Here is a 57671-nt window from a genome sequence, read left to right on the forward strand (position 1 = left end):
TGGTGCCGGTGTCCAGGAACCGCTTGATGGCGGACTTCTTCGCCCGGGCGACGATGTTGTTGATCATCGCGCCCGAGTTGAAGTCGCGGAAGTACAACGTCTCGCGGTCACCGTTGGCGTAGGTCACCTCGAGGAAGCGGTTGTCCGGGTCGTCGGCGTACATCTTGTCGACGACGCGGTCGACCATCGCGGCGGTGGTGGCGGCACGGTCGCCGCCGTGCCCGCTGACCTCGTCGGCGTCCAGCGGGAGCGTGTCGGGCAGGTACAGCCCGAAGATCTCGCGCGCGGCGTCGGCGTCCGGGCGGGCGACCTTGATCTTGACGTCGAGTCGCCCCGGTCGCAGGATCGCCGGGTCGATCATGTCCTCGCGGTTGGACGCGCCGATGATGACCACGTCACGCAGGGACTCGACCCCGTCGATCTCGGCCAGCAACTGCGGCACGATCGTCGTCTCCATGTCCGACGACACGCCCGAGCCACGCGTGCGGAACAACGACTCCATCTCGTCGAAGAAGATGATGACGGGGAAGCCCTCGGCGGCCTTCTCGCGGGCCCGCTGGAAGACCAGCCGGAGCTGTCGCTCGGTCTCGCCGACGTACTTGTTGAGCAGCTCGGGACCCTTGACGTTGAGGAAGAAGCTGCGGACCTCGGTGCCACCGCGCCGCTCGCTGACCCGCTGGGCCAGGGCGTTGGCGACGGCCTTGGCGATCATCGTCTTGCCACAGCCCGGGGGGCCGTACAGCAGGATCCCCTTGGGGGGGTCGAGCTCGTGCTCGGCGAACAGGTCGGGGTGCAGGTAGGGCAGCTCGACGGCGTCACGGATCGCCTCGACCTGGTCGGCCAGGCCGCCGATGTCGGCGTAGGTGACGTCGGGCACCTCCTCCAGCACGAGCCGCTCCATCTCGGGGCGGCTGATCCGCTCGAGGGCGAGGTGGCCACGCACGTCCACCAGCACGGTGTCCCCGGGCTTGGGTGGGGTGGCGCGCAGCGGGTCGGCCAGGGCGACCACGCGGTCGTCGTCGCCGTGGCCCTGGACGAGCAGGCGGTCCTCGCCCACCAGGTCGACCACCGTCAGCAACTGGCCACGTTCGTCGAAGCGGGCCACCGCGATGACGTTGCTGGCCTCGTTGAGCAGCACCTGGCGTCCCGGCGCCAGCTCGTCCGGGTCGACCGCGTCACTGCAGGCGACCCGCAGCTCGCGACCCTGGAGGGTGACCGTGACCAGCCCGTCGTCGCCGACCTCGACGACCGACGCGTACTGGTGCGGTGGGGCGCTCAGGCGCTCGACCTCGTCGCGCAGGGCGGCGAGCTGGTCCCGGGCGGCGCGCAGGGTGTCGGTGAGGTGACCGGCGTGGTCGCGTGACGCGGCCAGGCGGGTGCGTGCATCCGACAGCTGCTGCTCGAGGGCGTCGAGGCGCTCGCGCACCGGGGCGGCGACCCGCAACAGCATCACCTCGTCACGCAGCAACTTGACCTCCGCTGCGAGCTCGTCGGGGTTGTTGGGGATCGGCCGGTCGAGGTCGGTGGGGGCCGGGAGTCGACCCCGCCCATCGGGCGTGTGTCCTCGGTCCGGGCGGTCTCCCCCGGACGGGAAGTCTCGCTCCTCGGGGTGCGTCACCGGCGCTCCTGGTCGCGGCTCGGGAGCCGGCGGTCCACCGGCCCCACTCGTCGGTTCGGGGCCGCGTCGGGGCCGACGGGGCTCCGGCACCGAGTATACGAACCCCTCGGAGCCTCGTCCGCCAGGCCGGGCGGGGGCACGGGCCCCCCGTTGCGGGTCAGTCGGGCTGGTCGCCCACGACGCGGGGCGTGTCGCCCGCGGCACCGTCCCCCCGCGGCAGGTCGCGGGTGTCGGCGAACACCACGGTGGGCCCGGTCGTGGGACGGGGGGCGTCGGGGCCGCCCTCGTCGGGGGCCAGCACGCGCCGAGCCGTGGTGAGGAACGCGGTGTGGGCGACCATGCGGTGGTGGGGCCGCACGGCCAGGTTGTCGACGTCCCAGCCACGGTCGAGCGACTCGGTGGTGCGCACGTCGGCGAACGCACCGCTGTCGGCACAGGCACGATCGAAGCGCATCACCTGGGTCACGGTGGGCATGTAGGCCAGCAGGACGCCTCCGGGCGACAGTGCGTCGGCCGCGGACGCCACCACCACCCACGGCTCGAGCAGGTCGAGCACGACCCGGTGTGCGTCGAGCTCGCCCAGTCCCACCGCGACGTCGCCGAGCCGGGGCTCCCAGCTGGCTGGCTCCTCGCCGTACCAGGCGGCGACGTTGGCGCGGGCGATGGCGAGGTGGTCCTCGCGTCGCTCGAAGGAGACCACGCGGCCGTCGGGACCCACCGCGTCCAGCAGGGCCATCGTCAGGGCGCCCGACCCGGCCCCGGCCTCGACGACGGTCATCCCCGGTCGGACGTCGCCCAGGCCGATGATCCTCGCCTGGTCCTTGGGGTAGACCACCTGGGCGCCGCGCTTCATCTTCATCAGGAAGTCGGTCCGGGTGGGGCGGAACACGGTCACGGCCATGTTCTTGGTGGTCCGCAGCGCGCGTCCCTCCGGGCCACCGATCAGGTCGTCGTGGTCGATCGAGCCGGCATGGCTGTGCCACTGGTCGCCCGGCTCGAGGGTGACCAGGTAGCGACGGTGCTTGCGATCGGTCAGCAGCACCCGCTCCCCCGCGGCGAGGGGCTCCGGCGAACCGGGCAGGGGCGGCAGGGTGGCAGGCATGGATGCTCCGGGAGGTCGGGAGGCGGCGCGGCGCCGGGCGCGGCGGGCGGGACGCGACGGGAGGCGGTCGCACGCGCGGGACGCGACGAACCAGCGTAACCGCGGCCCGGGGCGACCTATCCTCCGACCACGGCGGCCACGGCCGTCGTCGGCGCCGACCCGGAGGGGCACATGGCCCGGATCATCCTCGACCCCGAGGAGGTCAACCAGACCGAGCAGGTCACCCTGACCGACGGGACCGTCGTCGAGCTCGACGACGCCGACGCACCCATGCTGGCCCGGATCGCCGAGCAGCTGCACATCCACCGGTCGACCTACGCCCACGCCCTGGTCGACCCCGCCATCGGCGACCGGGTCGCGGCCGGCGAGCTGGACGTCGCGGACCACGCACCCCTGCACCAGGCGGTCCAGGAGCGCCTGCGCGAGGCACGCGCGGGTCGACGCCGGCGCGAGGCCACCGACCTGTCGCCCGGCGTGCTCCTGCAGACCCGGACCTGGACGTCGTCGCGTGGCGCGACCCGGCTGCTGGTCGACCTCACCCCCAGCCACCGGCGCAACCTCATGGGATGGCTGGAGCGCAACTCCGACGTGCTGCACCAGCGGGCCGCCGCCGAGTGGACCAACGAGCAGCTCGAGTCGATCGAGCCACGCAGGCCATGGGTCGCCGGGACCCCGGTCTACCGACGGCTGGAGGCGCTGGTCGCCGCCGAGACCGGCCACGAGCTGGCCCGCGACCGCGCCCGCGAGATCGCTCGCCGCCTCGAGTTCGAACGCTCCGGCCACTGGCCCGAGACCTAGCGTCCGCCTCAACCTGACGAGCGGAGCGAGTCAGTCGGTACCTCCCTCGGATCAGGCATGAGAACGGGCGCAGCGAGTTCTCAAACCTCCCCGAGGGACGAGGGGAGGCGTCAGGACTCGGGGAGCTCGACCCTGGTGGGGGTGTCCTGGCCGTGTGCGGCGGCGTCGTAGCCGACCTGGCAGAACCCGTGGTTGCAGTAGCCGTTGGGGTGCTTGTCGAGGTACTGCTGGTGGTAGCCCTCGGCGTAGTACCACTGGCCGTCGCCGGCCTCCTCGACCGGGGCGACCTGCGTGGTGATCTCGCCGAAGCCGGCCGCGGACAGGGCCTGCTGGTAGCGCTCGCGGGAGGCATCGGCCACCGTCGCCTGCTCCGGCGTGGTGGTGAAGATCGCCGACCGGTACTGGGTTCCGATGTCGTTGCCCTGCCCGTTGAGCTGGGTCGGGTCGTGGTTCTCCCAGAACTCCTTGAGCAGCTGCTCGTAGGACACGACCGCGGGGTCGTACACGACCAGGACGGCCTCGGTGTGGCCGGTCCGGCCCGTGCAGGTCTCCTCGTAGGTCGGGTGGGTCGTCCACCCACCGGCGTAGCCGGCTGCGGTGGTCCACACGCCGTCCATGCGCCAGAAGATCCGCTCGGCACCCCAGAAGCAGCCCATGCCGAACACGGCCACCTCGTGGCCGTCGGGCCACGGCGGGGTCAACGGGTTGCCCAGCACGTCGTGGCGTTCCGGCACCGACAGGGGCGTGTCACGCCCGGGCAGGGCGTCGTCGGGCGTGACCATGGTCGGGGCCTTGCGGGTGAAGAACATGCGCGCACCTTCGTGGGTCGTCGGGCATGCGGGTCAACGCACGCCCCGGCGTCGTCCATCCCACGCGAGCCGTGCTCACCGGCGATCGGGATGCCGCCGTCCCACGGAGGTCGTCGACGTGGGCACAGGACGAGGTCCCCGGCACACGTTACGGTTCGGTGACGTTCCCGGGCCGACGAACGGGCCGCGGACGTGTCCCCGGTCCGGAGGTGGCATGAACGCATGGGTGGTGGCCGGCGACGTCGTGACCTCGCGGCGCTTCGTGGACCGAGCGGTCCTGCTGGACGGACTGGACACGTGCCTCGCCGCCGTCAACGCGGCGACGGACCCGGTCGTGGCCCTGCACCGCGTGGACGAGGACGCCTTCGGCGGCGTGTTCGCGACCCTGGACGAGGTCCTGCTGGCCACGGTGCGCCTGCGGATCGTGACCGACGACCTGGTGCTGGCGACGGTGGACGACGAGGACGAACCGGTCGACGTCCGGCTCGGGCTCGCCGACCTGGCCGACGACGCGACCGACGGGATGGCGGGGCCGGCCTGGGAGCGGGCCACCATCGCCCGCGCAGCGGCCCAGGACCTCCCGTCGCGACCGAAGTGGCCCCCGAGCCTGCGCACGGTGGTCGCCGACGACGCGGAGCGGGCCCCCTTGGTCAACGCCTACCTCGTCCTCCAGGACCAGCTGCTGGCCCGCATGGACGCCCGCGACCGGCGCGCGCTGGTCGGCCTCCTCGACGGTGAGCGGCAGGTGGACATCGCCGAGGCCATCGGGGTCACCCAGCCGGCCGTCGCCCGGCGGGTCCGGGACCGGGGTGCGCTGGCCATCACCCGCGCCCTGCGCGTCCTCGCCGACGGCGCCTGAACGACCCGGGCTGCGGTCGTCGACGATGCGGACCTAGGGTGGGACATGGGCACCCGCGGAGGCGTGTTGATAACTCCATGGGTTATGAGATAGCGTCTGGGGAACTCACCACGACCAGGATCGCCGGCATGAACGAACGACACCCCGCAGCCTCCACCCCGGTCGCCCTCGTGCGCGACGTCTACGACCGCTTCACCGACCGCGTCGCACTGGGTCGCGAGCGCCACGGCAGGCCACTGACCTACGCCGAGAAGGTCCTGTTCGCCCATCTCGACGACCCCGAGCAGGGCGGACTCGACCGTGGCGTGGACTACACCGACTACCGCCCGGACCGGGTCGCGATGCAGGACGCCACGGCGCAGATGGCCGTACTCCAGTTCATGCTGGCCGGCAAGGCCTCGACGGCCGTGCCCACCACGATCCACGCTGACCACCTCATCCAGGCCCACCAGGGCGCCGACGCCGACCTGCGGATCGCCAACGAGCGCAACCGCGAGGTCTACGAGTTCCTGAAGTCGGCCGGCCAGCGCTACGGCATGGGCTTCTGGAAGCCGGGCTCGGGGATCATCCACCAGGTCGTGCTCGAGAACTACGCCTTCCCCGGCGGGATGATGATCGGCACGGACTCCCACACCCCCAACGCCGGCGGGCTGGGCATGGTGGCGATCGGCGTGGGTGGGGCCGACGCGGTCGACGTCATGGTCGGCATGCCCTGGAACCTGCGGGTGCCCAGGCTCATCGGGGTGAAGCTCACCGGGCGGCTGTCGGGCTGGAGCGCGCCCAAGGACATCATCCTCAAGGTCGCCGAGATCCTGACCGTCAAGGGTGGCACCGGCGCCATCGTCGAGTACTTCGGCCCGGGCGCCGAGTCGATCTCCGCCACCGGCAAGGGCACGATCTGCAACATGGGCGCCGAGATCGGGGCCACGACGTCGCTGTTCGCCTACGACGAGTCGATGGCGCGCTACCTCAAGGCCACCGAGCGCGAGGAGATCGCCGACCTCGCCACCGAGCACGCGGCGTTGTTGCGGCCGGACGACGAGGTCGTGGCCGATCCGGCGTCGTACTACGACCAAGTCATCGAGATCGACCTCGACACCCTGTCGCCCCACCTGGTCGGCCCGCACACGCCGGACCTGGCACGGGAGGTGTCCGACATCGGTCCGGAGGCCAACGACAACGGCTGGCCGCTCGAGCTGTCGGCGGCGCTGGTCGGGTCCTGCACGAACTCCTCCTACGAGGACATCTCGCGGGCAGCATCGATCGCCCGGTTCGCCCGGGAGCACGGGATCACCTCGCGGACCCCGCTGATGGTCACGCCCGGCTCCGAGCAGGTCCGTGCCACGATCGACCGGGACGGACTGCTGGGTGACCTCGCCGGGATCGGCGCCACGGTCCTGGCCAACGCCTGTGGCCCGTGCATCGGGCAGTGGAAGCGCGACGACGTCCACGAGGGCGACGTCAACTCGATCGTCACGTCGTTCAACCGCAACTTCCCGAAGCGCAACGACGGCAACGCCCAGACACTGGCCTTCATCGGCTCGCCCGAGACGGTGGTGGCGATGGCCCTGGCCGGCCGGCTGGACTTCGACCCGCGCACCGACCGGCTCCGGGCGGCCGACGGCAGCGAGGTGCTCCTGCCCGAGCCGGTCGGCACCGAGCTGCCCGACGACGGGTTCACCCGTGGCGACGAGGGCTTCGTGCCCCCGGCCGACACCGACGACGTCGAGGTCGTCATCGCCGAGGACTCCGAGCGGCTCCAGCGGCTGACCCCCTTCGGTGCCTGGGACGGCCAGGACCTGGTCGACCTGCCGATCCTGCTCAAGTCCGAGGGCAAGACGACCACCGACCACATCTCGATGGCGGGCCCGTGGCTGCGCTACCGGGGCCACCTCGAGAACATCTCCGGGAACCTGTACCTGTCGGCGCTCAACAACCTCACCGGGGCGAGCACCGGCATCGACGTGGTCGGTGACGGGGCCGAGCTCCCGCTCCCGGACCTGGCCCAGCGCTGGGGAGAGGCCGGGGTCGACTCGGTGGTGTTCGGCGACGAGAACTTCGGCGAGGGATCCTCGCGCGAGCACGCGGCCATGGAGCCACGCTTCCGCGGGGTGCGGGCGATCGTGGTGCGCAGCTTCGCCCGGATCCACGAGACCAACCTCAAGAAGCAGGGCATCCTGCCGCTGACCTTCGCCGACCCGGCCGACTGGGAGAAGGTCCGCGCCGGTGACCGCGTGTCGATCCTGGGGCTGGCGGACCTGGCGCCCGGCTCGGACGTGACCGTGCGGCTCGCCCACGAGGACGGCACGACCGAGGACCTCGCGACCCGCCACACGATGAGCAACGAGCAGATCGAGTGGTTCAAGGCGGGCAGCGCCCTCAACGTGATCCGTTCCCGTGCCTGATCCCGGACCCGCCGGAGTCCCCACCGACCACCGGGTCGGTGCTGCGGGGTGAGCCGCGACGAGTCGTGCGCCGACGTGACCATCCATCGGGTGGGCGCCGACAGCGTGCGACCACTGCGGGCGGCCGTGCTGCGTCCGGGCTCCATCCCGGGGACGTTCACCTATCCCGACGACGACGCACCGGCCACGGGACACTTCGCGGCGCTCCTGGGTGGCAGCATCACGGGCGTGGTGACCATGCTCGAGGAGTCGTGCCCGCATCGCCCGGACCTGGCGGAACCGGCACCGCGCCTGGGGGCGTGGCGCCTGCGTGGCATGGCGGTCGACCCCGACCTGCAGGGCCGCGGCATCGGCTCGCGCCTCCTGACCAGGGCGATCGCCCACGCACTGGACCACGACGCCCGGGTGCTGTGGTGCAAGGCCCGCCTGGGAGCCGTGTCGTTCTACCTCCACAACGGCTGGCATGCCTTCTCGCCCGCGTTCGAACTCGCCGAGGTCGACAAGGTGGGATCGGTCCGACTGATGCGCTTCGACCTCCCGGGCGCGTGGCCCTGAACTCGACGGTGCGCCACTGACCCCGTCGCCGGCTGGTGGAGGTGGGCCGTGGGGCCGTACCTTCGCAGGACCGAACCGTCGAGGACATCACCGTGATCGAGCCCGTCACCCCCGGCGAGGGCTGGGGCGTCCTGCACCTGTTCCTGCGTCGTGCCCCGGACGCGCCGACCACCCATCCCGAGGTGGGCACGGACCTCGCCACCGCCCTGGACAAGGTCGCGGCCGAGGTGCAGACCCACGTGTTCACCGGACTGGGCCACAAGGCCGACCTGGTCGTGATGCTGCTGGACGCCGACCTGGTCCGTCTGCGCGCCGCCCAGACGTCGATCGAGCTGGCCGCCGGGACCGCCTTCACGCTGGACTGGTCCTACCTGTCGCTGACCGAGGGCTCGGAGTACACGACCACCCCGGAGCAGTACCGCGAGCAGATGGCGGACAAGGGCGTGGCCGGCGAGGACCTCGAACGTCGGGTCGAGGAGTTCTCGGAGCGCATGGCGACCTACGCCGACAACAAGCTGCACCCGGACCTGCCGCGCTGGGAGACGATGTGCTTCTACCCCATGTCGCACCGTCGCGAGGGTGACGACAACTGGTACGCGCTGGACTTCGAGGAGCGCAAGCGACTGATGCACGACCACGGCCGGTCCGGGCGGGCCTACACCGGGCGGGTCCTGCAGCTGGTCTCGGGATCGACCGGGCTGGACGACTGGGAGTGGGGCGTCACCCTGCTGGCCCACGACGTCGCCGACCTCAAGGACATCGTCTACACCATGCGCTACGACGAGGCGTCGGTGCGCTACGCGGAGTTCGGGCCGTTCGTGGTGGGACTCCGCGCGACCGCCCGCGACGCGATGACGGCGCTGGGCTGGGACCGCTGAGGTGGAGCCCGTCGAGCGGCTGCGGGCCGACCTGGCCACGCACGCCGGTGCCGACCGCGAGGAGCGAGCCCACCTGGCGACCCTGCGGGGGGCCCTGGACGACCTGGTCGCCCCGCTGGACGAGCAGGCGCAGGACACCCACGTCACCGGCTCGGCGATCGTCCTGCCGACCGACGACACCGATCGCACCGTGCTGGTGCTGCACCGGCGGCTGGAGCGCTGGCTGCAGCCGGGTGGCCATGTCGAGGCCGGCGAGTGCGTCCACGAGGCGGCCGCACGCGAGACCACCGAGGAGACCGGCCTGCAGGTGCACCACCCGGACGGCGGCCCCGTCCTCGTCCACGTGCACGTGCACGACGGGGGCCGCGGCCACGTCCACCTCGACGTCCGCTACCTGCTGCTGGCCGATCCCGACCAGCCGTTCGCGCCCGGACCCGGCGAGTCACGCGAGCTCGACTGGTTCCCGGTCGCTGCGGTGGCCGGGATGACCGACGCGTCCGTCACCGCCGCACTGGACGCCGCGCGCCGGTGGCGTGGCCGGGCGACGGCGTGAGCCGACCGGGTCGACGTGACGCCGGTGCGATGGTGACCCCGACCCCGCCTGCGTCCGCGGTGCCGATCAGTGGCCGACGAAGTGGCGTCGCATGGCCGAGACCTCGTCGTCGGAGCCCATGATGACCAGGGTGTCGCCGACCTCCAGCGAGACGTCCGGTGACGGGTGGGAGTCCAGGCGCTGGTCCTCGGCGTGGCGCACCGCCAGCACGGTGACCCCGAAGCGCTTGCGGATGGCGGCGTCGCGGAGGGTCACGCCGGCCAGTTCGCTGCCGAGTGCGACCGGCACCTCCTCGAGGGTGTAGTCCACGCCCCCGCCCCCGATGTTGTCGAGGAAGTCCGCCACGACCGGGCGGGTGAGGATCTGGGCGATCCGGCGTCCCCCGATCGTCGACGGCTGGATCACCCGGTCGGCCCCGGCCCGACGCAGCTTCGGCTCGTTCTCCTCGGACTTGGCACGGGCGATCACCTGGCAGTCCGGTCGCAGGCCCTTGGCGGTCAGGGTGATCAGGACGTTGTCGGCGTCGGAGTTGACCGTGGCGACGAGCGCCCGGACGCGGTCGAGGCCGGCCGACTCCAGCATCCCCTCCTCGGTCGCGTCACCACGCAGGACCAGGTAGCCCTCGGCCTCGGCGTCCTCGACCTTGCCCTCGTCGTCGTCGATGACCACGAAGGGCGTCTGCTCGTCGTCCAGGTTGTGCGACAGGTTGCGTCCGACCCGGCCGAAGCCGCAGATGATGACGTGGTCGTCGAGGTTGTCGATGGCACGGTCCATGCGGCGACGCTCCAGGTAGTGGCTGAGGTGGCCCTCGACGACGAACTCGACCCCGGTGACCGCGGCGTAGGACACCGCGCCGACGCCGGCGCCGATCAGCCCGATGGTGAGGATCTTGGTCGCCGTCGTGGGCTCGGCGACCTCGCGGTAGCCGACCGTCGCCACCGTGATGACGGTCATGTAGAGGCTGTCGAGCGGGCCGAGGTCCCCGAAGACCATGTAGCCCACCCAGCCGACCAGCAGGACGGCCGCGAACACGGCCACCGCTGCCCGCAGGCGGCGTTGCTCGTGGCTGATGGCCGAGCGGCGACGATCGACCAGGACGACCTCCGGTGGCGCCGGGCACGCGCCCGGTGGTTGGTTCGACTCGCCAGCCTAGGCGAGAGCCACCCCGCACCCCGATCGGCCCACCCCGACACCGCAATCCGGCGCGGATGCCCGACTCAGCCCCGACCCGCCCGGGGGACATTCCTGCGCTGTCTGCAGGAACGGTCCCATCCGATCGAGGAGCATCCGTGGTCGCCGCCGCCCGTGGCCATCGCCCGGTCCACCCACACCGCCGCCGGCCCAGCCGTCTCGAGCGGATGCAGATTCAGAACAGCCGCAGGTGGATGTCGTCCTCGGCGCGCAGGGAGGCGAGGTCGACCTCGCACCACCCGATGCCACGTGCGGTCGCCAGCACCCGGGCCTGGGGCTTGACGATCGTCGCGACCAGGATCCCGCGCACGGGGGCCAGCAAGGGATCGCGGTCGAGCCGTTCGAGGTAGCGGGTGAGCTGCTCCACACCGTCGATCTCGCCGATGCGCTTGACCTCGACGGCCACGGCGCCACCCTGCGGATCACGGCACAGCAGGTCGACCGGGCCGAGGTCGGTCGGGAACTCGCGCCGCACCAGCTCCAGCCCCTCCTCGACGTGGTGGGGATGGTCCGCCAGCAGCTCCTGCAGGTCCTTCTCGACCCCGTCGAGGGTCAGGCCCCGTTCGACGTCCAGGGCCACGTCGAAGGTCTCGAGCACCTGCTCGAGGTGGATGGTCAGGACCTCGCCACCGGGGTTGGTGACCGTCCAGACGTCGCCGTCCTCGACCAGCGTGTTCGGGGCGTTCATCCAGTTCAGCGGTTTGTAGGCCCCGATGTCGGCATGGAGGGCGACGCACCCGTCCGCCTTGACCATGATCATCCGCACGCCCGACGCCAGGGTCGACGACAGGCGTCCCTCGTAGGTGGCCGAGCACCTGGCGATCACGACACGCATGGCCGGCACCCTATCGCCCCACGGACGTGCTCCCCCGCCGCCACCGACGACGTCGGTGCCGCCCCCGGCGTCGCGGAGCCGGGTGGGTGCATCGGTACGCTCGGGGCTGTCCCTCGCCGCCGGTCCGGCCGCATGAACGACCCACCGGTCGCGGGGAGCGATCGTCGAGACCGGGTGGTGCCATCGCGCACGACCCGGTGCCCGGAACCACCCCCAGGGAGCTGCACCGTGTCGTTGAAGGTCGGACTGGTCGGACTGCCCAACGTCGGCAAGTCCACGGTGTTCAACGCCGTGTCCCAGGCGGGCGCAGAGGCGGCGAACTTCCCGTTCTGCACCATCGACCCGAACGTGGGGGTCGTGCCGGTGCCCGATGCGCGCCTGGCACGCCTGACCGACCTGTCGGACTCGGCGAAGTCGATCCCGACCAGCATCGAGTTCGTCGACATCGCCGGCCTGGTCGCGGGGGCGAGCAAGGGCGAGGGCCTGGGCAACCAGTTCCTTGCCCACATCCGCGAGGTCGACGCCATCTGCCACGTGGTCCGGGCCTTCCACGACCCCGACGTCGTGCACGTGTCCGGATCGGTCGATCCGGCCCGCGACATCGAGATCATCGACACCGAGCTGGTGCTCAAGGACCTCGACACGGCGGAGAAGCGCGCCGACCGGCTGACCCGATCCCGCAAGTCCGGCGACCGCAACATCATCGCCGCCGCCGACGTCGTGGACCGGCTGGTCGACCACCTCGGCGAGGGGTTGCCGGGCCGCACCTTCGACTTCGGGTCGGCCGACGAGCTCCGACGCGAGCTGTCGCTGCTGACCGACAAGCCGGTGCTGTACGCCGCCAACGTCGCCGAGGACGACCTGCCCGACGGCAACGACCAGGTGGGCGAGATCCGGGCCATCGCTGCCGACCAGGACGCCGAGGTCGTGGTGATCTCGGCCCAGGTCGAGGCGGAGCTGGCCGAGCTCGGTGACGACGAGCGGGCGGAGTACCTCGACTCGATGGGCCTCGAGCAGTCGGGCCTCCAGCGGCTGATCGCCGCCGCCTACGAGCTGCTCGGACTCCAGACCTTCTTCACGACCGGACCCAAGGAGTCACGGGCCTGGACGATCCGCGCCGGCACCCCCGCACCGCGGGCTGCCCGCGAGATCCACTCCGACATCGAGCGCGGCTTCATCCGGGCCGAGGTCATCAGCTTCGCCGACTTCGACCAGCTCGGATCCGAGTCCGCCGCACGTGACGCCGGACGCCTCCGCTCCGAGGGCAAGGACTACCAACTCCGGGATGGCGATGTCGTCCACTTCCGGTTCAACGTCTAGGAGGGCGCCATGCAGAAGGAGCGCAGCGAGTTCTGCAACCTGCCCGAGCCTGCGAGGGCAGGCATCCATTTCCGCTTCAACGTCTGACGAGGACCCCCATGCCACGCACCGAACCCATCACCCGGCTGGAGGTCGCGGCCTGCCCGACGCACCGGCTCGAGGTCAAGCACTACGTCGACCACGAGGTCGGATGCGACTGCCTGTCGGAGACCCGCCGCGGCGACCTCGCCGACCGCCTCGCCAAGGCGCGAGCCGACGGGAACCCACTCGCCGACATGGCCGAGTGATCGAGCCCGAGGGAGGATCCTGATGGCGGCGCGACGCCGCGGCCTGGGTGGCCGGATCGGTCGTGGGAGCCGACTGGCGCGGACCGGGGTCCGCAGTGTCTCGGGGGTGGCCAACTCGCGCGTCCGAGGGTGGCTGGGCCAGGAGGTCGACGAGACCGAGGCCCACGTCCGCAACGCCGAGGCGCTGGCCGACGTGCTCGGCGAGATGAAGGGCGCGGCCATGAAGGTCGGCCAGCTGCTGAGCTTCGTCGACCTGGACGTGCCCGACGACGTCCGCGACATCTACCACGAGGCCCTCGCGGAGCTGCGTGACGCGGCGCCGCCGATGGACGTCGAGGCCATCGAGGAGGTGTTCAAGGAGGACTTCGGCCAACGCCCCGAGGAGGTCTTCGCGACCTGGGACCGCACGCCGCTGGCCGCGGCATCGATCGGCCAGGTGCACGCGGCGACCCTGGAGGACGGCTCCGAGGTCGTCGTCAAGGTCCAGTACCCCGGGGTGGCGGAGGCGGTCCGCTCCGACCTGTCCAACGCGGAGATGTTCGCCCCGCTGGCCCGAGTGCTGTCCCCCAACCAGGAGATCGAGCCACTGCTCGACGAGCTGCGTGAGCGGGTCAACGACGAGCTGGACTACCAGCGCGAGGCGCAGTACCAGCGTGCCTTCGCCGACCGGTACGCCGACCACCCGTTCATCGTCGTGCCCGACGTGGTCGGCGACCTGTGTCGCAACCGCGTCCTGGTGTCCGAGCGCATCCACGGACGACGCTTCGACGACGTCGCGACGTCCGACGACGAGGAACTGCGCCAACGCGTCGGCGAGATCATCTTCCGCTACGCCTTCGGGTCGATCGCGCGCTTCCGGCTGTTCAACGGCGACCCCCACCCGGGCAACTACCTCGTGACCGACGACGGCCGGGTCGCCTTCGTCGACTACGGCAGTGTCAAGATGTTCACCCGCGAGCGCTACGTCACCATGCGACTGGTCGACGACGCCGTGGCGCGCGACGACCGCGAGGGCTTCCTCGAGGCGATGCGCGAGACCCGGTTCCTCCTCCCCCGCGCCGACGTCGACGAGGACCGCCTGTGGGAGTGGTTCCGGCTCTACACCCGCCCGATCATCGCCGACCAGCCGTTCACGTTCACGCGCGAGTTCGCGACCGAGGTGCTGGCGACGACCTCGGATCCCCGGTCGCCCTACTACGGGGTGCTCCGCCGGCTCAACCTGCCGTCGGACTACCTGTTGCTGACCCGGATCCACCTCGGCCTGAACTCGGTCCTGGGTCGCCTGGACGCGAGCAACGACTGGCGCGCAATCCACGCCGAGTACGTCGAGGACGCCGGCCCGGCCACGCCACTGGGCGAACTCGACCACGTCTGGTGGGCGCGCAAGCAGGCATCCGGGCGAGGTTGACGTCCGGCACACCGGCGCGAGCGCAGGCTCCTACATGCCGGAGGTCTTCGTGCCGGCGTAGATGTCGTCGATGACGTCGGCGTACTTCTCGGACACGACGTGGCGCTTGACCGACTGCTTCTGGGACAGCTCGCGACCGACCTCGAAGTCCTCGGGCAGGATCCGGAAGGTGCGCACCGACTCGGCCTTGGAGACCGCCCGGTTGGCGTTGTCCACGGCGGACTGGATCTCGGCACGCAGGTCGTCGTCGTCGCGGAGCGTCTCGACGTCGGTGGGCTTGCCGTTGGCCTCGCACCACGCCGGCAGCGCCTCGACGTCGAGCGTGACCAGCGCGGCGATGAAGGGCTCGCCGTCGCCCACGACCATGACCTGGCTCACCAGGTGGTGGCTTCGGATGGCGTCCTCGAGCACGGCGGGGGCAACGTTCTTGCCACCGGCGGTCACCAGGATCTCCTTCTTGCGCCCGGTGATGCGCAGGAAGCCGTCGTCGAGCCGGCCGAGGTCGCCGGTGTGGAAGTACCCGTCGGCGTCGAGGGCCTCGGAGGTCGCCTCCTCGTTGTTCCAGTAGCCCTGGAACACGTGGCCGCCCTTGATGAGGATCTCGCCGTCGGTGTCGATGCGGATCGTGGAGCCGGGCAGCGGCTTGCCCACCGTGCCCACCCGGAAGTCCTGCTCGTCGTTGGCGCAGGCGGCGGCCGTGGTCTCGGTCAGGCCGTAGCCCTCGAAGATGGTGATCCCGATGCCACGGAAGAAGTGGCCGAGGCGGTCACCGAGCGCGGCACCCCCGGAGATCGCGTGGGTGACGTTGCCCCCGACCGCGGCACGCAGCTTGCTGTAGACCAGCCGGTCGAAGATCGCGTGCTGGATCCTGGTCGACAGGCCGACACCACCGTCGTCCAGCTGCTTGGAGTAGTCGATGGCGACCTGTGCGGCGCGGTCGAAGATCCGCCCCTTGCCGTCGCCATGGGCACGCTGCTGCGCACCGTTGTAGACCTTCTCGAACACGCGTGGCACGGCCAGCAGGAAGTTGGGCTTCGCGATGCCCAGCTCCTCGACGAGGTTGGCGATGCCGGTCGAGAAGTCCAGCCGGACGCCCGCCGTGATCGTGGCGGCCTGGATCACCCGGGCGAGGATGTGCGCCAGTGGCAGGAACAGCAGCGACGACGTGCCCGGCTGCAGGTAGGTGGCCACGGCCAGCACCTGGGTGACGTCCCAGACGAAGTTGCCGTGCGTGATCTCGCAGCCCTTGGGCCGGCCGGTCGTCCCGGACGTGTAGACCAGGGTCGCGAGGTCGGTGCCGGTCCTGCCGGTGCGTCGCTCCTCCACGGTGGCGTCGTCGACGTCGCCGCCACTGGCCTCGAGCTCGTCGAGGCCGCCCTTGTCGATGATGTAGCGCGCCTCGACCGCGGTCCGGTCGACGATCTCGCCGACCCGCGCGTCGAGTTCCTCATCGGCGCTGATGACCACGCGCGCGCCGGAGTCCTCCAGGACCCACTGCACCTGGTCGGCGGACGACGTCTCGTAGATCGGGACGGTCACGCCACCGGCGGCCCAGATCGCGTAGTCGATGAGGGTCCACTCGAGGCGCGTCGGCGACAGGACCGCGACCCGGTCACCGGGCTCGATCCCGAAGGCGATGAGTCCCTTGGCGATCGCCACGACCTCGGTGACGGTCTCGCGCGTGCTGAGGTGGACGAAGCGGTCACCGACCCGGTGGCCCAGGCAGGGTCGCTCGGGGTGGGTGATCGCGTGGTTGAACAAGGCCGTGGCGGCGTTGTGTGACGGGTCGACGACGACCTCGCCGGGGCGGGTGTACTCCTGCATGCGGGGTGGCCTCCGAGCCGAGAGCGACGGGAGCCTGCAGCCTACCAATCGGCCAGATCCCGGCCGTCCCGAACCCGGATACCGTGCATGGGCGTCCGGCGGCGCCCGTTCGTGGGCGTTGCCCCTCCCCCGATCCCCCAGGAGATCCATCGTGTCCGCTGCCGTGCACGAGAACCTGACCCGTGCCGAGGCCCGCGAACGGGCGACCGTGGTCGACGACGTCAGCCTCGACGTCCACCTCGACCTGTCCGGCGGGGACGAGGTCTTCGGTTCGACCACGACGCTGACCTTCCGTGCCTCGCCCGGCGGGTCGACCTTCCTCGACTGCACGGCCGACACCGTGCACGAGGTGGTCTGCAACGGTCGCGAACTGGACCTCGACGACGTGGTCGGGCCCACCCGCATCCGGCTGGACGACCTGGCCGCCGACAACGAGGTCACGGTCCGGGCCACCATGCGTTACACCCACGAGGGTCGGGGGTTGCACCACTTCCGGGACCCCGACGACGACCGCGTCTACCTCCACAGCCAGTTCGAGCCCTTCGACGCCCACCTCGTCTACGCCTGCTTCGACCAGCCCGACCTCAAGGCGCCGTTCCGGCTGGCCGTGGACGCCCCGGCCGACTGGGTCGTGGTGTCCAACGGTGCCGTGGAGAAGCGACCTGCGGAGGGCGTGGCAGGCACGTGGCGCTTCGTGCCGACCGGACCCCTGTCGCCGTACGTCACCGCGGTGGTGGCCGGCGAGTACGTGTCCGTGCACGACGACGAGCACGAGATCCCGCTCGGGCTGTACGTGCGGCGGTCGCTCGCCGAGCACCTCGACGCCGACGAACTGTTCGACCTGACCCGGGCCGGGTTCGCCTGGTTCAACGACAACTTCGGCATCCACTACCCGTTCCGCACCTACGACCAGTTGTTCGTGCCGGAGTTCTCCGCCGGCGCGATGGAGAATCCCGGCTGCGTGACCATCAGCGAGAACTACCTGTTCCGGGGTCCGGTGACCGACGCCCAGCGTGAGCGCCGGGCCGAGACCCTGCTCCACGAGATGGCCCACATGTGGTTCGGCGACCTCGTGACGATGCGCTGGTGGGACGACCTGTGGCTCAACGAGTCCTTCGCCAGCTTCGCGGCCGTGCTCTCCCAGGTCGAGGCGACCCGCTTCACCCACGCGTGGACGACCTTCCTGGACGCCGAGAAGGCATGGGCCAAGCGCCAGGACCAGCTGCCGTCGACGCACCCGATCGCGGCCGACATGGTCGACATCGAGTCCGTGCACCAGAACTTCGACGGGATCACCTACGCCAAGGGCGCCTCGGTACTGCGCCAGCTGGTGGCCTGGGTCGGCCAGGACGCGTTCCTGGCCGGAGTCCGTGACTACTTCACCGCCCACGCCTGGGGCAACGCCGAGCTGGCCGACTTCCTCATCGCCCTCGAACGGTCGTCCGGGCGCGACCTGGGTCCGTGGCGCGACGCGTGGCTGACCACGACCGGCGTCAACACGATGTCCCTGGACGCCGACGTCGATGCAGATGGTCGGTTCACCCGCTTCCGGGTCCACCAGCACGCCCCGGACGCCCATCCCACCCTGCGACCCCACCGCATGGCCATCGGGGTCTACGACGACGGCGACCGGGGCCTCGTGCGCACCCACCGCGTCGAGGTCGACGTGACCGGGCCCAGCACCGACGTCGACGACCTGGTCGGGGTCGACGCCGGGCGGCTGGTCCTGCTCAACGACGACGACCTCACCTACACCAAGGTCCGGCTGGACGACCGGACCCTCGAGGCAGTCATCAGCGACGTGCACCGGTTCGCGGAGCCGATGCCCCGTGCACTGGTGTGGTCTGCCGCCTGGGACATGGTGCGTGACGCCGAGCTGTCCGCGACCGACTGGGTCGCCATGGTGGTCGACAACGCCGACCACGAGGACGCCATCGGGCTGCTGACGACCCTGTTGGCGCGGTCGGTCGTGGCCGCCGAGGCCTACGCCGACCCGGACCATCGCGACGACCTGCGCGCCCGGCTCGCCGACCACGCCGTCGATCGCCTGTCCCGCACCACGTCGGGGTCGCAGCACCAGCTCGCCTGGGTCCGCCATCTCGCGGCGACCGCATGCAGGGCCGACCACCATGCGGTCCTGTCCGGGCTCCTGGACGACACGTCACCCCGGGACGGTCTCGAGCTGGACCAGGACCTGCGGTGGCGCATCGTCGTGGCCCTGGCCCGCGAGGGTGTCCTCGACGAGGACGACATCGACGCCGAGGTGGCCCGCGACCACTCGGACTTCGCCGTCCGCAACGCCGCCACGGCGCGTGCCGCCCGCCCCGACCCCACCGCAAAGGAGGCCGCCTGGGCCCGCCTGGTCGACGACGACACGCTCAGCCTCACCATGGGCCGGCAGGTGTGGCGTGGCTTCCAACAGGACGTGCAGCCCGAGTTGGTGGGTGCCTGGGTCGACGACTACTTCACGGCGCTGGACCTGGTGTGGCGCGATCGGTCCACCGAGTGGGCGATCGAGTTCGCCAAGGGGATGTTCCCCCACGCCGCTGCCTCCGACGCCCTGGCCACGACCACGCGGCGCCACCGGGATCGACCGGACCTGCCCGGGCCGATCCGTCGCGTCCTGGACGAAGAGCTCGACGGCCTGCGGCGGACCCTCGCGGCGCGGCGCCTGGACGGCAAGACCACGGCCTGACCCTGCGGGAGGTCACCGTCCTCGGTGCACCGGGGTGGACGAAGGGTCACGTGGCGCCGTCGTCGCCCCGCTCGGTCCCGGCGGTCCCGCGGACGGACCGACGGGCACGCCCGAGGTCGTCGGGGGTGTCGATGTCGACCTCGGGTCGGGCGTCGGGTGCCCAGGCCCGCCACCGATCCTCCTCGACCCCCACCACGCCGGCGTCGGCGAGGGCAGCGCCGACGGCGCCGGTGCCCGCACGGGCGAGCACGGGACCGAGATCGCGTCGTACCACGGCGTGGAGGTGCTGCCAGCGCCCGTCGACCACGGGCACCACACCCACTCCCCCGGTGCGCCGCACCTCGCGCGCGAGTGCGCGGAGCAGGGTGACCGACGGGTGCACCAGGTCGACGGCGACGATGGCCACCAGCGGGGTCGTGGCCACGTCCAGGCCCGCCACGATCCCGCCCAGTGGTCCGGACGACCCGGGGCTGTCGGCGACGACGACCACGCCATCGGTCCGGGATGGTTCCCGGTCGGCGGCGGCCGGTCCCGCGGCCAGGACCACCACGCCTCCCAGGGGCGCGAGCAGCCGGACCACCCGGTCGACCTGGCGGACCCCACCGACGACGACCGTCGACTTGTCCCTCCCGAGCCGGCGTGCGCGACCACCGGCCAGCACGACGACGTCGAGCGGATCGAGGTCGCTGGGGTCGTCGGAGCTCGTCATCGTCGTCCCGGGACGGGTGTGCCGAGCACGCTACGTTCCGGGCCCCGCATCCGCACCGACCGGTGACGACCCATGCCCCTGCCCGACGGCACCGAGCCCCTGCGTCCCGCGCGTCCCGGCCCGACACCACGCCGGACGCTTGCGCGCGGGATGCTGGTCGAGGTGCTCGGCGACGGGTTCGCGGGCCAGGTCACGGCCGCCACGGCGACCACCTTCACGCTGACGGACCGGCGTGGACGCGCCCGCACCTTCGGGCTGGACACCGCCGTCGTGGTCGACGAGCAGGTCGTCCGGCTGGAGCTCCCGACCCGGTCCCGGTCCACGGCACCGGGCACCACGGCGTCCGGGTCGGTCGCCGTGGCGAACCGACCGGCGCGGGTCGCGCGGGCGTCGCGGATCTGGGTCGAGGGCCGTCACGACGCCGAGCTGGTCGAGAAGGTGTGGGGCGACGACCTGCGCCACGAGGGCGTCGTGGTCGAACCGCTCCACGGGGCCGACGACCTGCCGGAACGGGTCCGAGCCTTCGCCCCCACCCGCGACCGGCGTCTCGGGATCCTGCTCGACCACGTGGTCACGGGGTCGAAGGAACAGCGGTTGGCGGCCGCCGTGGACGATCCCCACGTCCTGGTGACGGGACACCCGTTCGTGGACGTCTGGACAGCCGTGAAGCCCACGGTCCTGGGACTGCGCGCGTGGCCGGAGGTCCCGCGCGACGAGGACTTCAAGACCGGGCTGGCCCAGCGCCTGGGCCACGACCACCCGGGCGCCTTCTGGCAGCACCTGTTGGCCCACGTGACGCGGTGGACCGACCTCGACCGACGGCTCGTCGGCGCGGTCGAGCAGCTCATCGACTTCACCACGGTGCCGCCCGGCGACGCCTGACGCGTGCTGCCCGGCCGACCGGGACGGACCCCGACGCCACCGGGCGCGACGTGGTCGTCGCGCCCGGTGGTCGATCGTCGGTCCGGCAGTCCTACTGGGCGAAGGCCTGGAACTCGGCGGCGCGGACGTTGAACGCCTCGCCGCTGGCCGTCGAACAGTCGGTGTCACTGCGCGGGTCCTGGTCCTGCTCACCGGCGTAGTCGGGCGCGCCGGTGCACTGGTTGGTGACCACCTCGAAACGCAGGTGGGTGGCACGGGTCCTCGGGATGTCGAAGGACCGCACGATCAGGTCCGGCGCACGCGGCCGCGGCTGCGTCGACGGGAAGGCGTCGGTGGGGCTGGTGAACACCTCCGTGAACTGGCCGTCCTCGCTGCAGTCGACCGACCCCTGCGCGAGGCAGGACAGCACCCGGAACTGGCGCAGGGCCGAGAACCGGTTCTGGCCACCGTTGTCGGGGTCACCGTTGATACCCGGTCGCAGCATCGCGCTGACCTGCACCCGGCGGACCTGCTGGATGCCGCCGGCGAGGTCGACGGTGACCTGGCGTCCGGCCACCACCTCGTTGCGCGAGGCCCAGTTGGTGGCCTCGTCGTCGTCGATCAGGCGGGCGAGGTTGATGCCGTCACCGGTCGCGGTCGCGCCGGAGGTCGCCGAGGCGAGGTTGATCCGCATGCGCACCGGCAGGTCACGCTGCTGGCCGGCCGTGACCGTGAGGGGCCCGACCCGCACGTGCCCACGACCCGGGGCCACGGCCACGAACTCGTAGGTGCCCGGGGTCAGCGCGAACTGGTCGGTGACCTCGGTCATGGCATCGGTGTCGGCGATGGCCACGCCACGCGCCTGGTAGTCGCCCACGAACAGTCGGGCGCCGGGGACGAGGGTCTCGTCCTCGCCGACCGGGCGGAACGTGATCGTGGCGTCGTTCGTCGCCGGTGAGGCGAACGACGGGGTCGGGTCGGCGTCGTTGGAGCCGTTGCTGGCCGCGGACGCACCGAGTCCGCGTCGCGCGAAGGCGTTCCACAGCAGGTCCTGGTTGGCCCCACCGAAGCGGACCAGGTCCGCGGCCAACATCGCGTCGCGCGCGTCGACCATGCTGACCTGGCTGCCCGGCAGGAGCAGGAACGAGTCGAACATCAGCTGTGCCCACATGCGGTTGCCGGGGCAGTCCTCGACCGGGGTCTCGCCGTTGGCACACGACGTCTGCAGGGCGTCGTCGCCGGCACCGTGCCGGGCGATCATCGCCTCGCGGATGTCGAAGTTCGTGGCCGTCCAGACCTCGCCGGAGGCGTGCACCTGCAACCCGACGAAGTCGTAGTCGACCGTCGAGTAGTTCAGCGGGCTGTCGCTCATGTTGTAGTTGCGGATGCCGGCCATGTCGTCACCGGTGGCGTACTCGCCGATGGTGTAGGCCTGCAGCCCTTCGGGGGCGTAGCCGTGCTCGTTGACGATCTCCATGGCGATCTGGTCGGACCAGCTCTCGCTCATGCCCTGCGGCGTGCTGACCCCGGCGCTCGGGCCGGCCACCATCCGGTTGGTGATCGCGTGGCCGTACTCGTGGCCGATGATCGACATGTCGTAGTCACCGTCGACGCAGGGGGCGTAGAACGCACCGGCGATCGGCTGCCACAGGTACATGTTGGTGATGGGCGCGATGCCGTCACCGAAGGTGATCTGGTTGGCGTTGTCGCGCGACCCGCTGATGCCACCGGCCTGGGCGTTGCCCTGCTCGGGGTCACCACCGGCACCGAACTCGGTGAAGTTGGCACGCTGCATGTTCCAGGTCGCCTCGGTGAACCCGAGGTGGTAGCTCCAGTCGTGCATCCGGTTGTGCATCGCGAACAGGTTGGCCCGCGCCGCGTCGATGTCGTTGCGCTCCGCCGACTCGAAGGTCGACAGGTTGCACCCCTCCTCGTACCACTGGTTGGTGAAGGGGTAGTCGTAGTTGCGGTCCGGGGCCGGGGTGGCGGTCTCGGTGCCGACCGAGAAGGCGTTGTTGGTGAACCAGTTGTGGACCGCGATGGCGTTGTTGCCGTTCGTGGTCAGCGTCGACTCGCCGGTGACCGGGTCGACGTCCCAGGGCAGTGGCGAGGCCGACGTTGCCACGTCCTCGTCGCAGCCGTCCGTGGCCTCCCAGCACCAGGTGACCCGGGTGTCGTCCGAGGAGTAGTCCGTGGAGGGCCAGCTCGGGAACACCTCCCAGGTCGGGTTGTCGGCGTCGTGGTCGACCAGGTCCTCGCGCACCAGGACGGTGCCGTCACGGGCGTCGACGTAGGTGCCGAAGGCGATCGGCTCCTCGTCGGCGTCCGCCAGGACCTCGACGCGGTACGCGGCGACCGCGCCGTCGGCCGTCGGGACGGCCACGAGGGTGCTGCGGAGCACGGCGCTGGTGGGCAGGCCGGCGTCGGCAGCGGCGATGGCCTGGGCCTCCTCGGGCGTCAGCGTGGCGGGGGCGGGCGCGCCGGAGTCGCGTGACAGGGACGAGCCTGCGTACCAGACGGCACCGTCCCGGATGCCCAGGGCGATCTGGCCGTCGATGCCGGCGGACAGACCGCCGAACGTCTGGCGCAGGACGACGACGTCACCCTGGCCCATGTCGACGCTGGCGATGACCTCGAGGGCGGCCACGCCGGCCTCGTCCAGCCCGAGGAGCTCGACGTTGTCCGCCACCCAGGCCTCGGCAGCCACGACCGGGTCGTCGCCCAGCCCGGAGGCCAGGGGCTCGGCAGTGGTGGGCAGGACGACCGACGGCGTGCCCAGGTCGTTGAACCGGACGGTCGCGTCCAGGGAGCGGGCGCTGCGCTGCTGCTGTGCGCGAGGTGCGGCACGGCCGGAGCGGTGGTCCTCGATCTTGTCGTGGGCACGGTCACCGGGCGGGTCCGCCTTCGGGCCGTTGCCACCGGGAGCAGCGTTGCCGATCGGGGCGGTGAGTGCGAGCAGCACGGCCGCCAGTGCGAGCATCACGAGCGCCTGCAGGCGCGCATGGATACGGGTGGGGGAACGTCTCATGTGGGGGGAATCCTTCGTCGTCGCAGAGCCGACGACCTCGTGTCCGGGGGAGCCGGAACTCTAGACCGCCCCTGCGACACTGGGAACAACTTCCGCGCCGACAGTCGCCCCGCGCACGCCACGCCCTCGCCGCCGCGTGCAGGTTCCCACGACCGGCCTGCCCACCATGCGCCACCACGCCCCCAACGGCTTCGCACGACTCGTGACACGACGTCGCCCCGGCACGGGGCCGGGGCGACGACGTGACCGTGCAGGTGTCAGGGCCTGCATCTGCCGGACCCGGGATGAGCCAACGGCGATATCATCTGATAGCAGTGAGGGAGGGGTCGCCCATGACGGACGTGTTGATTCGAGATGTGCCCGACGACGTGGTCTCTGCCATCGACGCGCAGGCCCAGCGCCTGGGCCTGTCCCGGACCGAGTACCTGCGCCGCCAGATGCTGCGGGTCGCGTCGACCTCCGACGAGCACGTCACGGTCGAGTCCCTGCGCCAGTTCGCCCGGACGTTTGCCGACCTCGCCGATCCCGAGGTGATGCGCGGGGCGTGGGAGTGACCGACTGGCTCATCGACAAGTCGGCCCTGGTCCGTCTCGGCAGCGCAGCCGACGGGCAGGCGTGGGCCGACCGGATCGAACGCGGCCTGGTCCGTGTGAGCACCGTCACGCGTCTGGAGGTCGGCTACAGCGCACGCACCGCCAACGAACTCCGAACGGGTCTGCGGCGACCGCCGATCGCCTCGATGCCCGTCGAGTACGCGACGCCGGCCATCGAGGACCGCGCCGTCGAGGTCCAACAACTGCTCGCCGACCGTGGGCAGCATCGCGCGCCGTCCGTGCCTGACCTGTTGATCGCGGCGACCGCCGAGTTGGCCGGACTGGTCGTGCTCCACCTCGACAAGGACTTCGACCTCATCGCCGAGGTGACCGGACAACCAACCGAACGGCTCCTTGTCGAGGAGTAGCGCGTCCGTACGCGGGTCGCGGTAGGGTCGCGCGTCGACCAGCGCATCGTGCGCGGCGTCGTAGCCGGAACGACCATGACGGATCGCCGCTGGTACCACGTCCATCCTGCTCTCGGGTGCCAACCGTTGCCCGCAGGCGAGACTGCAGCGCCGATGATCGGGGAGGCCGAACTTCCCCAGTCATGGGTCGATCTGGATGATGATGAGCAGGACGCGCAGGAGGTCGCGTTCTTCACGCGCGCCATTGGGCTTGCGGTTGGAGCCCACGCCAGCAGCTGGATCCGGGGTCACGTCCAGGCGGTGGATTGCGGGGAGCTTGATCTGGACGACCCGCTGGACGAGCGACTCGATCTGCTGTTCGCGGTTGCCGCGCCGACCAGCCTCGAGATCTTGGCCAACGGCCGTCCGGTCGTCCGGATCGGTTGTGACTGGGCTCAAGCTGCCGCCCTGCTGGCACCCCCTGATCTGGAACGGTTGCCTGCCTGGACTTCGTCGGCCCCACGGCTGAGTACGGGACCGACGCTGGCAGGCCACGATGCGGACGTCGTCGATCGGCACCGTCGGCGCCACCACAAGCGCGACCCGAGCTGTCCGGCCTGTCCGGTCCTGGGTGATGTCGTGGTGTCGCCGTCGCTGTTGGACAACCCTTCCGACCCCTACGACCCGATCCGGGTCGGTGACGAGGGTGTCGTCACGAGCATGGACCGTGCCGCCGGGCTGCTCCCGCTGCGCATCTTCGACACCCATGAACTGATCGTCGATTTTGGGACAGGCCGCTGGGCCCAGTGCGGCCCGAACCATGTCCTGAAGGTCGCCAAGGTCGCCGACCGCCACAGCTGACCAGACCGTCAACTCCCTGACGTCGCGCCCGGCTCACACGGTGAAGGAGCTCAGTGGTGTCAAACCCCGCAGCGTGCCCGGCATGCGGCCGGACCGACGTGCACGTCCCCGGCTGCCCCGAATTGGGCCGTCGTCTCCGCGTCGTGTTCGGCTGGGTGCTTGTCCTGGGCGTTGTCGGGCTGGTCGTCGGCGCTGTTGTCGTCGGTCCGGCGACGCTGGCCCCCGCGATCCTCGGTCTCATCGCAAGCCCGATGGGTGGAGGCCTGGTCCTCGGTCTTGTGGCCGTGTGGTGGTGGGCACGGCGGCGACCGAACAACTAGGGAGCTGCGGCGGCAAGGTGGAGACGCCTGGGGCCGGAGCCGCACTGCCGATCTGCCAGAGGCAGGGCATGATGCCCGTGGGGCGCGCGAACAGGTGACGCAACCGTCGTCCGACAGGAGATGCGATGTGCTTGGAGATCTACGTTGGATCCGAGACGCCGGTTCCGACGGGCCAGGGTCTGCACCTCGAGGACCTGCGGAAGACGAGCGAGGTCGCTGAGGTGTTGGGTGCCCGATACGCGGTCGTCGTTTCCCTTCGCGGAGGGTGTGCTTGTGAGTTCATCAGCGAAGACGGAGAAGGGGTGACGCCCGAGGGGCTGGATGGGCGACGGGCACTGGCGCAGATCGTGGGTGAGGCCGCAGGCCTTGGAGAAGTTGTCCTGGCAGGTTCATTCGGCGAGGACAGCCTTCGAGGGATCACTCGAGAGCCACTCGGCGCCGACCAGGTCGTCGACCTCGAGTGGGAGTGGACATGGGACTCGCCGCGGATCTTCGATGTCACTCGACAGGTCTGAACGAGGAACTCTGTCACTGGCGCGCACCCAGCAAAGCCATGCCCGACCTGTCGTAGCGCCTTGCTTCATCCACGACCAGCTCTCGTGGCGATATGGCACCAGCGCCGGGCCATCGGAGATCTGTCCGATCTCCATGGCGGGGGGCGGTGCCTCGTACGGGCACCCGGTTCCTTGGGCCTGGTCGCCGACCGAGTGGCGGCCCGACGCCTTCAGCTCGGGGCGCCCGATCGAGGGGCGGACCCCATGGTCGACCTACGCGCAGCGGCTGGTCCATGACGTGGAGCACATCGTTGTCGAGAACCCGCGGGGGCGGTTCGCCGTCATCCTGTAGGGCGTTGGCGAGCCAGTGGTGTTCATCCAGACCGCGCTCGTCGCCGACGAGCTGGTCCTGGTGGCCAATGAGCCAGCGTTGCCGGGCCATCACCGGATCATGTATCGGGCGCCTTCACCGAGGCCGCGCACCTCGCCGGGCTCGACAGCATCGGTGTCCACGGACTGCGCCACAGCTACGCGACGGCCGCGTTGCGAGCCGGGGTGTCACCCGAAGTCGTGTCCAAACGCCTCGGACATGCCGGCGTCACCGTCACCCTGGCCATCTACGCCCACGCCTTGGACAACGACGACCAGGCGGCAGCCAACCGGGTCGCCGACGCCATCTACGGCGCCTGAACCGCACCTGTCGTGTCATGGCCGTGTCATGCCGGTCCGACATGCACGAACCCCCGGCATCACGCCGGGGGTTCGATTCTTGCGGATCCTGGGGTTTCGAAGCCTTTGAAACCGTCGTGCGCGAGAAAGGACTTGAACCTTCACCCCCTTGCGGGGACACGGCCCTCAACCGTGCGCGTCTACCAATTCCGCCACTCGCGCGTGGGGACCGGTTGGTCGGACGGCGAGGGTAGCCCCCAGCCCGAGCACGGGCCAACCGGCGACGTCCGTCGTGCTCCGGCCACGGGACCCGCCTACTCCTCCGGCACGCTCACGGCCGCGAGGTCCACCCGTGGACCGGGCGCGAGCACGAATCCGGTCACGTCGTCGGACACGACGGTGCGCAGCAGGGGGTGGTACAGCGGCGCGATCACGGCCAGGTCCAGCGCGGCCTGCTCGGCCTCCTCCCACGCCGCCCGACGGCCGTTGGACGTCACCGCCGTGCGTGCCGCGAGCAACGGCTCCTGCACCTCCGCGTCGTCGATGCGGCCGGGGTTGTCCAGCGGACTGGCCGTCGCGTCCAGCATCGGGTCGAGGAACCCGCCCATCGTCGGGCGGGTCGCGGACCAGCCGCCGAGGAACAGGTCGAACTGGCCCTCGGCGAGCGCCTCCGCGTAGCGATCGAGCGGCTGGGGCCGAAACGCCACCGCCACGTCCAGCGCACCACGCAGGGCGGTCACGATCGACTCCGCGACACGGGTCGACGCCGGGTCGTCGGGGGCGATCAGCACGATCGAGTCCTGCAGCGGTGCCTCGACCGCCTCCAGCAGTCCGAGCGCCTCCACCAGGTCACGCCGACAGTGGTCGCACGTGGCCTCGCCCGCCCCGGGGATGCCGGGCGACACGATGCCGTCGGCCGCGACGCGGCCCTGGCTGCCGACCTGCGCCACCAGCACGTCTCGGTCGATCAGCAACGACACCGCGCGACGCACGTCCGGGTCGTCGAAGGGCGGCTCGGACGTGTCGAACCCCAGGTAGGTCAGGGAGGCGCGTGCGCCGTCGACCACCCCCGGGCCGGCGTGGCCGTCCGGCGACCGGCCGTACAGCACCTGGGCCGGCTCCACCTCGTCCACCGGCACGCTGGCGACGTCCAGCGCCCCGGCACGGAAGTCCTCGTACTGCACCTGCTCGGAGCCCAGCTGCGCGTAGATGGGCAGCAGCACCTCGTCGACCGTCGCCGCGGCGTGGTGTCCCACGGTCGGGGCCAGCCGGATGAACTGGTTGTGCGCCCACGCCTCGCCCATGCGGAACGGTCCGTTGCCGACCGGCCGCTCGGGATCTGGAGGTTCCTCCCGCCGTGGTGCCAGGGCAGGGTCCGACACCAGGGCCGGCAGGTCGGCGAACGGCGCCGGCAGGCGGATCACCAGCGTGGTCTCGTCCTCGGCCCGGACGTCGATCGCGCCCGCGTCGTCCAGGAGCGGCTCGACCAGGTTCCGGTTGAACGGTGGGTCATCGGCCTCGGCGAGGTGCCGGAAGGCCCGCACGAAGTCCTCGGCGACGACCGGGGTCCCGTCGTGCCAGCGGCCACCGGTGCGCAGCAGGAAGGTCCACTCGAGGTCGTCGGGCCCGACCGTCCAGTTCAGGGCCGCCGACGGGCGCGCCCCGGCCACGTCCGGCGGCATCTCGGTCAGCGAGTCGTACAGCGCGTCCACGACGTACCGCCCGGCCTCGTCACGCACCTCGGCGGGGTCCAGGGTGGCGGGGTCGCGATCAAGCGCCATGCGCAGCCGTGACTGGGGCGCGTCGCTGGGTCGGGGCGCGATGCTGGTCGGGGCAGGAGTCGGACCCACCGAAGGAGTCGCGGGCATCGTCGCCACCGGCGAGGGTGATGCCGGGCTGCCGCCACGTGACCACGTGCACGCCGTCAGCGTGAGCAGGAGCACCAGGAGGAGGACCGGACGTCGGGCCTGAGGTCGTCCCACGGGCGTCCTCGAGGTGGTCCTACAGCGTCTGGACCAGCAGGACACTGGTGATGAGCGCGCCCACGATGGCCACGACGGTCGCGCGGTCGAGGTTCTTCTCCACCACGGCCGAGCCACCCAGGCTGCCACCGCCGCCGCCGAACATGTCGGAGAGCCCGCCGCCACTGCCACGGTGCAGCAGGACGAACAGGACGATGAACAGGCAGAAGATGACGTGCAGGGAGATCAGCACGATCGTCATCGGCAGAACCTTCGGTGGGGTGACTGTCGGAGCAGGGTATCCGGCACCGCGACGACTGGTGCTCGCGGTCGGCGGGACGGCCCGGTCGGGCTCAGGGCGCCGCGCCCTCGAGGTCCAGGGAGGACAACTGGTACACCCGGAAGTCGCCACCGTGCGCGATCTGGCGGGCGTGCCAGCGCAGCTCGATGTCGGCCTCGACCAGGACCGGTTGGGGACGCAGTTCGAGCGTCGAGCTGTCGGGCTCGGTGATCCCGCACTCGCCGCCGGTGGCGCAGGCACGCAGCATCCCGCCGTTGAGGTTGCCGGGCACGTCGAGCAGCTCGGCGCGCCCGGTCGGCTCCGGGGCGGCATCGTTGGCCTGGGCGGGCTGGTCCACCGAGTCGTGGTAGGTGGCCAGCGCACGCGCCGGCGGTGCCGTCGGTGCCGCGGGTCCCTCGGCACCCGGCACGGCCTGCTCACCAGCGCCCGCGACGTACAGGCCCAGTGCCGTCTCCGGATCGTCGCCGGCGAGCGCACGGGGCACGACCGTGGCGATCGCGACCAACAGGACGAACGTGCCGAGCAGGGCCAGCGCCTCGCCCGCGTGGCGGGCCACTCCCGGCGCCGGGTCGTCGTCGCACAACACCGCCACCCGGGTCGCCAGGGTGCCGCTGGGCATCAGCGCGGCGCAGGCCTCGACCCGGTCGGAACCGGCGTCCAGCACCTTCATGAGCCCGCCGGCGAGCGCCCCGGGTCGACGGGTCCGGCCGATGGCCGCCTGGTCCGCGGCGAGCTCGCGCTCGACCAGCAGGTGGCGCACCGCCCAGGTCCCTCCGGGCACGAAGAACGTCAGGTCCCGCGCGATCCCGAAGGCCAGGGCGATGAGGTTGTCGCGGCGGGCGACGTGGGCCAGCTCGTGGGCGACCACGCCTTCCAGCTCGGCCGGGTCGAGCTCGGCGAGGAGGGCTTCGTCCAGCAGCAGCACGGGCCGCCGGATCCCGACGGCGGCCGCCCCGCCGGGACACTCCACGACCGCCGCCTGTGGACTGCGCAGCCCGAACTGGGCCGACATGCGTGCCACGAGGACGGCGACGTCGCTGGGCAGGTGCCCTGCGGCCACGAGCGCCCGAGCCCGCCGTCCGGCGGTCGCCGTGCGCACCAGCCGCAGGCAGATCCGGAACCCGGCCACCACGGCCCAGGCGGTCGCGAGGGCAGGCAGGGCGAACGGCACGAGGTAGGTGTAGTCGTTGCCCAGTCCGAGCAGCACCTGGCCGGCGCCGTCGGCCGGGACCATCAGGGTCGGCAGGCGGGGGTCGGCCAGCGACACCACGAGCAGGGCGACCAGGACCGCGACGGGCACGAGCGCCGACGCGACGCGGACACGGGCGGTGCGAAGGTTGGCATGCAGGACCCAGCGCACGACCACGAAGGCGGTCAGTGCCCCCAGCACCAGGCGGATCGCGACCGACTGGGCCGGGAGGGCCAGCAGGAACCCCCCGTCCGCCACTACGCCTCCTCGGCCCGGCGGCGATCGACGGCGGCACGCAGTTCGTCGAGATCCAGTTCGTCGCTGGAGTCCACCACCTCCATCAGGTAACTGGCGGCGGGCTCGGGATAGCGGTCCAGCGCCCACCCCAGCACCCGGCTGAGCGCGGAACGCAGGTAGGTGTCCTGGGAGACGGTGGGCCGGTACCGGTGCGCGAGGCCGGTGGTGTCACGACGGAGCAGGCCCTTGCTCGCGAGCCGGGCCATGGTGGTCATGACCGTCGTGTAGGCGATCTTGCGGTCCTTGACGAGTTCTTCGTGCACGTCACGGACGGTGGCGTCCTTCAGGGACCACACGACGTCCATCACGTCTTGTTCGAGGGGCCCCAGCAGGGACTCGAGGGGATCCTGGCGTCTGCCCATGGTGACTCCGCACGGTCGATGCACCGAGCCTACCGCCCACGGGCCGCGCGTCCACGATCGAACGCGGGCCGCCCGGGTCGGATCACGCCACGATGATCAGCGTCGGTGGGTCACGATCAGGGCGAAGTCGTCGGCGTTGAGCGACGCGCCACCGACCAGGGCTCCGTCGATGTCCGGCTGCGACATCAGCTCGCGGACGTTGCCGGGCTTGACCGAGCCCCCGTACTGGACCCGGACGGCCGCGGCCACGTCGTCGCCCTTGAGCTCGGCGACCACCGACCGCACGTGGGCACACATGTCCTGGGCATCGTCGGGGGTGGCGGTCTCGCCGGTGCCGATCGCCCAGATCGGCTCGTAGGCGACGACCACCCGGGTCGGGTCCGCGAAGGACACCCCGTCGAGCGACCCGTGCAGTTGCCGCGACACCACGTCCGCCGCCTCGCCCGCGCGGCGCTCCTCCAGGGTCTCGCCGACCGCCACGATCGGGCCCATCCCGGCGGCCTGGACGGCGGCGGCCTTGGCGGCCACCAGCTCGTCGCCCTCCCCGAACAGCTGGCGCCGCTCCGAGTGGCCGACGATCACCCAGTCGACGTCGAGCCGGGCGAGCATGGGGGCGGAGATCTCGCCGGTGAAGGCCCCCGACGACTCGGGGTGGCAGTCCTGCGCGCCCAGCTGCAGGTCCAGCCGCTCGGCGTCGATGAGCACCTGGATGTTGCGCAGGGACACGAAGGGCGGACACACCACGACGTCCTGGCCCTCGTAGTCCTCGGGCTGGAGGTGGTAGGCCAGCTTCTGGACCAGCTGGGTCGCCTCCAGGTGGTCCTTGTGCATCTTCCAGTTGCCGGCCATGATCGGGTGGCGGTCTGTCATCGAGTCGGATCCTCGTGGCGGGGTGTCATGACGGGTGGCGTGGCGGGTCGAGCGTCTCGTCAGGGAAGGTCGTCACCGGGAGTCGTGACCTCGGCGCGATCGACGGTCTCGATGATGTGGCGTTCCTGCGGGTAGTGGCAGGCGGAGGGGTGGTCGTAGTCCCGCTCGGCCAGCTCGGGGGGCTCGTTGATGCACTTGTCGGTGCGGTTGCCACCCGTGGCCTCGTCCTCCTCCTTCATCTGGTTGAACAGCCAGCAGCGCGTCCGGAACCGACAGCCCGAGGGCGGGTTGGACGGCGACGGCAGGTCCCCCTGGAGCAGGATCCGTTCGGACGCGGCGCGACGGCGCGGGTCGGCGATCGGGGCCGCCGACAACAGGGCCTGGGTGTAGGGGTGGGTCGGCCGGTCGTAGATCTGTTCCTCGGTCCCGATCTCGATGATCTTGCCGAGGTACATCACGGCCACCCGGTCGGCGATGTGGCGCACCACCGACAGGTCGTGGGCGATGAACAGGAAGGCGATCCCGAACTCTGCCTGGATGTCCTCGAGGAGGTTGACCACCTGGGCCTGGACCGACACGTCCAGGGCCGACACCGGCTCGTCGGCGATGATGACCGACGGGTTGACCGCCAGGGCACGGGCCACGCCGATGCGCTGGCGCTGGCCACCGGAGAACTGGTGGGGGAACCGGTTGATGTGGTCGGGGTTGAGTCCGACCAGGTCGAGCAGTTCGGCGACCCGGTCGCGTTGCTCGTTGCGGGGCAGGATGCCGGTGTGGATGCGCCACGGCTCGGCGATGATGTCGCCGACCGTCATGCGCGGGTTCAACGACGAGTACGGGTCCTGGAAGATCATCTGGATGTCACGACGCGCGGCGCGCATGTCCTTGTTGGACATCGTGAACAGGTCCTGGCCCTGGAAGAACGCCTCGCCACCGGTCGGCTCGTGCAGTCGCAGCAGGGTGCGCGCAACGGTGGACTTGCCCGACCCGGACTCGCCGACCAGCCCGAGTGTCTCGCCCGGCCGGATCGAGAAGGACACGTCGTCGACGGCCTGGATCTGGCCGATGGTGCGCTTGAAGACGATGCCCTGGGTCAGCGGGAAGTGCTTGACCAGGTTGCGCACCTCCAGCACCGGCTCGTCGCCGGACCGGTCGACGGTCATCTGCTGCTCCGCGGGCTGCATCTGCTGCTCGGCATCGGTGGCGTCACTGGGCATCGACGATCTCCTCGCTGAAGTGGCAGGCGGCCAGTCGGTCGTCGTCGACCATCGACGCTGCCGGGATGCGCAGCTCGGGGTCCTTGTCCACGCACACCTGCTGGGCGAACCGGCACCGGGGGTGGAAGGCACAGCCGGACGGACGCCGGGTCAGGTCCGGGGGCGATCCCGGGATGGGCCGCAGGCGGCCACCCTTGACGTCCAGCTGGGGCAGCGACTCCATCAGGCCGATGGTGTAGGGGTGGGTCGGTGTGTGGTAGACGTCGTCGATCTCGCCGGTCTCGACGATCCGGCCGGCGTACATCACCGCGACCCGGTCGGCGACCTCGGCCACGACGCCGAGGTCGTGGGTGATCAGGATCAGGCCCATGCCGGTCTCGGCCTGCAGTTCCGCCAGCAGGTCCATGACTTGGGCCTGCACGGTCACGTCCAGCGCCGTCGTCGGCTCGTCGGCGATCAGCACGGCCGGGTCCAGCGCCAACGACATCGCGATCATCACGCGCTGGCGCATCCCGCCCGAGAACTCGTGGGGGTAGGCGTCCAGGCGCTCCCTGGCCGACGGGATCTTGACCCGGTCCATGAGGTCCACGGCGACCTTGCGGGCCTCGGACTTGGACGTCCCTCGGTGCACGCGCAGCATCTCGGCGATCTGGAAGCCGACCGTGTAGACCGGGTTCAGGGCCGTGAGGGCGTCCTGGAAGATGATCGAGATGTGGTCACCACGGACCTTGCGGCGATCCTTCTCGGGCAGCTGCAGCAGGTCGATCCCGCGGTAGCGCACCGCTCCCCCGGTGATCGCGCCGGGCGGGCTGTCGATGATGCCCATGACGGCCTGGGCCGACACGGACTTGCCCGACCCGGACTCGCCCAGGATCGCCAGCGTCTCGCCGGCGTCGAGCTGGTAGTTCACCCGGTCGTTGGCGACCACCGTGCCGGTGGGCATGGTGAACTCGACCCGCAGGTCCTCGACCTGCAGCAGGGGTGCGTCGGGGTCGACGTCGTGGCCGGCGACCGTGGAGGCCGACAGCTTGGACGGTACGGACGTGGTGGTGGTCATTCAGCGCCCCTTGGGGTCGAAGGCGTCACGCAGCATGTCGCCCATCACCATGAAGCCGAACACCGTGATGGCCAGCGCCATGCCCGGGAAGAACAGCAACTGGGGAATCTGCAGGATCCGGTCCTGGGCACCCGAGATCATCAGGCCCCACGAGATGTTCGGCAGGGCCACGCCCACGCCCAGGAAGGACAGGGCGGCCTCGGCCGAGATGATCACGCCGATGAAGATCGTCGCGTAGACGATCACCGGGGTGATGCCGTTGGGGATGATGTGGCGCACCATCAGGCGGAAGTCGTTGGCGCCCAGGCTCCGCGATGCGGTCACGTAGTCCTGCTCCTTGCCGGCGATGACCTGGGAGCGCATCAGTCGCAGCATGGACGGCCAGCCGAACAACGTCAGCACGAATGCCACCTCCACCATGCCGCGGTCCCGCAGCACCGACAGCAGCACGATGCCACCGAGGATGGTCGGGATGGCGAACCAGATGTCGGTGATGCGTGCGATGACGGCGTCGATGCTGCGACCGAAGTAGCCCGCGAGGGTCCCGAAGACCAGCGCGATGATCACCGAGGCCAGCGTCACGATCACGCCGATGAAGATCGAGATCCGCGCACCGAGGATGGTGCGCACGTAGAGATCGCAACCCTGGATGTCGAAGCCGAACCAGTTGGTCGACGAGGGCCGGCCGCCGTTGGGGGCATTGGGGCTCTGGACCGAGTTGCTGAGCGTGCAGAAGGTCTTGGCCTGTTCCGGGTTGTCGGGGAACGGGTTGTAGAACCACAGGTAGGCCTGCGGGAACACGGCCATGACCACCATCGCCAGGATCAGGAACAACGCCAGCCAGAACAGCGGCTTGTGCTTGAGGACCCGCCAGCCGTCGGCCCACAGGCTGGTCGGGCCGCCGACCTCCTCCGCGCCACTGGCATCGGCCAGCTCGATGTCGCGCACCAGCTCGCCGTGCTCGCCGGTCCGGGCGTGCTCGACCTTGCGGTGCCCGCCGGTGCCACCGACCGCTTCCTCGCCGGTCGCGGGGTCGTCGGTCTCGTCGCGATTCTCGTGCTTGGTGTCGAGGTGGTCACTCATAGCGGATCCTCGGGTCGAGCCAGGCATACATCACGTCCACCAGCAGGTTGGAGATCATGAAGATCACCACCAGGAAGGTCGTCACCCCGACGACCACCGGACCGTCGGAGCGGATGATGCCCTCGAAGACGGTCCGACCGATGCCGGGGATGTTGAAGATGCCCTCGGTGATGATCGCCCCACCCATCAGCGCCCCCAGGTCGATGCCCAGGTAGGTGATGACGGGGATGAGGGAGTTGCGCAACGTGTGGCGCCCGATCACGCGGGTGCGGGGCAGGCCCTTGGCCGTGGCCGTCTTCACGTAGTCCGCCCGCAGGTTCTCGTTCAGCGAGGTCCGCGTCAGCCGCGCGATGTAGGCCAGGGACGTGGCTCCCAGCACCATCGCGGGCAGGATCAACTGCCCGAAGGTGGCCTGGGCCGCGTTGACCGGGGCCCAGCCAAGTCTCACCCCCACGATCAGCTGGGCGGCGTAGCCCGCCACGAACACGGGGATCGCGATCACCGCCAGGGTGGACACGAGGACGAGGTTGTCGGCGAACGAGCCGCGTCTGAGGCCCGCGATCACCCCCGCGGAGATGCCGAGGACGATCTCGAACACGAACGCCATCAGGGCGAGCTTGGCGGTCTTGGGGATGGCGTCGGCCATGATGTCGCTGACCGGCCGGCGGTTCAGCGAGTACCCGAACTCGCCCTGCAGGACCCCGGCGAAGCCGTCGCCCGGCTCGCCCGCGATCTCCTGGTCGAGCGTCGGGTCCTGCGGGATCAACCCGATGTACTTGCCGTACTGCTCCAGCAGGGGATCCTCGAGGTTGTAGCGATCCTCCAGCACCGCCTTGGTGGTCGGATCGACCGGCTTGTCACCGGCCAGCGCCTGGATGGGGTCTCCCGGGATGGCGAAGACCATGGCGAAGATCAGGAAGGTCGCCCCGAAGAACACCGGGATGAACTGCAGGATCCTTCGGATGATGTAGCGAAACATCGACGACTCCCCTCGAGACATGCGCCGGGGTCACGACGGCTGCGGGTCATGCTAGGCGTCGTGCCGGCCAACGTCCTGCCGGACCGCGGGGGTGTGCCGTCAACGCACCGCGCGCCACGAACTGCCTGCTGACATGCCCCGGGGGGAGCAGGACGAGCCTGCTCCCCCCGGACGGGTCATGCGTGGTTCGGGTGGATCAACCGTGCCAGCTGGCAGCCAGCTCGAGGTCGATCGGGAACCCGAGGTAGTTGAAGGACGAGGTCGCTTCCTCGATGTAGCGGTCGCCGAACTCGTCCTGGGCGGCGGTGATCTCCGCGAGCGGCACCTGGTCCATCACGTCCAGCGCACCGGAGCGCAGGTCGTTGTAGCCCGTGGTGTCCTCGGCGTAGATCTTGTAGGTGATGGAGTCCACGTTCGGACCCTCGCCACCGAAGTCCGGGTATGCAGTCGTCGCGACCTGCACGTCGTGCTCCCACGAACCGTCCATCATGAACGGACCGTTGCCGACCGGGGCCTCGCCCCAGGCGTTCAGGGCGTCGGCGCCCTGCTCAGCGGCCTCGAAGAACGACGGAGGCAGCGGGTCGAACGCGTTGTACAGCAGCACCAGGGGGAGCTGCGGGAACGGCGCGTCCAGGGTAATCTCGATGGTCGTGTCGTCCACGGCCTCGATGCCCGAGATGGTGTCGGTCGACGGCGGCGAGTTCTCGCAGTCCGCGACCTCTTCCCCGACCTCGGCCGCAACCTCGGCGTCGACGTCCTCCTGGGTGGCCTCACGGGTCCCACAGGCAGACACGTCGCCGTAGCCGGCGAACTGGGGCAGGCTGAAGAAGTAGCTGTTCTGCGCGGCGTTCGGGGCGTACGCACCCCAGTTCCACGCGTCCACGAACGACTGCGCCGTCACCGGCGACCCGTCGTGGAACGTCCAGCCCTCGTTCAGGGTGATCGTCCACTCGGTGCCCTCGTCGTTGGACTCGAAGCCCTCGGCGACCTCGTCGAAGACGATCTCACCGGAGTCCTTGTCGAGGCTCCACAGACCCGAGAACAGGCCGTTGACGACCTCGGACCCGCAGGTCTCGTTGGTCATCGAGCCGAACAGGGAGTTCTGCGGCTCACAGACGTAGACGGACACGTCGCCGTCCTGGCTCTCGACCTCGGTCACGTTGAGTGCCTGGAACGAGTCGAAGCTGACGTTGGACACGTCCTCCGAGTACACGGCCTGCAGCAGCCCGTAGAACATCGGGACGATCGGCAGCTCCTCACAGAGGATGTCACCGGCAGCCTGGTAGTCGGTCACGGCCTCCTCGAGGGACTTCGAGTCGCCAGCCTGGACGGCCGCGTCGAACTCCTCGTTGGAGAACCCGGTGTGGTTGGACGAACCGGCGGTCGCGTGGATCGGGCCCAGGAAGTTGCCCGGCGACGGGTAGTCCATCAGCCAGCCGAGACGGAACGGACCGTCGACCTCGGCGTTGTCGAGCTTGTCGAGGTAGTCACCGAAGGGCAGCGACTCGAACGCGACGTCGGAGACACCCAGCGTGTTCTGCAGCTGGTTGCTGACGGCCTCGACCCACTCCTCGTGGCCTGCACCGGAGTTGAACCAGAAGGTGATTGGACCAGCGTCACCACCGGCCTCCTCCCACAGTGCAGCCGCCTCTTCGGGGTTGTACTGGAGGTTGGGGCAGAAGTCGCCACCGCGATAGCCGACGAAGGTCGGGGGCCAGAAGTCGTCGCCCGGGGCACGCGTGCCCTGGAAGATGACGTCCACGATCTCCTGCTTGTTGATCGCCATGGACACGGCCTGGCGACGACGCACGTCGCTCCAGTCGTAGCCGTCGCCACCAGCGGTGCCTTCTTCCGAGGGCGCAGCGCTGGCGTCGGGGGCCGCAGACTCGGTTGAGGTCTCGGTGGACGTCTCGGTGTCGGTGGAGGTCTCGGTGTCGGTGGTCTCCGGCTCGTCGCCGCCTGAACAGGCAGTCAGTACGAGCGCACTCACCGCGAGGGCGCCGACGAGGCGGCGCATCTTGCGTGTCTTCATGAAGTGCGTCCTTTGTAGATGAGTCGGGCCCTACGATCACGGTAGGAGCCGATGATGGGAACAGTACCGAGCCACGCGAGGGATTGTCCGCATGGGCGTTCGCTCGGCGAACACCTCGGGTGCAGCCCCGTTCGGGGGCGCGTTCCCGGCAGCGAGGCTACCGGACAGTGGTCACGCGGACAGGATGGGCGCCCGCCGACTCCGGTCGACCCCACTGCAGCACGGGTGTGCGCCTGCTCAGCCCCCGAAACGCGCTTCGTGCGCGAAACGCACGCGTCGTGGCCGACCGGAGGCTGGTGCGGTGATCAGCCGGTGAGCGCGGCGACTCCCGGGAGCACGGTGCCCTCCAGGAGCTCCAGCGACGCCCCTCCCCCGGTGGAGACGTGGTCGACGTCGTCGGCCAGGCCCATGCTGCGGATCGCCGCCGCCGAGTCCCCACCACCCACGACCGTGAGCGCGTCGGTCGCGGCCATGGCCTCGGCCACGCCACGTGTGCCGGCCGCGAACGCGTCCCACTCGAACACGCCCATCGGGCCGTTCCAGAAGACCTGCGCGGCACCGGCGACCGCGCCGGCGATGGCGGTGGTGGTCTCGGGCCCGATGTCCAGGCCCATCTGGTCGGCCGGCATCGCGTCCGCGGCGACGGTCGTCGGCGTGGCGTCCGCGGCGAACTCCGGTGCCACCACGACGTCGGTGGGAAGGATCACCTCGACGCCACGGTCACGCGCGTCGGCCACCAGTCGGGCGACCGTGTCGACCTGGTCCTGCTCGACCCGCGACGCGCCGATGTCCAGGCCCTGGGAGGCGAGGAAGGTGAAGCACATCGCCCCACCGACGGCCAGGGTGTCGACCCGGTCCAGCAGGTTGTCCAGGACGGCGAGCTTGTCGCTGACCTTGGCACCACCGAGGATGGCCACGTAGGGGCTCCGCGGGTCGTCGAGCAGCCCGCCGAGGACCTCGACCTCGCGTCGGAGCAGGTGGCCCGCGACCCCGGGTCGCCGGGCGGGCACCCCCACGATCGAGGCGTGGGCCCGGTGGGCGGCACCGAAGGCATCGTCGACGTAGCAGTCGCACAGGTCGGCGAGCGCATCGGCGAAGGCGTCGTCGTTGGCCTTCTCGCCGGGGTCGAAGCGGAGGTTCTCGAGCAGCACGACCTCGCCGTCACCCAGGGCGTCCACCTTGGCCCGGGCGTCGTCGCCGACCACGTCGTCGGCCAGGGTCACCGGACGGTCCAGCAGGTCGGACAGGTGCCGCGCGACCGGCGCGAGCGAGTACTGGGGGTCCACCTCGCCACCGGGCCGGCCGAGGTGCGAGGCCAGCACGACCCGCGCGCCCCGGTCCAACAGTTCGGTGAGGGTCGGCAGGGCGGCCTGCAGCCGCAGGTCGTCGCCGACCTCGCCGTCGACCAGCGGGGCGTTGAGGTCGGCGCGCAGGAACACGCGCCGACCCTCCACCTCCAGGTCGTCCAGCCCCGGGAGCTCGCCGGTCACAGCGACTCGCCCACGAAAACGGTCAAGTCGACGAGGCGGCTGGCGTAGCCCCACTCGTTGTCGTACCAGCCGAGCACCTTGACGAGGTTGCCCATCGCCAGGGTGGAGGGGGCGTCGAAGATGCACGAGTGCGGGTTCCCGACGATGTCGATCGACACCAGCGGCTCCTCGGAGTACTGCAGGATCCCCTCGAGTTCGCCCTCGGACGCCTCCTTCATGGCGGCGTTGACCTCCTCGGCGGTGACGTCACGGCCCAGCACCACGGTCAGGTCGGTGATCGAGCCGTCCGGGACCGGCACGCGCAGCGCGCCACCGTCGAGCTTGCCCTCGACCTCCGGGTAGACCAGCGCGGCGGCCCTGGCGGCCCCGGTGGTGGTCGGGATGATCGACACGGCGGCAGCGCGGGCCCGGCGCGGGTCGGAGTGCGGGGCGTCGATGATGTTCTGGTCACCGGTGTAGGCGTGGATCGTGGTCATCAGGCCACGCTCGATCCCGAAGGCCTGGTCCAGCACCTTGGTCATCGGCACGACCGAGTTGGTCGTGCAGGAGGCGTTGGAGATGATGTGGTGGTTGTCGGGGTCATAGGTGTCGAGGTTGGAGCCCATGACCAACGTGGCGTCGGGGTTCTTCGCCGGGGCCGAGATGATGACCTTCTTCGCCCCGTTGGCCAGGTGCTTGCCGGCCCCGTCACGGTCGCGGAAGAAGCCGGTGGACTCGATGACCACGTCCACGTCGCCCCAGTCGAGGTCGGCGGGATCGCGCTCGGCCGACACGGTCAGCTCGTCACCGTCCACGAGCAGGCCGCCCTCGGTCGCCTCGACCGTGCCCGGGTACCGGCCGTGCACCGAGTCGTTGCGGAGCAGGAGCGCGAGGGTGGCGTTGTCGGTGAGGTCGTTGACGCCGACGAAGTCGATGTCGGCACCGGTGGCCTTGGCGGCGCGGAAGTAGTTGCGGCCGATGCGGCCGAAGCCGTTGATGGCAACACGGAGGCCCATGGGATGATCCTGTCGGAGGTCGGAGACTGAGCGGGGACGTCGGTCGGGGTGGTGCAGTCGCGGGACGCGTCGGAGGGACCGAGGCGCCACGCCGTCATGGTCGACACTAGCAAGGGGTCGACGGGGCACGGATCGTCGACGGACGGACGAACGGAAGGGACCGCCAGCCCTCAGGCGCCGTCGTCCGGGTCCAGCGAGCCGGTCTCGGCCTGGCGCCGGGCCAGCTCGGCCAGCCGGGCCAACCGCCGATGCACGGTGGACTTGGCCAGGGGCGGGTCGGTCAGCTCGCCCAGCTCGGCCAGGGAGGCCGACGGGTTGACCAGCCGTGCCAGCCCCACGGCACGCAGGTCCTCGGGCAGGACGTCCCAGCCGACCGCGTCGACCAGTGCCTGCAGGGTCACGACCTGGGTGCGGGCGGCGTCGACCGAGCGCTCCACGTTGGCGGCGTCGGCGTTGGCCAGTCGGGTCGCACGGTTGCGCAGCTGGCGTCGCTCGTGGTGGTGGGCGTGGCTGGCCGCCGCCCGCTCGGCACCCGCCATGTCCAACAGCGCGACCAGTGCCTCGCGCGACTTGGCGACCACCCGTCCGCGTTCCTCGTCGGCGTGCACCGCCAGCCCGCGTGCGGTCAGCAGGTCGGCGAGGTCCAACGTGGCCGGTCCGGACGGCAACGCGATCTCGAGGTGCGCCGGTCGCCGGGGCGACGAGACCGAGCCGGTGGCCAGCAGCGCACCGCGGACGGCGGCCGGGAGCGCCTCGTCGGGCACGGAGGGGAGGCCGGCGACCGGCCCACCGCTGGCGGTCACGACGCCCAGGTCCTCCAGCAGGGCTGCGGGCAGCGTGGCACTCCACTGGGTCCGGGTCCGCAGGCCGCCGGCCGCCCGCATGGCGACCTCGGGGCGGGGCAGGCCGACCCGCTTGGCCAGGGCGACGACCCGTCGGACCACGGCACCCGAGGTCGATGCCACGCGCACCTCGGTCACGGCTCCCGTCGAGGTCCCACGTCGACTCCACGTGCCGCCCAGGCGCACGAGCACGGCCAACTCCGTGTCCGGGTGGTCGATCGGGACGGTGCTGAGCTCCTGGCGGATCGCCGCGATGTCGGGCTCGTCGGCCACGCTCAGCGCCCGGGGCCGGCCGCGACCGCGCCGAGCGGCCCGAGCACCGCGGCGAGGGCCTGCGGGTCGTGACCGCCACGCGCGTCCGCCAGCGGGGCGGTCACCACGCGCCGGATCCGGGGGTGGTGCTCGGGGGCGGCCAGGGCCGGCGCGACCGGGTCCTCCAGTCGGGCGTTGGCGACCAACACGTCCATCACCAGGTCGTCCGGGAGGTGCGCGAAGAGCACGTCGAGGTGGTCGGCCATGTCCATGCCGGTGGTCTCCCCCGGCTGTTCACGGAGGTTGGCGACGAGCACCGTCGTGGCCCCGGTGTCGACCAGCGCCCGGGCCAGTCGCGGCAGGAGCAGGGGCGGCAGCAGGCTGGTGAACAACGAGCCCGGACCGACCACCACCAGGTCGGCGGCCAGGACGGCCTCGACCGCGGCGTCGGCCGCGTCGACGTCGGGCGGCACGAGCCGCACGCGCCGGACCCCGGACGTCGTGGTGATCGCCTTCTGCCCGTCGACCTCGGTGCCGTCCGCCAACCACGCCCGCAGGTCGACGGGCCGCGCCGCTGCCGGCACGACCGTCCCCCGGGTCCCGAACATGGTCGCCAGGACGTCCAGCCCCCGAGCCACGTCGCCACCGTGGATGTCGGCCGCCGCCAGCAGCAGCAGGTTGCCCAGGGCGTGCCCGTCGACGTCGCCGCCGGTGAAGCGGTGTTCGAGCAGGTGCCGGGTGACCGGATCGCGCACCAGGGTCGACAACGCCCGGCGGAGGTCCCCGGGGGGGATCGTCCCGAAGTCCCGTCGCAGGCGCCCGGACGACCCGCCGTCGTCGGCCACCGAGACCACGGCGGTCGGGGCCAGGCCCAGGTCACACAGCGCCGTCAGCGTCCGCGCCAGCCCGTGCCCACCCCCGATCGCGGTCACCCGGACCGGGCCGGGCACGGCCTCGACCGGTGTCGGCGTGCCTGCGGTCACTGGCGACCCACGTCGCGGTGGGCCACCACGACGGGCTGGTCGATCGAGGAGGCGAGGTAGTCGGCCACGTGCTCGGCGATGGCCACCGAACGGTGCTTGCCACCCGTGCAGCCGATCGCGATGGTCAGGTAGCGCTTCCCCTCGCCGACGTAGCCGGGGACGACCACCTCCAGCAGGCGTTCGAAGGCGTCGACGAACGGCTCGGTCTCGGGTTGGCCGAAGACGTAGTCCCGGACGGCGTCGTCCAGTCCCGTGTAGGGGCGCAGGGCGTCGACCCAGTGCGGGTTGGGCAGGAACCGGACGTCCATCACCATGTCGGCGTCGCGGGGGGCGCCGTACTTGAAGCCGAACGACAGCACCTTGACGCGCAGCTTGGCGTGTTGTTCGTCACCGAGCAGGCCGATGATCCGGTCGCGGAGCTCGTGGACGTTGAGGTCACTGGTGTCGACGACGATGTCGGCGAGCCCGCGGATCTCGACCATCTGGGTCCGCTCGTCACGGATCGCCTCGAGCACGCCCTGGTGGTCGCCTGCGGCAGGGTGGCGACGGCGGGTGGACTCGAACCGCGCCACCAGGGTGTCGTCGTCGGCCTCGAGGTAGACGATCCGGACGTTGGCGCCCTCGACGCCCAGGGTGCGCACCACCTCGACCAGGTCGGGGAAGAACGCCCGCCCGCGGACGTCGGCGACCACGGCGAGCCGCTCGACGTCGCCGCCGGGTCCGAAGGCCAGGTCTCGCACCTTGGGGATCAGGGCGGGCGGGAGGTTGTCGATCACGAAGTAGTCGAGGTCCTCGAGGACCTTGGCGACCTGGGTGCGTCCTGCTCCGGACAGCCCGGTGATCACCACGATCCGGGGACGCTCGAGGGCCGCTTCGACCTCCTGCTCGGCGGAGCGGGCCGCGTCGACGTCGGCCTCGCTGGGATGGTCGTCGTCGGTCGTGGCGGCCACGGTGGTGGCGGCGTCATCGGTCACGTCGTCTCCCCGGAGTGATGTCCACGAGCCTAGGCCTTGAGCTGGTCCTTGATCCGGTCGGCCAGGGTGGCGGACACCCCGGGCACGCCGGACAGTTCGGTGGCCGACGCCTCGCTGATCGCCTTGGTGGACCCGAAGCGCCGCAGCAGGGCGCGGCGACGGGTCGGCCCGATCCCCTCGATCTCCTCGAGCTCGCTGGTCGTGATGCTGCGACGTCGCCGGGTGCGCTGGTAGGTGACCGCGAACCGATGGGCCTCGTCGCGGACCTGCTGGACCAGGTACAGCGCGTCGGAGCCACGTGGCAGGACGACCGGGCGGGCCCGGCCGGGCCGGTGCAGCTCCTCGAACTTCTTCGCCAGGGCCGCGAAGTCGACCCCGTCCAGCACCTCGGCGGTCTCGTCGTCGTCGGTGTCCACCTCCACGGCACCGAATCCCTCCAGGGCCGCGGTCAACTGCCCCCGGCCACCGTCGACGATCACCAGGCCGGGTGGGTACGAGAACTTCTCCGGGTCGGCGTCCGGGTCGTGGCGTTCGTCCACCAGGCGCTGGAAGCGACGGCGGATGACTTCCTCCATCGCCGCGAAGTCGTCGTTGCGGTCCTGGGAGAGCTTGAACCGGCGGTAGGCGTCCTTGCGGGCCAGCCCGTCCTCGAACACGACCATCGACGCCACGACCTCGGTGCCACCGAGGTGGGAGATGTCGTAGCACTCGATGCGCAGCGGGGCGTCCACCAGGCCCAGCGCCTCCTGCAGCTCGCGCAGCGCCGCCGAGCGGGTCGTGAAGTCGCTGGCCCGCTTGAGCCGGTGACGCTGGAAGGCCTGGCGGGCGTTGTCGGCCACGGTCTTGACCAGGTCGACCTTGTCACCACGCCGGGGCACGGTGAACCCGACCGATGTGGTGGGGCGTCCACGGCTGCCGGCCGTGGCCTCGTTGCGCAGGTCGGCCAGGAGGTTGGACAGCGCCTCGGCGTCGTCGGGCTCGCAGTCCACGTACAGCCGCGGGGGCACGTCGTCGCTGCGCTCGCTGTACAGCTGGAGCAGGAACGAGGTCATCAGCTCGGACGGGGACAGGTCCTCGACCTTGTCCACGATCCAGCCCTTGCGCCCGGTCACCCGGCCGTTGCGCACGAAGAAGGCCTGGACGGCGGCCTCGAGCTCGTCACCGTGGACCGCGACCACGTCGAAGTCGTCGCCCTTGTCCGACACCATCTGCTGGCGGGCCAGCACGCGGCGGGCGTCCCGCAGCTGGTCACGCAGGCGCGCCGCGCTCTCGAAGTTGAGCGACGCGGCCGCCTGGTCCATCTCGGTCTCGAGGCGGGCCAGCACCTCGTCGGTCGTGGTGCCGTCGAGGAAGTCCCCGAGCTCGTCGACCAGGGCGCGGTGGTCGTCGTGGCTGATCCTCCCCACACAGGGCGCCGCGCACTTGCCGATGTCGGCGAGCAGGCACGGACGACCCGAGCGCTCGGCCCGTTCGTAGACACCCTTGGAGCAGGTCCGCACGGGGAACAACCGGGTCAGGAGGTCGAGCGTCTCGCGGATCGCGTAGGCGTGGGCGTAGGGGCCGAACTTGCGATCGCCCTTCGCGACCCGGCCCCGGGCCACCCGCGCACGCGGCACGTCCTTGGAGGTGGTGAGCACCAGGTGGGGGTAGGACTTGTCGTCGCGATAGCGGACGTTGTAGCGCGGCCGGTGCCGCTGGATCAACGTGTACTCGAGGTGGAGGGCGTCGACCTCGTTGTCGACCACGATCCACTCGACCGCGCGTGCCGCCCGCAGCATCGCGCGTGTCCGTGGCTGGATGTTGTGCCAGGCCCCGAAGTAGCTGCTGACCCGGCTGCGCAGCGACTTGGCCTTGCCCACGTAGATCACCCGGGCGTCGGCGTCCTTGAACTGGTAGGAGCCGGGCGCGTCGGGGATCGTGGACGGCTCGGGCCGGAAGGCCGTCGCGGGGTTGGGGGCCATGCCGTCAGTGGGACGGCAGCAGGTCGCGCAGGAACTTGCCGGTGTAGGACTGGCCGACGCCCGCCACGTCCTCGGGCGTGCCGGTGGCCACGATCCGACCGCCGCCGTCGCCGCCCTCGGGACCGAGGTCGACCAGGTGGTCGGCGGTCTTGATCACGTCGAGGTTGTGCTCGATGACCACGACCGTGTTGTCCTTGTCGACCAGTCGGTGCAGCACGTGCAGCAGGCGCCGGGTGTCCTCGAAGTGCAGTCCGGTGGTGGGCTCGTCCAGGATGTAGACGGTCTGGCCGGTCGAGCGCTTGCGCAGCTCGGAGGCCAGCTTGACCCGCTGGGCCTCGCCCCCGGACAGGGTCGTGGCGGGCTGGCCCAGCCGGACGTAGCCCAGCCCGACGTCGTTGAGGGTCGACAGGTATCGCTTGATGGTGGGCTGGTTGGTGAAGAAGTCCAGGGCCTGCTCGACCGGGAGGTCGAGCAGGTCGGCGATGGTCAGGTCCTTGTAGCGCACCTCGAGCGTCTCGCGGTTGTAGCGCTTGCCCCCGCAGACCTCGCACGGGACGTACACGTCGGGCAGGAAGTGCATCTCGATCTTGATCGTGCCGTCGCCCTTGCAGGCCTCGCACCGACCACCCTTGACGTTGAACGAGAACCTGCCCGGCTGGTAGCCCCGGACCTTGGCCTCCTGGGTCGACGCGAACAGCTTGCGGATGTGGTCGAACAGGCCCGTGTAGGTCGCCGGGTTGGACCGCGGGGTCCGCCCGATCGGCGACTGGTCGACGATCACGGCCTTGTCGACGTGCTCGAGCCCGTCCACGCGGAGGTGGCGACCCGGCACGGCCCGCGAGGTGTAGACGTGGCGCATCAGCACCCGGGCCAGGATGTCGTTGACCAGGGTGGACTTGCCCGAGCCCGACACCCCGGTCACGCAGGTGAAGGCCCCCAGCGGGAAGTCGACCGTGATGTCGTGGAGGTTGTGCTCGGTGGCGCCGACGACGGTGAGCTGCTTGCCGTCCGTCGAGCGGCGCGTCCGCGGGATCGCGATCTCGCGCTGGCCCGCCAGGTAGGCACCGGTCAGCGACTTGCGGGTCAGCTGCTTGAGCTGGGCGACCGAGCCGGAGTGCACGATCTCGCCACCGTGCTCGCCGGCACCGGGGCCGATGTCGACGATGTGGTCGGCGGCCTCGATGGTCGCCTCGTCGTGCTCGACCACGATCAGGGTGTTGCCCTGGTCACGCAGCGCGAGGAGCGTCTCGATCAGGCGCTCGTTGTCGCGCTGGTGCAGCCCGATCGACGGCTCGTCGAGCACGTAGAGCACCCCGACCAGCCCTGCCCCGATCTGGGTGGCCAGCCGGATCCGCTGGGCCTCGCCGCCGGACAGCGAGCCGGCCGGACGGTCCAGGGTCAGGTAGTCCAGCCCGACGTTGAGCAGGAACGCCAGGCGGGCGTTGATCTCCTTGAGCACCCGGGCGCCGATCAGTGCCTGGCGATCGGTCAGCTGGAGGGAGCCGGCGAACGCGTCGGCGTCGGCGATCGACAGGGCCGAGACTTCGTGGATGCCCTTGCCGCCGACCGTGACGGCCAGGATCTCGGGCTTGAGCCGGGCACCGTTGCAGGCGGGGCACGGCACCTCGCGCATGAACTGCTCGATGTTGGACCGGACCCGGTCCGAGTCGGTCTCGCCGTGGCGTCGCAGCAGGTTGGTCAGCACGCCCTCGAAGTTGGCGCGGTACGAGCGGACCCGTCCGTAGCGGTTCTTGTAGCGGACGTGGATGCGCTCGGAGACACCGTTGAGCACCGCGTCGTGGATCTCCTCGGAGAGGTCCTCCCACGCGTCGTCGGGGTCGCCCCCCAGGTGTTCGATGACGGCCCGGAGCAACTGGGCGTAGTAGGTCGACTGTCCGCTGGAGGTGTTCCACGGGATCACGACACCGTCGTCGACGCCCAGGGACGGGTCGCCGATGACCAGTTCCGCGTCCACCTGCAGGCGCGAGCCGATGCCGGTGCAGACCTCGCAGGCGCCGTAGGGCGAGTTGAATGAGAAGTTGCGGGGGGCGAGCTGGTCGAAGCTGATCCCGCAGTCGGGGCAGGCGAGGTGCTCGGAGAAGGTCAGGACCTCGGAGGCGGGTGGCTCCTCACCGGCGTCGGTGGCGGCGCGCACGGCATCGCGGTCCGGCAGGATCTCGACCATCGACACGCCCTCGGCCAGCCCCAGGGCGGTCTCGATCGAGTCGGCCAGGCGGCGCCGGATGCCGTCCTTGGCGACCAGCCGGTCGACCACGACCTCGATCTCGTGCTTGATGTTCTTGTCGAGCCGTTCGATCGCGTCGATCGGCACGACCTCGCCGTTGACCCGGACCCGGGCGAACCCCTCCCCCAACAGGTCGGCGAACAGCGTCGCGTGCTCGCCCTTGCGGCCGCGGACGACCGGGGCCAGCACCTGGTAGCGGGTGCCCTCGGGCAGGTCCAGGACCTGGTCGACGATCGACTCGGCGGTCTGGGAGGCGATCTCGCGTCCGCAGTTCGGACAGTGCGGGATCCCGATGCGGGCCCACAGCAGGCGCAGGTAGTCGTGGATCTCGGTGATGGTGCCGACCGTCGAGCGCGGGTTGCGCGAGGTCGACTTCTGGTCGATCGAGATCGACGGGGACAGCCCCTCGATCGTGTCGACGTCGGGCTTGTCCATCTGGCCCAGGAACTGGCGGGCATAGGCGGACAGCGACTCGACGTAGCGACGTTGGCCCTCGGCGTAGATGGTGTCGAAGGCCAGCGAGGACTTGCCGGAGCCGGAGATGCCGGTGAACACGATCATCGCGTCACGGGGCAGCTCGAGGTCGACGTCGCGGAGGTTGTGCTCGCGAGCACCGCGGACGATGATGGAATCGGTCACGTCGTGTTGCCTCGGAGGGACTGGTCGGCGGGCGGGAGGGAGATGCGTCGGGGTGGCGGAGGCCGGTCGGGCGACCACCAACGCCGTGCTGGCCACCAGTCATCCCGGACGCGCCAGCCGACACCTCCGAGTGTATCCCTCCCCACGACACCCGAACAGACGTTCGCCCCACCCTCCGGGCGTGATGGCTCCGTCCGGCCCACCGGAACCAGCACTCACGCCCGACGGCTCGGCCACCTGCCATCTCCAGCCGTGATGGCTCGGTCCGGCTCCCCGGAACCAGCACTCACGGCCCTGCTGTGCACAGGTGGACAACGAGACCCCCAGGTTCGGGCACGGGCCACGCACACTCGCAGGCATGGGACGAAGCGGCTGGGTGGAGGTGTTCAGGCGCGCACGGCATCACGCCGGCGCGACCAACGTCGACGACGCGAAGGCCGCAGGCATCCCCACCAGCACCTGGTACGACCGCATCAACCGTGAGGAGTGGTTCGACTGTGGGGCGGGTGTCCGCCTGGTTCCGGGTGCCCCGGTCACGATGCAGACCCGCCATCATGCGGCCCTCCTCGCGCTGGGGCCCGACGCACTCCTGAGTCACGACACCGCGTTGGCCCTCCATGGACTCGCCAGGAGTCGCACGGCCCGGCTGCCCGTCCACGCCGTCGTGCCGTACGACACCACCACCCTGCCGCCGTTCGCCACGATCCGCCATCGATCGCGACGCCTCACGCAGGTGGATGCAACGATCGTGGACGGACTGCGGACCACGACGCCGGCCCGCACCCTGTTGGACGTCGCCGGGCGGACACGCCTGCACCGACTGGAGGCACTCCTGCTGACAGTTCGCCAACGAAGGATGGCCTGCGCGGACGATCTCGTGGCCCAACTCCGGCGACGCCCGAGCCTGGCCGGTGCACGCAACTTCCGACGAGCCCTCGCCATCCTCGACGCCGGACCGGTGGACTCGATCCTCGAGGCTCGCATCCTGGAGTTGGTCCGGAAACATGGGCTGCCGGAACCAGTCCCCCAGTACCGGATCCACCACGAGGGTCGGTTGCTGGTCGCGGACTTCGCGTGGCCGGGGCCCGGGGTCGTGCTCGAGTGCGACGGCCGCAAATTCCACGGCGACGAGGCCTTCCAACGCGACCGGGATCGCTGGAACGACCTCGAAGCTGCCGGACTTCGGCTCGTTTGGGCCACCTGGGAGGACGTCCACGAGACTCCAGGCCGCCTCCTGAAGCGAGTGAGAGACGCCCTCGGCTCAAGGGGCGTCACCCTGGCACGGCACCGGCGTGATGGCTGAGTCCGCCTGACCGGAAGCAGCGATCACGGCCGGCAGGTCACCGAGCGTCCCCTCGGGCGTGATGGCTGAGTCCGGGTCACCGGAACCGATGCTCACAACCAGAAGCTCCACGACGCCCTCCCTTCAGACGTGATCGCTGAGTCCGGGCCACCGGAACCAGCGATCACACCCGCGGTGCCGGATCAGGCGGGGCGACGTGGCAGGAGGCCGGAGCGCGGGCAGGAGGCCGGGAGGGGTGGCGGGTGCAGGCAGGTGGCGTGGGTGTGGGCTGCGGAGTGCTCGCGGCGGTGCCATCATGGGGCCGGGAGCGTGTCGCGTCGAGCCAGGCACGCTCGACCAGGACGACCCGACAGCAGGAGCAGACGTGGGTGACGCGTGGCACGTGGAGCCGGGTGGGGACTGGGTCGACCACGAGGACGGGCCCGTGCGGCTCCGCAAGGTGTCCGTCGGGAGCATGGACAACAACGTCTACGTCGTGACCTGCACGGCCACGGGCGCATCGCTGGTCGTGGACGCCGCCGCCGAGGCTGGCCGGATCGTCGAGGCGATCGGGGACACCGAGCCCGTCGCCGTCGTGCAGACCCACGGGCACTGGGACCACGTCCGGGCGTGGGACGACCTCCACGACCGCCACGACCTGCCCGTGTGGGGCCACCCCGGCGACGCCGAGCTGTTCCCCCGATCGGTGGACCGCGGACTGTCCGACGGCGACGTGCTGGACGTCGGCGAGCTGTCGGTCGAGGTGATGCACGTCCCCGGGCACACGCCCGGCAGCTGCACCTACGTCGTCGCGGGGGCCCAGCGCACGCACCTGCTGACCGGCGACACGTTGTTCCCCGGCGGGCCGGGCAGGACGACCAGCCCGGAGGAGTTCGCCACCATCATGGACGGACTCGAGGCCCGCGTGTTCGACCGGTTCGACGACGAGACCCGGGTCCATCCCGGCCACGGCGACAGCACCACCCTCGGTGCGGAACGCCCGCAGCTGCACGCGTGGCGAGAGCGTGGCTGGTGACGATCACCACGAACGCCCGACGCGTCACCGGACCGTCGTCGCGCCGCCGGCGGGACGATCGCCCGGCGGGTGGCTGATGTTCTGGGTCGGGCTCGTCCTCACCATCACCGCCCTGGTCATCTGGGTGGTGCTGGGACGACGACCGATGGCCATGCGCGTGTTCCACGACGGCAGCCAGGTCCTCAAGCCGCCATCCATGCACCGCCCTCCCCCGTTGCCCGACGACGCGGTGGACGTGCGATGCATCGCGGCGGAACCGCCACCGGCAGAGCGCCTCGCAGAGGTCCTGCCAGGACAGGACCTGCGAGTCTCCCGGGACGGGCCCCACTGGATCATCTCCGACGACGATGGTCGGCTCGCCCACGTCGGCCTTCCCGGTGACGACCCGGACGACCCCGCCCAGGCGGTGACCCCGCGGACCTCGCTCCTCCCAGACCACGGCACGCTGTGGGTCGACCGGGTCCTGCAGGACGCCGACGGCCGCACCATCGACCTCCGCGGACCGGTCCACCCGGACTCCTGACGCCACCCGCCCGGGCAACGGGACCGGGCCGACCCCGCCTGGGGCCGGCCCGGCACGTGGTCGGACGAGCAGTGGTGATCAGCCCGGTTTGCCGCGGCCCCCGCCCGGGCCCCCGGGTCGGTCCGATCCACCACTCACCGTCACGGTCTTGGCGATGACGTCGTTGGACGACACCGGGTCCGTCGTGGAGGACGACACCGTGGCCACGTTGACGATGTTGCCGACGCTGCCCTTGACCTGGATGTGGATGTCCCACGACACGGACTCCCCGGCCGGGAGGGTCCCGGCGTCGCACGTCACGGTGTGCGGGACGGTCGCGTCGTAGGTGCAGCCGTCGGTCGCGAACACGAACACGACCTTCTCGTTGCCACCTCCGGTCAGGACCGACGGCAACTGGTCCAGCACGGACACGTCCTGGGCGTCGGACGGCCCGAGGTTGTCCACGGTGACCGTGTAGATGATCGTGGTCGACGCGTTGCCGGTCTCGAAGTTGACGACCTTGTCGATGGCCAGGTCCGCCTCGGCCAGGACGTCGGTGTCGGTGCTGTCGGTGTTGTTGGACGGGTCCGGGTCCGTCGAGGTCGTGGTCACGGTGACCTCGTTGACCAGCACGGCCCCGTCGGGCACGGAGGCGTCGACCAGCACGTGCACGACGATGGTCAGGGAGTCGCCCGCGTCGAGGTCGCCGATGTCGCAGCGCACGGACAGGGGTGGCGCCTCGATCACCGTGCAGTCCGCCGTGCCACCGAGCACCTCGATGTCGACGACCGAGACGTCGTCGGGCAGCAGGTCCTCGAGCAGGACGTCGTAGGCGGTCGACGGCCCGGCGTTGGCGACCAGCAGCGAGTAGCTGAGCTCCTCGCCGGCGACGACCGGGTCCGGCTCGTCGGTCTTGGTCACCGACAGGTCCGCGATCGCCTCGATCGTGGTGGTGGTCGTGTCGGTGTTGTTCTCGGTGTCCGGATCGTGGGTCGTGCTGGTCACCACGACGTCGTTGGTGATCTGGCCCGTCGCGTCGGGGTCGACCGTGACGACGATCGTCATGGTGCGAACACCCCCGGACGGCACGTTGCCGAAGTTGCACGTGGTCGGGGCGGTGGACGTGCCGGGCTCGCCCGCGTTGCATGTCGCCGGCGGGTCGGCCGTGACCGACACGATGCTGACCGTGTCGGGCAGGCCGTCGCTGACCACCACGCCGTTGGCGGTCGACGGACCGTGGTTGGTCAGGGTGATGGTGTACGTGACGTCCTGGCCCGCCACCACCGGGTCCGGGCTGTCGGACTTGGTGACCTCGAGGTCGGCCACCGTCCGGAACAGCACCGTGCCCTCGTCGGTGTTGTCGTCGGTGTCGGGATCGGGTGTCGCGGCGTCGACCGTGGCGATGTCGTTGATCGGACCGGACTGGAGCGAGGTGAACCAGACGGTCACGGTCGAGGTTTCCCCCGCGTCCATGTCCCCCAGGTCACAGGTGACCCGACGGCCCTGGGTCGCCGCGACGTCACCGCACCCGGGCGACAGGTCGGTGATGGTGAACGGGATCGCCGACGTGATGAGCTCGTCCACCTCGACGTCGCGTGCCGCCGAGGGTCCGAAGTTCTTGACGCTCACGGTGCAGTAGGCCTCCTGCCCGGCATCCTGTGGCACACCCGCGTCGGGCTTGCACACCTTGGTCAGTTCGAGGTCGGCCCGGTCCACGACGATCGTGGTCGCGCCGTCGGTGTTGTTGCTGAGGAAGCCGTCGGCCTGGTCACTGTCGACCGTGGCGGTGTTCACGATCCCGACGGTGCCGTCGGGATCGTCCACGACCAGGTCCGGGGCGACGTCGACGACCACCTGGAAGGTGATCGAGTCGTCGGCCAGCATCTGCCCGAGCGAGCATGTCAGGGTGGAGTCGCCGTTGTCCACGCACGAATCGGTGTCGGCGGCGTAGCTCACCCCCTCGGGCAGGGTGTCGGTCACGACCACGTTGGAGGCCGTCCCCGGGCCGTTGTTGGTGACCGTGATGGTGTAGGTCAACTGGTTGCCGGCGGTGACCTGGCTGGGCGCGGACTTGTCGATGTCGAGCTCGGCCACCGGGTTGCCGAAGTTGGCGGTCATCGACGGGGCGCAGTCGCTGATCGCCGAGATGCTCACGCCACTGGGCGAGCCGTCGTAGAGGTTGGAGGTCGGGTAGGTGGCGCCGCGGAATTCGCGGTTGTCGGAACTCCCGGGGAACGGGTCACCGTCGTCTGCACCCTGGTCGGTGCCGTCCAGGTGGTCCAGCCCGTCGGCCTCCTCGATGTCGACCAGCCGGTGCGAGCCGGTCGTGTGCCCCTCGTTCTCGTTGTTGGTCTGGGATTCCTCCATGTGCCAGATCAGCAGTCCACAGCCCTGCAGTTGGGCGTCGAAGCCGACCTGTTGCCGGTTCTCGACCAGGAAGTACTCGCCGGTGCCGCCCTCCTCGGGACCGTCGGGGTTGTCCAGCAGCTGGATGACGTAGCCGTTGTCCTCGACCTGGTCGATGGCCCCGTTGCCGGAGAAGCCGGTCTTGTCGTCGGGACTGATCCAACCCAGGATCCACTTGCTCCACGGGTCGAAGTGCGGGGGTGTGTCGGCCAGCACGGTGGTGGTCAGGTACTGCGAGGCCATTGCCGACCAGGACCCGACACCGGCCGAGGAGTTGTCGCTGTCGTAGAGGTCGGGCAGCCCGAGCGAGTGCCCGAGCTCGTGGGCGAACAGCCCGATCGACTGGGCCTCGTCGCAGACCCCGTCGGTCGCACGAGTGATCTCGGAGTTGATGATGAAGTTGAAGGTGTCCACCCCGTCGTCGGTCGCGTAGGTCTGGTTGCGCGACTTGGGCCACAGGTTGTCGTCGCCCGAGCCCGCCGCGCCGTTGTCGGCGAAGCAGCCGTCGTGGGTGCCACCTCCGGCGTAGATGATGCCGAGCGCGTCGATGACGCCGTCCCCGTCGTTGTCGTACTGGCTGAAGTCGACGTCGCCGTCGGCCAGGTCGACCGCCTCGTTCATCAGGTCGAAGTGGTCCTTGGAGCCCGAGTTGTACGTCGCACGCGAATCGGGCAGCGTGTAGCAGCCACCGGCGCCGCCCTCGACGGTGACGTCCAGCTCCAGGTCGCCGTAGGAGATCTCGCGGTAGTAGTCCTCGAGGTTGCCCGGACCGGTCGCGCTCCCCCCGCCCAGGATCCCCTGGAAGGTCGTGTCGGAGAACGTGCACCCGAGGTCGGAGAACTCGACCGCGATGAACAGGATGTCGGTGTCCGGACCGGCCCACGGCGGCGCGTCGGCGGAGGCGGAGGCCGTGATGCTGGGGGCGCCCTCGGTGAACGCGCGGGCGCTGTCCACGACCCGGGGTGCCGGTCGCAGCCCGGCAGCCACCGGTGGTGCGTCCCGACCCACGAGGGCGTCGGACGCGGTCAGCGACCCGTCCGGCGCTCGGACGGCGTAGTACCACGGGGCGTCGGTGCGCTCACGGAACACCGCGTGCCCGTCGAGGGTGTCGTAGCCACTGACGTACTCGTCACCCCAGGCCTCGAGCCTGATCGTGGACCCGTCCGGCTGCTGGAACTCCCGGACACCGGGTGCCGCCGGCGCGGCCCCGGCCGGTTCGGTCATCACCAGCGACAGCGCGAGCGACAGCCCCACCGCCCAGGCCAACGTGATCAGCGCACGACGAACAGGAAATCGAAAGACAGGCACGGCCGCCCCCAGCCATCAAGGAGGATGCCCCAACCGGATCCCCGTTGCTCCGAAACCTAAGCGCGAGACCCGGCCCGTCAACAAACCCGGCCGGCGGGCGGGGATTCCGTGCGCCCCCCGCCCGGGGTGTGCGATCCGGGTGGGCTGTCAGTCGTCGAGGTCCACCACGGTGACGTCGAGGTGGTCGTCGCCGAAGGCGTCGACACGGACGACCCACGACCCGACCTCCAGCCGCCGCGCCGCTTCCAGGACCGATGGCTCCATCAGCCCCCCGATGGTGATGTCGGCCTGGCCCGCCGACTCCGGCGTGGACAGCGTGACCGTCGCGTGGTTGGGGCAGTCGTCGCACCCCGCCTGCGCCGGGCCCAGCGCGACGAGCTCGACCGTCACCCCGTCGGCCACGGTGACGGGCTCGCCGGGCCGGAGCCGCACGGTCGTGCCGCCGGGTGGCAACGGCTCCACAGCCTCGACGGTCACCACCGGTCCGGGCGGCGGTCGGGACGGATCGGCGGTCGGCAGCGGGGTGGCGGGCGTCGCCGGCGCACTCGGGGGCTCGGTCGGCGACGACGACGCCGTGGCGACGGGCGACGACGAAACCGGTGCGGGAGACGTCGAGGCCGGGTCGGCCGACGTCACCGTCGGAGTCGGCGACGCGTCCGTGGCCGACCCGCCGCCACAACCCGCCAGCACGACCACGACCGCACCTGCCACGACGAGGGGCCACCGGGTCCGGGTCGCGATCGGCCGATCGAGCCGGCCTGCACGCCCTGGTGCCGTCATCCCTGCCTCCTCGACGGGCCGGTCGCGTCCGTCCCGAGGGTGGGACGTCCCGGACCCTGCCACGGTTGCGCACCACCCGGCGCAGCCACCTCCGCCGTGGGAGGCCGGCAGATCATCGACCACTCACAGCGCCCGCTGCAGCGACCGGCGCAGGAGCCAGGCACCCAGTGGGAGCAGGATCGCCGTCATCAGCGCGAGGACGGCGACCTGGGGCAGCACGTCGGCCACGCCGCCACCCCGACGGCTGATCTCGGCATACGCCTGGTACGCCCAGTGGTGCGGCGTCACGCCCGACACCGTCCGCAACGTGTCCGGGAAGAGCTCCAGTGGCAGCATCGACCCGCCGAGTGCGGCGACGACCAGCCCGACCCCCACGCCCACGCCACCCGCCACGTTCTCGTTGTCGAGGCTCGCCCCGAACACCATCGCGGCCGAGGCGCTCACGGCGCAGAACAGCGTCAGCACCAGGGCCGTCGCCACGGGGTCCCCCCAGTCGACGCCGAACAGCAGTGCCGTCCCGACCACGATGTAGGCACCCTGTGCCAGCGCGACCGCGAATCGCCCGAGCGCCTCGCCGGCGATCACCTGGCCGGTGGTCACCGGTGCGGCCAGCTCGCGACGCGTGACCCCCAGCTGGCGGGACTGGATCAGGCTGGTCGCCCCGGCCAGCGATGCCAGGAACACGAACAGCGAAACCTGCTGGGCGGCACCCAGGTCGAACTCGCCGAGACCGGCGAACTCCTCGGCCAGCCCGTCCCCACCAGCAGTCGACACGACGACGGTCGGACCGGTCCCGCTCGCCGCGGCGAGCGCCTCCCGGGCGGTGTCGTCGTCGACCCCGGCGTCGACCAGCGCCAGTTCGGCGACCCGGGTGCCGCCGACCCCGGCAACCACCTGGCCGACGATCTGCTGGACGGCGATGGCGTCGGTCGACGTGCCCGTGATCACGGCCAGGTCGGTGGGCTCGCCGGCCGCGAACGATCGGTCGTCATCGGCCTCGACGACGACCGCCGCGTCGGCCCGGCCACGCGCGATCCGCTCCTGGGCATCGGCCACGGAGTCCGCCCGCGCCACCTGGACGTCCCGTGCCTCCAGCGCGTCGGTGACCCGTCCGGCGAGGTCCGATCCGCCGACCACCAGGGCGCGACCGGACGCGCTCTCGCTGCCGAACTGCAGCCCGATCAGGACGACCAGGATCATCGGGAACACGAACACGAAGAAGTAGTTCGACCGGTCGCGGAGGAAGCGACGCAGCGAGGTGCCGGCGATCGCGCGGACCGCCGTCATGCCTCGACCTGTCGTGCGGGCAGCACCAGTGCGAGGACCACGGCGACCACGAGGAACCCGGCGACGGTGGCCAGCGGTTCGGCCAGGTCCGTGACCCCACCGCCGGCGCTGGTGATGCCCAGGCCACGGATGAACGCCGCCGGTGGGGTCAGGTCCGACAGGCGCGACAGCCAGCCGCCCCCGCCGATCGGGAAGAACGCCCCGCCGAGCACGCCCAGCGCGATGCCGAGGATGGCGTTGATCGTGGACGCCTGCTCCGCCGTGCGGGCGACCTTCGTGACGACCAGCACCAAGCTGGTCGCCGCGGCCACCGTCGCCACCA

The 57671-nt window shown here is 70.8% G+C and carries 47 protein-coding genes, 1 tRNA gene and 1 pseudogene (2 of these 49 cut by a window edge); 19 read left to right on the forward strand and 30 right to left on the reverse strand.

From position 1 onward, the window contains the following. A protein-coding gene (gene arc / locus KR546_RS04070; RefSeq protein WP_238443531.1) for a proteasome ATPase crosses the window boundary here: on the reverse strand, positions 1-1507 show its 5' portion. Its footprint begins 206 nt before the window's first position; 1507 of the gene's 1713 nt are visible here — the first part of the coding sequence; its start codon is at positions 1505-1507; the stop codon falls past the left edge of the window. A 268-nt stretch (positions 1508-1775) separates the two neighbouring features. Further along, entirely contained in the window at positions 1776-2720 is a 945-nt protein-coding gene (locus tag KR546_RS04075) for a tRNA (adenine-N1)-methyltransferase (protein WP_238443424.1), read from the reverse strand. Between the two features lie 171 nt (positions 2721-2891). Here KR546_RS04075 and KR546_RS04080 point away from each other — a divergent pair, with 171 nt between their 5' ends. Further along, complete coding sequence (locus tag KR546_RS04080; protein WP_238443425.1) at positions 2892-3518, forward strand: hypothetical protein; 627 nt, start codon at positions 2892-2894, stop codon at positions 3516-3518. A 110-nt stretch (positions 3519-3628) separates the two neighbouring features. Here the strand turns inward: KR546_RS04080 and msrA are convergent, their stop codons facing one another. Next, a complete protein-coding gene (gene msrA / locus KR546_RS04085) occupies positions 3629-4327 on the reverse strand; it encodes a peptide-methionine (S)-S-oxide reductase MsrA (protein ID WP_238443426.1) in 699 nt (232 codons plus the stop codon). A 214-nt stretch (positions 4328-4541) separates the two neighbouring features. Here msrA and KR546_RS04090 point away from each other — a divergent pair, with 214 nt between their 5' ends. From KR546_RS04090 to KR546_RS04110, 5 genes are all read left to right on the forward strand, one after another. Then, positions 4542-5186 (forward strand): hypothetical protein, encoded by a 645-nt coding sequence (locus KR546_RS04090; protein WP_238443427.1) that lies wholly within the window; start codon positions 4542-4544, stop codon positions 5184-5186. A 128-nt stretch (positions 5187-5314) separates the two neighbouring features. After that, positions 5315-7591 carry an aconitate hydratase gene (locus KR546_RS04095; protein WP_238443428.1) on the forward strand — a complete coding sequence of 759 codons (2277 nt, stop codon included), beginning with the start codon at positions 5315-5317 and terminating at the stop codon, positions 7589-7591. A 75-nt stretch (positions 7592-7666) separates the two neighbouring features. After that, positions 7667-8146 (forward strand): GNAT family N-acetyltransferase, encoded by a 480-nt coding sequence (locus tag KR546_RS04100; protein ID WP_238443429.1) that lies wholly within the window; start codon positions 7667-7669, stop codon positions 8144-8146. A 92-nt stretch (positions 8147-8238) separates the two neighbouring features. Next, positions 8239-9024 (forward strand): chlorite dismutase family protein, encoded by a 786-nt coding sequence (locus tag KR546_RS04105; protein WP_238443430.1) that lies wholly within the window; start codon positions 8239-8241, stop codon positions 9022-9024. A gap of 1 nt (position 9025) precedes the next feature. Then, entirely contained in the window at positions 9026-9577 is a 552-nt protein-coding gene (locus tag KR546_RS04110; protein WP_238443431.1) for an NUDIX hydrolase, read from the forward strand. A gap of 66 nt (positions 9578-9643) precedes the next feature. Here the strand turns inward: KR546_RS04110 and KR546_RS04115 are convergent, their stop codons facing one another. Both KR546_RS04115 and nucS read right to left on the reverse strand, forming a co-directional pair. Then, positions 9644-10609, reverse strand: a complete 966-nt coding sequence (locus KR546_RS04115) for a potassium channel family protein (protein WP_238443432.1) — start codon at positions 10607-10609, stop codon at positions 9644-9646. Between the two features lie 334 nt (positions 10610-10943). Further along, the gene (gene nucS / locus KR546_RS04120; RefSeq protein ID WP_238443433.1) at positions 10944-11603 is read right to left on the reverse strand and encodes an endonuclease NucS; all 660 of its coding nucleotides are present in this window, start codon (positions 11601-11603) and stop codon (positions 10944-10946) included. Between the two features lie 228 nt (positions 11604-11831). Here nucS and ychF point away from each other — a divergent pair, with 228 nt between their 5' ends. From ychF to KR546_RS04135, 3 genes are all read left to right on the forward strand, one after another. Continuing rightward, positions 11832-12923 carry a redox-regulated ATPase YchF gene (ychF, locus tag KR546_RS04125; protein ID WP_238443434.1) on the forward strand — a complete coding sequence of 364 codons (1092 nt, stop codon included), beginning with the start codon at positions 11832-11834 and terminating at the stop codon, positions 12921-12923. Positions 12924-13021: 98 nt separating this feature from the next. After that, on the forward strand, positions 13022-13210 hold the full coding sequence (locus KR546_RS04130; RefSeq protein ID WP_238443435.1) for a hypothetical protein: 189 nt from the start codon (positions 13022-13024) through the stop codon (positions 13208-13210). 22 nt (positions 13211-13232) lie between these two features. Beyond that, complete coding sequence (locus KR546_RS04135; RefSeq protein WP_238443436.1) at positions 13233-14618, forward strand: ABC1 kinase family protein; 1386 nt, start codon at positions 13233-13235, stop codon at positions 14616-14618. 30 nt (positions 14619-14648) lie between these two features. On the opposite strand, the gene KR546_RS04140 is transcribed toward KR546_RS04135, so the two are convergent. Next, positions 14649-16442 (reverse strand): AMP-dependent synthetase/ligase, encoded by a 1794-nt coding sequence (locus KR546_RS04140; RefSeq protein WP_238443437.1) that lies wholly within the window; start codon positions 16440-16442, stop codon positions 14649-14651. A 151-nt stretch (positions 16443-16593) separates the two neighbouring features. Between KR546_RS04140 and pepN the strand changes: the two genes are divergently transcribed. Continuing rightward, a complete protein-coding gene (gene pepN / locus KR546_RS04145; RefSeq protein ID WP_238443438.1) occupies positions 16594-19137 on the forward strand; it encodes an aminopeptidase N in 2544 nt (847 codons plus the stop codon). A 46-nt stretch (positions 19138-19183) separates the two neighbouring features. On the opposite strand, the gene mobA is transcribed toward pepN, so the two are convergent. Then, on the reverse strand, positions 19184-19846 hold the full coding sequence (mobA, locus tag KR546_RS04150; protein ID WP_238443439.1) for a molybdenum cofactor guanylyltransferase: 663 nt from the start codon (positions 19844-19846) through the stop codon (positions 19184-19186). Between the two features lie 72 nt (positions 19847-19918). Between mobA and KR546_RS04155 the strand changes: the two genes are divergently transcribed. Then, on the forward strand, positions 19919-20728 hold the full coding sequence (locus KR546_RS04155) for a DUF3097 family protein (RefSeq protein WP_238443440.1): 810 nt from the start codon (positions 19919-19921) through the stop codon (positions 20726-20728). 91 nt (positions 20729-20819) lie between these two features. Here the strand turns inward: KR546_RS04155 and KR546_RS04160 are convergent, their stop codons facing one another. Next, on the reverse strand, positions 20820-23735 hold the full coding sequence (locus KR546_RS04160) for a M36 family metallopeptidase (RefSeq protein ID WP_238443441.1): 2916 nt from the start codon (positions 23733-23735) through the stop codon (positions 20820-20822). A gap of 332 nt (positions 23736-24067) precedes the next feature. Between KR546_RS04160 and vapB the strand changes: the two genes are divergently transcribed. From vapB to KR546_RS04185, 5 genes and pseudogenes are all read left to right on the forward strand, one after another. Then, on the forward strand, positions 24068-24289 hold the full coding sequence (gene vapB / locus KR546_RS04165) for a type II toxin-antitoxin system VapB family antitoxin (RefSeq protein ID WP_238443442.1): 222 nt from the start codon (positions 24068-24070) through the stop codon (positions 24287-24289). Next, positions 24280-24696: a PIN domain nuclease gene (locus KR546_RS04170; protein ID WP_238443443.1), complete on the forward strand. Its 417-nt coding sequence runs from the start codon at positions 24280-24282 to the stop codon at positions 24694-24696. Before vapB ends, KR546_RS04170 begins: the two co-directional genes overlap by 10 nt. Positions 24697-24771: 75 nt before the next feature. Then, a complete protein-coding gene (locus KR546_RS04175; RefSeq protein WP_238443444.1) occupies positions 24772-25536 on the forward strand; it encodes a hypothetical protein in 765 nt (254 codons plus the stop codon). 445 nt (positions 25537-25981) lie between these two features. After that, positions 25982-26371 (forward strand): hypothetical protein, encoded by a 390-nt coding sequence (locus tag KR546_RS04180; protein ID WP_238443445.1) that lies wholly within the window; start codon positions 25982-25984, stop codon positions 26369-26371. A gap of 441 nt (positions 26372-26812) precedes the next feature. Continuing rightward, a pseudogene (locus tag KR546_RS04185) lies at positions 26813-27040 on the forward strand (tyrosine-type recombinase/integrase); the annotation flags it as partial. Positions 27041-27157: 117 nt separating this feature from the next. Here KR546_RS04185 and KR546_RS04190 read toward each other — a convergent pair. The 18 genes from KR546_RS04190 to uvrA form a co-directional block, all read right to left on the reverse strand. Further along, positions 27158-27241: transfer RNA gene (locus KR546_RS04190), tRNA-Leu, on the reverse strand. Positions 27242-27333: 92 nt separating this feature from the next. Then, the gene (locus KR546_RS04195; protein ID WP_238443446.1) at positions 27334-28800 is read right to left on the reverse strand and encodes a peptide ABC transporter substrate-binding protein; all 1467 of its coding nucleotides are present in this window, start codon (positions 28798-28800) and stop codon (positions 27334-27336) included. A gap of 220 nt (positions 28801-29020) precedes the next feature. Beyond that, positions 29021-29242, reverse strand: a complete 222-nt coding sequence (gene secG, locus KR546_RS04200; protein WP_238443447.1) for a preprotein translocase subunit SecG — start codon at positions 29240-29242, stop codon at positions 29021-29023. Between the two features lie 91 nt (positions 29243-29333). Further along, the gene (locus KR546_RS04205; protein WP_238443448.1) at positions 29334-30728 is read right to left on the reverse strand and encodes a M56 family metallopeptidase; all 1395 of its coding nucleotides are present in this window, start codon (positions 30726-30728) and stop codon (positions 29334-29336) included. Beyond that, positions 30728-31129, reverse strand: a complete 402-nt coding sequence (locus KR546_RS04210; protein WP_238443449.1) for a BlaI/MecI/CopY family transcriptional regulator — start codon at positions 31127-31129, stop codon at positions 30728-30730. The genes KR546_RS04205 and KR546_RS04210 overlap by 1 nt, the downstream gene beginning before the upstream one ends. Before the next feature lie 96 nt (positions 31130-31225). Then, positions 31226-31999, reverse strand: coding sequence for a triose-phosphate isomerase (gene tpiA, locus KR546_RS04215; protein ID WP_238443450.1), 774 nt, complete (start codon positions 31997-31999; stop codon positions 31226-31228). A 59-nt stretch (positions 32000-32058) separates the two neighbouring features. Further along, positions 32059-33183: an ABC transporter ATP-binding protein gene (locus tag KR546_RS04220; RefSeq protein WP_238443533.1), complete on the reverse strand. Its 1125-nt coding sequence runs from the start codon at positions 33181-33183 to the stop codon at positions 32059-32061. 22 nt (positions 33184-33205) lie between these two features. After that, entirely contained in the window at positions 33206-34273 is a 1068-nt protein-coding gene (locus tag KR546_RS04225; protein ID WP_238443451.1) for an ABC transporter ATP-binding protein, read from the reverse strand. Continuing rightward, positions 34274-35356, reverse strand: a complete 1083-nt coding sequence (locus tag KR546_RS04230; RefSeq protein WP_238443452.1) for an ABC transporter permease — start codon at positions 35354-35356, stop codon at positions 34274-34276. Further along, on the reverse strand, positions 35349-36335 hold the full coding sequence (locus tag KR546_RS04235; RefSeq protein ID WP_238443453.1) for an ABC transporter permease: 987 nt from the start codon (positions 36333-36335) through the stop codon (positions 35349-35351). Before KR546_RS04235 ends, KR546_RS04230 begins: the two co-directional genes overlap by 8 nt. A 196-nt stretch (positions 36336-36531) precedes the next feature. Beyond that, a complete protein-coding gene (locus KR546_RS04240) occupies positions 36532-38367 on the reverse strand; it encodes a peptide ABC transporter substrate-binding protein (protein ID WP_238443454.1) in 1836 nt (611 codons plus the stop codon). 305 nt (positions 38368-38672) lie between these two features. Beyond that, positions 38673-39857, reverse strand: a complete 1185-nt coding sequence (locus KR546_RS04245; protein ID WP_238443455.1) for a phosphoglycerate kinase — start codon at positions 39855-39857, stop codon at positions 38673-38675. Further along, positions 39854-40852, reverse strand: coding sequence for a type I glyceraldehyde-3-phosphate dehydrogenase (gap, locus tag KR546_RS04250; RefSeq protein WP_238443456.1), 999 nt, complete (start codon positions 40850-40852; stop codon positions 39854-39856). Before gap ends, KR546_RS04245 begins: the two co-directional genes overlap by 4 nt. Before the next feature lie 170 nt (positions 40853-41022). Next, positions 41023-41967, reverse strand: a complete 945-nt coding sequence (whiA, locus tag KR546_RS04255; protein WP_238443457.1) for a DNA-binding protein WhiA — start codon at positions 41965-41967, stop codon at positions 41023-41025. 2 nt (positions 41968-41969) lie between these two features. Next, on the reverse strand, positions 41970-42929 hold the full coding sequence (locus KR546_RS04260; RefSeq protein WP_238443458.1) for a gluconeogenesis factor YvcK family protein: 960 nt from the start codon (positions 42927-42929) through the stop codon (positions 41970-41972). Beyond that, the gene (gene rapZ / locus KR546_RS04265) at positions 42926-43903 is read right to left on the reverse strand and encodes an RNase adapter RapZ (RefSeq protein WP_238443459.1); all 978 of its coding nucleotides are present in this window, start codon (positions 43901-43903) and stop codon (positions 42926-42928) included. Before rapZ ends, KR546_RS04260 begins: the two co-directional genes overlap by 4 nt. 29 nt (positions 43904-43932) lie before the next feature. Further along, positions 43933-45864: an excinuclease ABC subunit UvrC gene (gene uvrC / locus KR546_RS04270; RefSeq protein WP_238443460.1), complete on the reverse strand. Its 1932-nt coding sequence runs from the start codon at positions 45862-45864 to the stop codon at positions 43933-43935. Positions 45865-45868: 4 nt separating this feature from the next. Next, on the reverse strand, positions 45869-48748 hold the full coding sequence (gene uvrA / locus KR546_RS04275) for an excinuclease ABC subunit UvrA (protein WP_238443461.1): 2880 nt from the start codon (positions 48746-48748) through the stop codon (positions 45869-45871). A 376-nt stretch (positions 48749-49124) separates the two neighbouring features. Here uvrA and KR546_RS04280 point away from each other — a divergent pair, with 376 nt between their 5' ends. From KR546_RS04280 to KR546_RS04290, 3 genes are all read left to right on the forward strand, one after another. Next, a complete protein-coding gene (locus KR546_RS04280) occupies positions 49125-50051 on the forward strand; it encodes a hypothetical protein (RefSeq protein ID WP_238443462.1) in 927 nt (308 codons plus the stop codon). A gap of 364 nt (positions 50052-50415) precedes the next feature. Next, positions 50416-51066 (forward strand): MBL fold metallo-hydrolase, encoded by a 651-nt coding sequence (locus KR546_RS04285; RefSeq protein WP_238443463.1) that lies wholly within the window; start codon positions 50416-50418, stop codon positions 51064-51066. Beyond that, positions 51056-51589, forward strand: a complete 534-nt coding sequence (locus KR546_RS04290; RefSeq protein ID WP_238443464.1) for a hypothetical protein — start codon at positions 51056-51058, stop codon at positions 51587-51589. The genes KR546_RS04285 and KR546_RS04290 overlap by 11 nt, the downstream gene beginning before the upstream one ends. A 78-nt stretch (positions 51590-51667) precedes the next feature. Here KR546_RS04290 and KR546_RS04295 read toward each other — a convergent pair whose 3' ends face one another. From KR546_RS04295 to KR546_RS04310, 4 genes are all read right to left on the reverse strand, one after another. After that, the gene (locus KR546_RS04295) at positions 51668-55282 is read right to left on the reverse strand and encodes a M6 family metalloprotease domain-containing protein (RefSeq protein ID WP_238443465.1); all 3615 of its coding nucleotides are present in this window, start codon (positions 55280-55282) and stop codon (positions 51668-51670) included. A gap of 147 nt (positions 55283-55429) precedes the next feature. Then, positions 55430-55759 (reverse strand): hypothetical protein, encoded by a 330-nt coding sequence (locus tag KR546_RS04300; protein ID WP_238443466.1) that lies wholly within the window; start codon positions 55757-55759, stop codon positions 55430-55432. 426 nt (positions 55760-56185) lie between these two features. Continuing rightward, positions 56186-57349 carry an ABC transporter permease gene (locus KR546_RS04305; protein ID WP_238443467.1) on the reverse strand — a complete coding sequence of 388 codons (1164 nt, stop codon included), beginning with the start codon at positions 57347-57349 and terminating at the stop codon, positions 56186-56188. Next, a protein-coding gene (locus KR546_RS04310) for an ABC transporter permease (protein ID WP_238443468.1) crosses the window boundary here: on the reverse strand, positions 57346-57671 show its 3' end. 850 nt of this gene lie beyond the right edge of the window; the window shows 326 of its 1176 coding nt (coding positions 851-1176); its start codon lies beyond the right edge, outside the window — the gene reads right to left on this strand; it ends in the stop codon at positions 57346-57348. Before KR546_RS04310 ends, KR546_RS04305 begins: the two co-directional genes overlap by 4 nt.

The organism is Salsipaludibacter albus, assembly GCF_019798055.1.
Classification (GTDB): Bacteria; Actinomycetota; Nitriliruptoria; order Nitriliruptorales; family Nitriliruptoraceae; genus Salsipaludibacter; species Salsipaludibacter albus.

Coding starts and splice junctions, on each gene's coding strand:
- KR546_RS04195 (WP_238443446.1), bottom strand. CDS start 28,800: ATGGCGCTTGATCGCGACCCCGCCACCCTGGACCCCGCCGAGGTGCGT.
- KR546_RS04095 (WP_238443428.1), top strand. CDS start 5,315: ATGAACGAACGACACCCCGCAGCCTCCACCCCGGTCGCCCTCGTGCGC.
- gap (WP_238443456.1), bottom strand. CDS start 40,852: ATGGGCCTCCGTGTTGCCATCAACGGCTTCGGCCGCATCGGCCGCAAC.
- KR546_RS04235 (WP_238443453.1), bottom strand. CDS start 36,335: ATGTTTCGCTACATCATCCGAAGGATCCTGCAGTTCATCCCGGTGTTC.
- KR546_RS04220 (WP_238443533.1), bottom strand. CDS start 33,183: ATGCAGCCCGCGGAGCAGCAGATGACCGTCGACCGGTCCGGCGACGAG.
- KR546_RS04130 (WP_238443435.1), top strand. CDS start 13,022: ATGCCACGCACCGAACCCATCACCCGGCTGGAGGTCGCGGCCTGCCCG.
- vapB (WP_238443442.1), top strand. CDS start 24,068: ATGACGGACGTGTTGATTCGAGATGTGCCCGACGACGTGGTCTCTGCC.
- KR546_RS04080 (WP_238443425.1), top strand. CDS start 2,892: ATGGCCCGGATCATCCTCGACCCCGAGGAGGTCAACCAGACCGAGCAG.
- KR546_RS04140 (WP_238443437.1), bottom strand. CDS start 16,442: ATGCAGGAGTACACCCGCCCCGGCGAGGTCGTCGTCGACCCGTCACAC.
- KR546_RS04160 (WP_238443441.1), bottom strand. CDS start 23,735: ATGAGACGTTCCCCCACCCGTATCCATGCGCGCCTGCAGGCGCTCGTG.
- KR546_RS04175 (WP_238443444.1), top strand. CDS start 24,772: ATGACGGATCGCCGCTGGTACCACGTCCATCCTGCTCTCGGGTGCCAA.
- uvrC (WP_238443460.1), bottom strand. CDS start 45,864: ATGGCCCCCAACCCCGCGACGGCCTTCCGGCCCGAGCCGTCCACGATC.
- KR546_RS04180 (WP_238443445.1), top strand. CDS start 25,982: ATGTGCTTGGAGATCTACGTTGGATCCGAGACGCCGGTTCCGACGGGC.
- KR546_RS04135 (WP_238443436.1), top strand. CDS start 13,233: ATGGCGGCGCGACGCCGCGGCCTGGGTGGCCGGATCGGTCGTGGGAGC.
- KR546_RS04240 (WP_238443454.1), bottom strand. CDS start 38,367: ATGAAGACACGCAAGATGCGCCGCCTCGTCGGCGCCCTCGCGGTGAGT.
- nucS (WP_238443433.1), bottom strand. CDS start 11,603: ATGCGTGTCGTGATCGCCAGGTGCTCGGCCACCTACGAGGGACGCCTG.
- KR546_RS04090 (WP_238443427.1), top strand. CDS start 4,542: ATGAACGCATGGGTGGTGGCCGGCGACGTCGTGACCTCGCGGCGCTTC.
- KR546_RS04155 (WP_238443440.1), top strand. CDS start 19,919: ATGCCCCTGCCCGACGGCACCGAGCCCCTGCGTCCCGCGCGTCCCGGC.
- tpiA (WP_238443450.1), bottom strand. CDS start 31,999: ATGACAGACCGCCACCCGATCATGGCCGGCAACTGGAAGATGCACAAG.
- KR546_RS04210 (WP_238443449.1), bottom strand. CDS start 31,129: ATGGGCAGACGCCAGGATCCCCTCGAGTCCCTGCTGGGGCCCCTCGAA.
- mobA (WP_238443439.1), bottom strand. CDS start 19,846: ATGACGAGCTCCGACGACCCCAGCGACCTCGATCCGCTCGACGTCGTC.
- KR546_RS04075 (WP_238443424.1), bottom strand. CDS start 2,720: ATGCCTGCCACCCTGCCGCCCCTGCCCGGTTCGCCGGAGCCCCTCGCC.
- KR546_RS04305 (WP_238443467.1), bottom strand. CDS start 57,349: ATGACGGCGGTCCGCGCGATCGCCGGCACCTCGCTGCGTCGCTTCCTC.
- msrA (WP_238443426.1), bottom strand. CDS start 4,327: ATGTTCTTCACCCGCAAGGCCCCGACCATGGTCACGCCCGACGACGCC.
- secG (WP_238443447.1), bottom strand. CDS start 29,242: ATGACGATCGTGCTGATCTCCCTGCACGTCATCTTCTGCCTGTTCATC.
- KR546_RS04225 (WP_238443451.1), bottom strand. CDS start 34,273: ATGACCACCACCACGTCCGTACCGTCCAAGCTGTCGGCCTCCACGGTC.
- KR546_RS04230 (WP_238443452.1), bottom strand. CDS start 35,356: ATGAGTGACCACCTCGACACCAAGCACGAGAATCGCGACGAGACCGAC.